Annotated in this window: 57 protein-coding genes (2 of these 57 cut by a window edge); 24 read left to right on the top strand and 33 right to left on the bottom strand. The window is 76.3% G+C overall.

Annotation, left to right across the window (positions count from 1 at the left end; translation table 11 throughout):
* Window positions 1-193 carry the 5' end (the start) of an isochorismate synthase gene (locus D5H75_RS25440; protein WP_202638491.1) on the bottom strand. 1,043 nt of this gene lie to the left of the window's left edge, so 193 of the gene's 1,236 nt are visible here — the first part of the coding sequence; its start codon is at window positions 191-193; its stop codon lies beyond the left edge, outside the window.
* Window positions 194-352: 159 nt separating this feature from the next.
* Here D5H75_RS25440 and D5H75_RS25435 point away from each other — a divergent pair, with 159 nt between their 5' ends.
* Complete coding sequence (locus D5H75_RS25435) at window positions 353-1,210, top strand: GDSL-type esterase/lipase family protein (protein ID WP_119929048.1); 858 nt, start codon at window positions 353-355, stop codon at window positions 1,208-1,210.
* 109 nt (window positions 1,211-1,319) lie between these two features.
* Here the strand turns inward: D5H75_RS25435 and D5H75_RS25430 are convergent, their stop codons facing one another.
* On the bottom strand, window positions 1,320-1,922 hold the full coding sequence (locus D5H75_RS25430) for a DUF2867 domain-containing protein (RefSeq protein WP_119929169.1): 603 nt from the start codon (window positions 1,920-1,922) through the stop codon (window positions 1,320-1,322).
* A 157-nt stretch (window positions 1,923-2,079) separates the two neighbouring features.
* On the opposite strand from D5H75_RS25430, the gene D5H75_RS25425 reads away from it, so the two are divergent.
* The 3 genes from D5H75_RS25425 (at window position 2,080) to D5H75_RS25415 (ending at window position 3,792) form a co-directional block, all read left to right on the top strand.
* The gene (locus D5H75_RS25425; protein WP_242454504.1) at window positions 2,080-2,568 is read left to right on the top strand and encodes a fluoride efflux transporter FluC; all 489 of its coding nucleotides are present in this window, start codon (window positions 2,080-2,082) and stop codon (window positions 2,566-2,568) included.
* Window positions 2,565-2,927: a fluoride efflux transporter FluC gene (locus D5H75_RS25420; protein WP_119929167.1), complete on the top strand. Its 363-nt coding sequence runs from the start codon at window positions 2,565-2,567 to the stop codon at window positions 2,925-2,927. Before D5H75_RS25425 ends, D5H75_RS25420 begins: the two co-directional genes overlap by 4 nt.
* 82 nt (window positions 2,928-3,009) lie before the next feature.
* Complete coding sequence (locus D5H75_RS25415; RefSeq protein WP_119929047.1) at window positions 3,010-3,792, top strand: inositol monophosphatase family protein; 783 nt, start codon at window positions 3,010-3,012, stop codon at window positions 3,790-3,792.
* Window positions 3,793-3,853: 61 nt separating this feature from the next.
* On the opposite strand, the gene D5H75_RS25410 is transcribed toward D5H75_RS25415, so the two are convergent.
* From D5H75_RS25410 to D5H75_RS25395, 4 genes are all read right to left on the bottom strand, one after another.
* Window positions 3,854-4,474 carry a DinB family protein gene (locus D5H75_RS25410; RefSeq protein WP_119929046.1) on the bottom strand — a complete coding sequence of 207 codons (621 nt, stop codon included), beginning with the start codon at window positions 4,472-4,474 and terminating at the stop codon, window positions 3,854-3,856.
* Between the two features lie 171 nt (window positions 4,475-4,645).
* The gene (locus D5H75_RS25405; protein ID WP_119929045.1) at window positions 4,646-5,575 is read right to left on the bottom strand and encodes an ABC transporter ATP-binding protein; all 930 of its coding nucleotides are present in this window, start codon (window positions 5,573-5,575) and stop codon (window positions 4,646-4,648) included.
* 52 nt (window positions 5,576-5,627) lie between these two features.
* Window positions 5,628-6,491: a DUF4097 family beta strand repeat-containing protein gene (locus D5H75_RS25400; RefSeq protein ID WP_119929166.1), complete on the bottom strand. Its 864-nt coding sequence runs from the start codon at window positions 6,489-6,491 to the stop codon at window positions 5,628-5,630.
* 28 nt (window positions 6,492-6,519) lie between these two features.
* Window positions 6,520-7,023: a toxin-antitoxin system HicB family antitoxin gene (locus tag D5H75_RS25395; RefSeq protein WP_119929044.1), complete on the bottom strand. Its 504-nt coding sequence runs from the start codon at window positions 7,021-7,023 to the stop codon at window positions 6,520-6,522.
* Window positions 7,024-7,259: 236 nt separating this feature from the next.
* Between D5H75_RS25395 and D5H75_RS25390 the strand changes: the two genes are divergently transcribed.
* Entirely contained in the window at window positions 7,260-8,423 is a 1,164-nt protein-coding gene (locus tag D5H75_RS25390; RefSeq protein WP_147425275.1) for a tyrosine-type recombinase/integrase, read from the top strand.
* Window positions 8,424-8,494: 71 nt separating this feature from the next.
* Here the strand turns inward: D5H75_RS25390 and D5H75_RS25385 are convergent, their stop codons facing one another.
* The 8 genes from D5H75_RS25385 to D5H75_RS25350 form a co-directional block, all read right to left on the bottom strand.
* Entirely contained in the window at window positions 8,495-9,235 is a 741-nt protein-coding gene (locus D5H75_RS25385; protein ID WP_119929042.1) for an ABC transporter permease, read from the bottom strand.
* Window positions 9,232-10,122, bottom strand: a complete 891-nt coding sequence (locus D5H75_RS25380) for an ABC transporter ATP-binding protein (protein WP_119929041.1) — start codon at window positions 10,120-10,122, stop codon at window positions 9,232-9,234. Before D5H75_RS25380 ends, D5H75_RS25385 begins: the two co-directional genes overlap by 4 nt.
* A gap of 80 nt (window positions 10,123-10,202) precedes the next feature.
* Window positions 10,203-10,865 carry a response regulator gene (locus D5H75_RS25375; RefSeq protein WP_119929040.1) on the bottom strand — a complete coding sequence of 221 codons (663 nt, stop codon included), beginning with the start codon at window positions 10,863-10,865 and terminating at the stop codon, window positions 10,203-10,205.
* Window positions 10,862-11,983, bottom strand: a complete 1,122-nt coding sequence (locus D5H75_RS25370) for a sensor histidine kinase (protein ID WP_119929039.1) — start codon at window positions 11,981-11,983, stop codon at window positions 10,862-10,864. The genes D5H75_RS25375 and D5H75_RS25370 overlap by 4 nt, the downstream gene beginning before the upstream one ends.
* A gap of 108 nt (window positions 11,984-12,091) precedes the next feature.
* A complete protein-coding gene (locus D5H75_RS25365; RefSeq protein ID WP_119929038.1) occupies window positions 12,092-14,335 on the bottom strand; it encodes a HelD family protein in 2,244 nt (747 codons plus the stop codon).
* 188 nt (window positions 14,336-14,523) lie between these two features.
* On the bottom strand, window positions 14,524-15,729 hold the full coding sequence (locus tag D5H75_RS25360; RefSeq protein WP_119929037.1) for a hypothetical protein: 1,206 nt from the start codon (window positions 15,727-15,729) through the stop codon (window positions 14,524-14,526).
* 27 nt (window positions 15,730-15,756) lie between these two features.
* On the bottom strand, window positions 15,757-16,890 hold the full coding sequence (locus D5H75_RS25355) for a serine hydrolase domain-containing protein (RefSeq protein ID WP_119929036.1): 1,134 nt from the start codon (window positions 16,888-16,890) through the stop codon (window positions 15,757-15,759).
* 87 nt (window positions 16,891-16,977) lie between these two features.
* Window positions 16,978-18,174 (bottom strand): MFS transporter, encoded by a 1,197-nt coding sequence (locus tag D5H75_RS25350; protein WP_119929035.1) that lies wholly within the window; start codon window positions 18,172-18,174, stop codon window positions 16,978-16,980.
* 110 nt (window positions 18,175-18,284) lie between these two features.
* Here D5H75_RS25350 and D5H75_RS25345 point away from each other — a divergent pair, with 110 nt between their 5' ends.
* Window positions 18,285-18,857: a TetR/AcrR family transcriptional regulator gene (locus tag D5H75_RS25345; RefSeq protein WP_119929034.1), complete on the top strand. Its 573-nt coding sequence runs from the start codon at window positions 18,285-18,287 to the stop codon at window positions 18,855-18,857.
* 69 nt (window positions 18,858-18,926) lie between these two features.
* Here D5H75_RS25345 and D5H75_RS25340 read toward each other — a convergent pair whose 3' ends face one another.
* Window positions 18,927-19,406 carry an NUDIX hydrolase gene (locus tag D5H75_RS25340; RefSeq protein WP_119929033.1) on the bottom strand — a complete coding sequence of 160 codons (480 nt, stop codon included), beginning with the start codon at window positions 19,404-19,406 and terminating at the stop codon, window positions 18,927-18,929.
* Between the two features lie 106 nt (window positions 19,407-19,512).
* Between D5H75_RS25340 and D5H75_RS25335 the strand changes: the two genes are divergently transcribed.
* Window positions 19,513-20,076, top strand: coding sequence for a TetR/AcrR family transcriptional regulator (locus D5H75_RS25335; RefSeq protein ID WP_119929032.1), 564 nt, complete (start codon window positions 19,513-19,515; stop codon window positions 20,074-20,076).
* The gene (locus D5H75_RS25330; RefSeq protein ID WP_119929031.1) at window positions 20,073-21,596 is read left to right on the top strand and encodes an MFS transporter; all 1,524 of its coding nucleotides are present in this window, start codon (window positions 20,073-20,075) and stop codon (window positions 21,594-21,596) included. Before D5H75_RS25335 ends, D5H75_RS25330 begins: the two co-directional genes overlap by 4 nt.
* Before the next feature lie 80 nt (window positions 21,597-21,676).
* On the opposite strand, the gene D5H75_RS25325 is transcribed toward D5H75_RS25330, so the two are convergent.
* Complete coding sequence (locus D5H75_RS25325) at window positions 21,677-22,144, bottom strand: Lrp/AsnC family transcriptional regulator (protein WP_119929165.1); 468 nt, start codon at window positions 22,142-22,144, stop codon at window positions 21,677-21,679.
* A gap of 111 nt (window positions 22,145-22,255) precedes the next feature.
* Between D5H75_RS25325 and D5H75_RS25320 the strand changes: the two genes are divergently transcribed.
* Complete coding sequence (locus D5H75_RS25320) at window positions 22,256-23,539, top strand: APC family permease (protein WP_119929030.1); 1,284 nt, start codon at window positions 22,256-22,258, stop codon at window positions 23,537-23,539.
* A 22-nt stretch (window positions 23,540-23,561) separates the two neighbouring features.
* On the opposite strand, the gene D5H75_RS25315 is transcribed toward D5H75_RS25320, so the two are convergent.
* Window positions 23,562-24,338, bottom strand: coding sequence for an alpha/beta fold hydrolase (locus tag D5H75_RS25315; RefSeq protein WP_119929029.1), 777 nt, complete (start codon window positions 24,336-24,338; stop codon window positions 23,562-23,564).
* 88 nt (window positions 24,339-24,426) lie between these two features.
* On the opposite strand from D5H75_RS25315, the gene D5H75_RS25310 reads away from it, so the two are divergent.
* Window positions 24,427-24,900, top strand: coding sequence for a MarR family winged helix-turn-helix transcriptional regulator (locus D5H75_RS25310; protein WP_242454503.1), 474 nt, complete (start codon window positions 24,427-24,429; stop codon window positions 24,898-24,900).
* A 90-nt stretch (window positions 24,901-24,990) separates the two neighbouring features.
* Here the strand turns inward: D5H75_RS25310 and D5H75_RS25305 are convergent, their stop codons facing one another.
* The 4 genes from D5H75_RS25305 to D5H75_RS25290 form a co-directional block, all read right to left on the bottom strand.
* Window positions 24,991-25,626, bottom strand: a complete 636-nt coding sequence (locus D5H75_RS25305; protein ID WP_119929027.1) for an SRPBCC family protein — start codon at window positions 25,624-25,626, stop codon at window positions 24,991-24,993.
* A complete protein-coding gene (locus D5H75_RS25300) occupies window positions 25,623-25,982 on the bottom strand; it encodes an ArsR/SmtB family transcription factor (RefSeq protein ID WP_119929026.1) in 360 nt (119 codons plus the stop codon). Before D5H75_RS25300 ends, D5H75_RS25305 begins: the two co-directional genes overlap by 4 nt.
* A 141-nt stretch (window positions 25,983-26,123) precedes the next feature.
* Complete coding sequence (locus D5H75_RS25295) at window positions 26,124-26,960, bottom strand: ABC transporter permease (RefSeq protein WP_119929025.1); 837 nt, start codon at window positions 26,958-26,960, stop codon at window positions 26,124-26,126.
* Window positions 26,957-28,033, bottom strand: a complete 1,077-nt coding sequence (locus tag D5H75_RS25290; protein WP_242454502.1) for an ATP-binding cassette domain-containing protein — start codon at window positions 28,031-28,033, stop codon at window positions 26,957-26,959. The genes D5H75_RS25295 and D5H75_RS25290 overlap by 4 nt, the downstream gene beginning before the upstream one ends.
* Window positions 28,034-28,148: 115 nt before the next feature.
* Between D5H75_RS25290 and D5H75_RS25285 the strand changes: the two genes are divergently transcribed.
* Window positions 28,149-28,730, top strand: coding sequence for a TetR/AcrR family transcriptional regulator (locus tag D5H75_RS25285; RefSeq protein ID WP_119929164.1), 582 nt, complete (start codon window positions 28,149-28,151; stop codon window positions 28,728-28,730).
* Between the two features lie 36 nt (window positions 28,731-28,766).
* Complete coding sequence (locus D5H75_RS25280) at window positions 28,767-29,438, top strand: TetR/AcrR family transcriptional regulator (RefSeq protein WP_119929023.1); 672 nt, start codon at window positions 28,767-28,769, stop codon at window positions 29,436-29,438.
* Between the two features lie 239 nt (window positions 29,439-29,677).
* Here D5H75_RS25280 and D5H75_RS25275 read toward each other — a convergent pair whose 3' ends face one another.
* The 3 genes from D5H75_RS25275 to pip all read right to left on the bottom strand — a co-directional run bounded on the left by D5H75_RS25275 (window position 29,678) and on the right by pip (window position 31,530).
* Window positions 29,678-30,019 carry a transcriptional regulator gene (locus D5H75_RS25275; protein WP_119929022.1) on the bottom strand — a complete coding sequence of 114 codons (342 nt, stop codon included), beginning with the start codon at window positions 30,017-30,019 and terminating at the stop codon, window positions 29,678-29,680.
* Window positions 30,019-30,492: a hypothetical protein gene (locus D5H75_RS25270; RefSeq protein WP_119929021.1), complete on the bottom strand. Its 474-nt coding sequence runs from the start codon at window positions 30,490-30,492 to the stop codon at window positions 30,019-30,021. The genes D5H75_RS25275 and D5H75_RS25270 overlap by 1 nt, the downstream gene beginning before the upstream one ends.
* A gap of 81 nt (window positions 30,493-30,573) precedes the next feature.
* Window positions 30,574-31,530: a prolyl aminopeptidase gene (pip, locus tag D5H75_RS25265; RefSeq protein ID WP_119929020.1), complete on the bottom strand. Its 957-nt coding sequence runs from the start codon at window positions 31,528-31,530 to the stop codon at window positions 30,574-30,576.
* A 145-nt stretch (window positions 31,531-31,675) separates the two neighbouring features.
* Here pip and D5H75_RS25260 point away from each other — a divergent pair, with 145 nt between their 5' ends.
* From D5H75_RS25260 to D5H75_RS25245, 4 genes are all read left to right on the top strand, one after another.
* On the top strand, window positions 31,676-32,248 hold the full coding sequence (locus D5H75_RS25260; protein ID WP_202638490.1) for a MarR family winged helix-turn-helix transcriptional regulator: 573 nt from the start codon (window positions 31,676-31,678) through the stop codon (window positions 32,246-32,248).
* Between the two features lie 45 nt (window positions 32,249-32,293).
* Window positions 32,294-33,022, top strand: coding sequence for a hypothetical protein (locus D5H75_RS25255; RefSeq protein ID WP_119929019.1), 729 nt, complete (start codon window positions 32,294-32,296; stop codon window positions 33,020-33,022).
* Window positions 33,019-34,056: a hypothetical protein gene (locus D5H75_RS25250; protein ID WP_119929018.1), complete on the top strand. Its 1,038-nt coding sequence runs from the start codon at window positions 33,019-33,021 to the stop codon at window positions 34,054-34,056. The genes D5H75_RS25255 and D5H75_RS25250 overlap by 4 nt, the downstream gene beginning before the upstream one ends.
* A 150-nt stretch (window positions 34,057-34,206) precedes the next feature.
* A complete protein-coding gene (locus tag D5H75_RS25245; RefSeq protein ID WP_242454501.1) occupies window positions 34,207-35,850 on the top strand; it encodes an SLC13 family permease in 1,644 nt (547 codons plus the stop codon).
* A gap of 45 nt (window positions 35,851-35,895) precedes the next feature.
* Here the strand turns inward: D5H75_RS25245 and D5H75_RS25240 are convergent, their stop codons facing one another.
* A complete protein-coding gene (locus D5H75_RS25240) occupies window positions 35,896-36,819 on the bottom strand; it encodes a LysR family transcriptional regulator (RefSeq protein WP_119929017.1) in 924 nt (307 codons plus the stop codon).
* Between the two features lie 143 nt (window positions 36,820-36,962).
* On the opposite strand from D5H75_RS25240, the gene D5H75_RS25235 reads away from it, so the two are divergent.
* Window positions 36,963-38,294, top strand: a complete 1,332-nt coding sequence (locus D5H75_RS25235) for an MFS transporter (protein ID WP_242454500.1) — start codon at window positions 36,963-36,965, stop codon at window positions 38,292-38,294.
* Window positions 38,295-38,369: 75 nt separating this feature from the next.
* Here D5H75_RS25235 and D5H75_RS25230 read toward each other — a convergent pair whose 3' ends face one another.
* Together D5H75_RS25230 and D5H75_RS25225 are read right to left on the bottom strand one after the other, a co-directional pair.
* A complete protein-coding gene (locus D5H75_RS25230; RefSeq protein WP_147425274.1) occupies window positions 38,370-39,956 on the bottom strand; it encodes an OmpA family protein in 1,587 nt (528 codons plus the stop codon).
* Window positions 39,957-40,041: 85 nt separating this feature from the next.
* Entirely contained in the window at window positions 40,042-40,974 is a 933-nt protein-coding gene (locus D5H75_RS25225) for an NADP-dependent oxidoreductase (protein WP_119929160.1), read from the bottom strand.
* A 122-nt stretch (window positions 40,975-41,096) separates the two neighbouring features.
* On the opposite strand from D5H75_RS25225, the gene D5H75_RS25220 reads away from it, so the two are divergent.
* Window positions 41,097-42,221, top strand: coding sequence for a GlxA family transcriptional regulator (locus tag D5H75_RS25220; RefSeq protein ID WP_119929015.1), 1,125 nt, complete (start codon window positions 41,097-41,099; stop codon window positions 42,219-42,221).
* On the opposite strand, the gene D5H75_RS25215 is transcribed toward D5H75_RS25220, so the two are convergent.
* Window positions 42,199-43,341: a winged helix DNA-binding domain-containing protein gene (locus D5H75_RS25215; RefSeq protein WP_242454499.1), complete on the bottom strand. Its 1,143-nt coding sequence runs from the start codon at window positions 43,339-43,341 to the stop codon at window positions 42,199-42,201. The genes D5H75_RS25220 and D5H75_RS25215 overlap by 23 nt on opposite strands.
* An 84-nt stretch (window positions 43,342-43,425) precedes the next feature.
* Between D5H75_RS25215 and D5H75_RS25210 the strand changes: the two genes are divergently transcribed.
* The gene (locus D5H75_RS25210) at window positions 43,426-44,382 is read left to right on the top strand and encodes a helix-turn-helix transcriptional regulator (RefSeq protein ID WP_119929014.1); all 957 of its coding nucleotides are present in this window, start codon (window positions 43,426-43,428) and stop codon (window positions 44,380-44,382) included.
* Between the two features lie 49 nt (window positions 44,383-44,431).
* On the opposite strand, the gene D5H75_RS25205 is transcribed toward D5H75_RS25210, so the two are convergent.
* Window positions 44,432-45,253, bottom strand: coding sequence for a phosphatase PAP2 family protein (locus tag D5H75_RS25205; RefSeq protein WP_147425273.1), 822 nt, complete (start codon window positions 45,251-45,253; stop codon window positions 44,432-44,434).
* 203 nt (window positions 45,254-45,456) lie between these two features.
* On the opposite strand from D5H75_RS25205, the gene D5H75_RS25200 reads away from it, so the two are divergent.
* On the top strand, window positions 45,457-46,461 hold the full coding sequence (locus tag D5H75_RS25200; protein ID WP_119929012.1) for a hypothetical protein: 1,005 nt from the start codon (window positions 45,457-45,459) through the stop codon (window positions 46,459-46,461).
* Between the two features lie 59 nt (window positions 46,462-46,520).
* Here D5H75_RS25200 and D5H75_RS25195 read toward each other — a convergent pair whose 3' ends face one another.
* Window positions 46,521-47,051 (bottom strand): hypothetical protein, encoded by a 531-nt coding sequence (locus D5H75_RS25195; RefSeq protein ID WP_119929011.1) that lies wholly within the window; start codon window positions 47,049-47,051, stop codon window positions 46,521-46,523.
* Window positions 47,052-47,414: 363 nt separating this feature from the next.
* Here D5H75_RS25195 and D5H75_RS25190 point away from each other — a divergent pair, with 363 nt between their 5' ends.
* On the top strand, window positions 47,415-48,278 hold the full coding sequence (locus tag D5H75_RS25190; RefSeq protein WP_119929010.1) for a helix-turn-helix domain-containing protein: 864 nt from the start codon (window positions 47,415-47,417) through the stop codon (window positions 48,276-48,278).
* A 60-nt stretch (window positions 48,279-48,338) separates the two neighbouring features.
* Here D5H75_RS25190 and D5H75_RS25185 read toward each other — a convergent pair whose 3' ends face one another.
* Window positions 48,339-48,962, bottom strand: a complete 624-nt coding sequence (locus tag D5H75_RS25185; RefSeq protein WP_119929009.1) for a LysE family translocator — start codon at window positions 48,960-48,962, stop codon at window positions 48,339-48,341.
* Window positions 48,963-49,042: 80 nt separating this feature from the next.
* Here D5H75_RS25185 and D5H75_RS25180 point away from each other — a divergent pair, with 80 nt between their 5' ends.
* Window positions 49,043-50,371, top strand: a complete 1,329-nt coding sequence (locus D5H75_RS25180) for an aminotransferase-like domain-containing protein (RefSeq protein ID WP_119929008.1) — start codon at window positions 49,043-49,045, stop codon at window positions 50,369-50,371.
* 194 nt (window positions 50,372-50,565) lie between these two features.
* Here the strand turns inward: D5H75_RS25180 and D5H75_RS25175 are convergent, their stop codons facing one another.
* Complete coding sequence (locus tag D5H75_RS25175; protein WP_119929007.1) at window positions 50,566-51,147, bottom strand: TetR/AcrR family transcriptional regulator; 582 nt, start codon at window positions 51,145-51,147, stop codon at window positions 50,566-50,568.
* 76 nt (window positions 51,148-51,223) lie between these two features.
* Here D5H75_RS25175 and D5H75_RS25170 point away from each other — a divergent pair, with 76 nt between their 5' ends.
* Together D5H75_RS25170 and D5H75_RS25165 are read left to right on the top strand one after the other, a co-directional pair.
* Entirely contained in the window at window positions 51,224-52,105 is an 882-nt protein-coding gene (locus D5H75_RS25170; RefSeq protein WP_277949971.1) for an NAD(P)-dependent oxidoreductase, read from the top strand.
* 91 nt (window positions 52,106-52,196) lie between these two features.
* On the top strand, window positions 52,197-52,646 hold the full coding sequence (locus tag D5H75_RS25165; protein ID WP_119929005.1) for a hypothetical protein: 450 nt from the start codon (window positions 52,197-52,199) through the stop codon (window positions 52,644-52,646).
* 98 nt (window positions 52,647-52,744) lie between these two features.
* Here D5H75_RS25165 and D5H75_RS43455 read toward each other — a convergent pair whose 3' ends face one another.
* Window positions 52,745-54,531, bottom strand: the 3' portion of a protein-coding gene (locus D5H75_RS43455; RefSeq protein ID WP_242454498.1) for an alpha/beta hydrolase family protein. It continues 448 nt past the right edge of the window; only the last 1,787 of its 2,235 coding nucleotides appear in the window; its start codon lies off the right edge, out of view — the gene reads right to left on this strand; it ends in the stop codon at window positions 52,745-52,747.

The raw sequence follows: 54,531 nt of genomic DNA, 5'->3' as shown, positions 1-54,531 counted from the left end.
GGGCGCGCTCGAAGCGGTCCTCGCCGGGGGGCAGGGTGAGGCGGGCGGCCTCTCCCCAGGCGACGAGGCCGTCTCCGCGGTGGATCCAGGCGTACGGCGAGGGCACGGGCAGGCGCGTCAGGAGGTCACCGGGGTCGGGGACCTCGACGCTGCGCACCGCCAGTGGTTGTGGCAAACCCAGCGCAACACTCACGCCCAGCACTCTATGTGCAGAACTGAACGTGTTCGACGTTGGGGGGCGGCCGGGGCGCGGGGGCAGTCGTTTCGGACATGAAGGAATGGGCGTTCCGCAAGTGACGGATGCCCTCGGCAGTCATAGACCGGAGGGGGAATGATCTTTACCGTGAGGCCCATGATGCGCGGGCTGACGCCGGTTCTCGTGGTGACGACGGTGGCGGCGCTGGCGCCGTCGGCATCGTACGCGGGGGCCGCGCCGAGGGCGGACGGGGGGCTGGCGGCGCCGGATTCGATCGCGGCGCTGGGGGACTCGATCACGCGGGGGTTCAACGCGTGCGGGTGGTATCTGGACTGCACGTCGCGCTCGTGGGCGGCGGGTGATCACGCGAGCGTGCGCAGCCACTACTCCCGGATATTGGCGACGAATCCAGATATAGCCGGGCACAACTACAACCTGGCGAAGAGCGGCGCCGACAGCCGGGACCTGGCGCGCCAGGCGGCCGAGGCGGTCACCCGCAAGCCGGACTACGTCACCATCCTGATCGGCGCGAACGACGCGTGCGCCGAGCGCGAGTCGAACATGCCGCGCCCGGCGCTGTTCCGCCGCCGGGTGGAGCAGGGCCTGGACGTGCTGCGCGCCGGCGTGCCGAACGCGCGGATCTTCGTCTCCAGCATCCCCGACCTGCGGCGCCTGTGGCAGGTGGGCCGGAAGGACGGCCGCGCCCGCGCGTTCTGGAAGCTCGGCCGGATCTGCCCGACGATGCTGGCCAACGCGAACTCCGACGCCCCCGCCGACCGGGCGCGCCGCGAGCGGGTGCGCAAGCGGGTCATGGCCTACAACGCCCAGCTCGCGGCCGCGTGCGAGGCGTACGGCCCGCGCTGCCGCCACGACGGGGGCGAGGTCTTCTCCTATCCGTTCACGCTGGCCCAGCTCAGCCCGTGGGACTACTTCCACCCGAACGCCCAGGGGCAGCGCCTGCTGGCGGAGAGGACCTACCGGCACGGCTTCCCCTGGACCGACACCCGCGCCTGAGCGCGCGGATCCCGCCTCCCCGCGTCGCCCCGTGGCCCCGCAGCCCCGCCGTACGGCGCGCCTTTCGGCCGTACGGCGCGGCCCCGGGCCGTACGGCGGGGCGGGGCGGTCAGGCGGCGGCCGGCGGGGTCGCGGGGGAGGACTCGCGCCAGCCGCGTTCCATCCTGCGCATGAGCGCCGGGTAGACGATCAGGTGGCGGAACGGCTTGATCGCGGCCATGTAGGCGGTGCCGAGCAGGCCGTTGGGCTTGACCAGGACGGCCATCTGGCCGCGGTGGCCGCCGGCGCCGTCGGGGACCCAGCCCATGTGCATGATCGCGTGCGCGGTGCCGTTGATCATCTCGGCCGCCCATTCGTCGTGGAGCAGGTAGAGCGAGGTGAAGGGCAGGTTCGGCAGCTCGGGCCCGCGCGGGGCCCGGCGCAGGTCGTCCGGCAGGCGGTCCAGGAGCGAGGGCGGGCGGCGCGCGGCCCGGGGCTTGTCGCGGTCCCAGCCGAGCACCGCGCCGATCTTCCAGCGGGCCTCCCAGAGCGCGCGGACGACGAGCGGGGCGTTGTCGGGGAAGTCGCCCTTGACCACGTTGTCCACCAGGCGGGGCAGGTCGTCGGGGCCGCCCGGGGTCGGCAGCGCCCACACGTCCTCGATGGTGAAGTCGGGGGCGATCTCGTGGACGCGCCAGGGCCGCAGGATGTGCGCGGTGGCGGGCAGTTTCATGTGCGTGACCCTCCGGTTCGGTACGGCGGCCGCCTCGTCGCGGCCCACATACGTACACGTCCGTATGTTACGAGGGGGCGGCGCGCGGCGGGCGGGCGGGGTGATCGCCGAGGTGGTGCGGCGTGCCCGGGGGCGGGCGCTCGCTACCCTGGCCGGTGTGATCGGCGAGGAGGGGGCCGGGCCCGTCGACCCCGACGTGGAACCGCGAGCGCCCGCCGGGCGGGGGGAGGTGTCCCCCGCCGTGCTGGGCGCGGTGGCGCTGGGCGGCCTGCTCGGGGGCCTCGCGCGGTACGGCGTGGCGCAGGGCTGGCCGGCGCCCGCGGGCGGGTGGCCGTGGCCGACGCTGGCGGTCAACGTGGCCGGGTCGCTGCTGATCGGGGTGCTCATGGCGGTGCTGGCGGGCGGCCGCGCGCCGCACCCGCTGGCGCGGCCCTTCCTGGGGACGGGTTTCCTGGGCGGGTTCACCACGTTCTCGGCGTACGCCCTGGAGATCGGGGCGCTGGCGGAGCGGGGCCGGATCGTGACGGCGGCGGCCTATCTGGTGGTGACGGCCGTCGCGGCGGTGGCGGCGGCGTGGGCGGGGTCGGCGCTGGCCCGGGCGGCCGTACGGCGGCGGCGGACCGGGCGGAGCGGGGGCGGGGCGTGAACTGGGTCCTGGTGGCGCTGGGGGCGGCGGCCGGGGCTCCGGCGCGGTACCTGATCGACCTGTGGGTGCGGTCGCGGCGCCCGTCGGTGTTCCCGTGGGGCACGTTCGCGGTCAACGTGGGCGGGTCGGCGCTGGCGGGGGCCCTGTCGGCGGCGCTGCTCGGGGAGGGCGGGGCGGCGCTGCTGGTCACCGGGTTCTGCGGGGCGCTGACGACGTACTCCACGCTGGCCCACGAGACGGTGGCGCTGGCGCGGGCGCGCGCCTGGGCGTACGCCGTCCTGAACATGGCGGCGACGCTGGCCGTGGGCCTGGGCGCGGCCGCGCTCGGTGGCGCGGTGGTCCGCGCGCTGGCGGGCTGAGGCGGCCACGGGGCCCGGCTCCGGGGTCCGCGGGGCGGGGCCGCCGGGTGGCCGCGCGGGTGGCCGCCCTATTCTGCCGCCCATGGTGATCAGCGATGGGGAACTGGCCGTCCGGGCGGCGCTGGCGGGCGCGGACGTCGTGCGCGCGATGTACGGCGGGGGGCTGGCGCGGGTGGAGAAGTCCGGGGGCGACTTCGCGACGAGCGCGGACCTGGCGGCGGAGGAGGCGATCCTGGGCGTGATCCGGCAGGCGCGGCCGGGGGACGCGGTGACGGGGGAGGAGAGCGGGCGCAGCGGGTCTGGCGAGCGGATGTGGCTGGTGGACCCGCTGTGCGGCACGCTGAACTACGCGGTGCGCACGATGCTGGTCGCGGTGAACGTGGCGCTGCGGGCCGGGGCGGGGGTCGTGGCGGCGGCCTCGGCGGACCCGTTCGCGGAGGAGGTGTTCTGGACCGACGGCGAGCGCGCCTGGGCCCGGCGGGGCGGGGCGGACGAGAGGCTCGCGCCGTCGGCGGACTCGCGCCTGGTGGAGGTGAACCTCGACCCGCCGTTCCCCAACGCCCCGGCGTTCCGCGCGGCGGCGCTGCTGGCCGATCCGCGGTTCGGCGAGCGGTTCCGGCCGCGCGTGGTGTCCTCCACGGTGGCGGTGGCCTGGGTCGCATCCGGACAGCGCGCGGCGTACGTCACCGACGGCGACCAGCGGGACAGCGTGCACTTCGCCGCGGGGATCGCGGTGTGTCGGGCGGCCGGGTGCGTGGTGACGGGCCTGGACGGGCTTCCGGTGGAGACCAGCCGCACGGGCGGGCTGATCGTGGCCGCCGACGGGGAGACCCACGCCGAGCTGCTGCGCCTGGCCGCGCTCTGACGGGCGAGGCGGGCGGGGCCGGGCCCCGGCGCGGGCGCGGCGTCCGGGCCGGGGCCGGCGGTCAGGCGTTCCGGGCCCGGTAGAGGTCGCGGAGCAGGGCGATCTCGGCGCCGTGGTGGAGGAGTTCCTGGTTGACCCACCAGACGACGTCGATGAAGGGGTCCTCGGGGTCGCTGCCGTGGGGGTAGGTGCTGTGGCCGCGGGTGTCCAGGGCGGCGTCGTCGGCGGCGAGCAGGGCGGCCCGCCAGGCGTCGGCCCCGGCCTCGAAGGCGGCGATCGCCCCGGCGGCGTCGCCGTGGCTGACGTAGTCGTCGCGGGTCAGGGTGTGGGTGCCGGCGGTGTGGTCGGCGCGCAGGGTGAGCACTTCGCTCAGGTGGCTGAGCCGCCAGGCGATGGTGGTGAACGGCGGCGGCTCGGGGTGGGGGAAGGGGGCGTGGTCGCGCCCCCACTCGCCGGCGCCGGTGAGCAGGGTGGCGCGGGGGCCGGGCCCGTCGGCGCGGCGGCGCACGGACCAGCAGCCGGGGACGGGCTCCCACAGGTGTTCCTCGTCGGTCATCGGCCCGACGGCGACGTCGGTGCCGTTGCCGCTGTCCATGACCGGCCCGGCCAGGCGCCCGCTCAGGCGTTCGCGGGCGAAGTCGAACTGTTCCAGCAGGGGGATCAGGCGGGGCGGGGTGGTCACGGCGGTGCTCTCCTGTGGGCGGGGTCTGGACGGGCAGCCTATCGATGCCGATGATCGCGTGCGCGGGGGGACGGCTCGGGGACGGCCCCGGCGGCGGGACGGGCCGCCGGGCCGGGGCGGGCCGTGCGGCGCGGTCGGGCCGGAGGGCGGCCCGGTCAGGTGGCGGCCTGGTCAGGTGGCGGTCTGGCCGGTGAGGGCCAGGAAGGCGTCGCCGAGGTCGGGGGTGTGCAGGGTCAGCTCCTCCACGTCGACGAGCGCGTCGTCGAGGCGGCCGAGCAGGTCGTGCAGGGCCGGGACGCTGCCGTCGTGGGGGACGCGCAGGGTCAGCGCCCGGTCGTCGCGCCCGGTGGCGCCCAGGGCGCGGGCGGCCCGGTCGAGCACCTCGGGGCCGGCCAGGCGCAGGAGGACGTGGCCGCCCGGGGCCCGGCGCCTGAGCTCGGCGGGGGTGCCCTCGGCGACCAGGCGGCCGCGGTCCAGTACGGCCACGCGCCCGGCGAGTTCGCCGGCCTCGGCCAGGTCCTGAGTGGTGAGGAGCACGGTGAGGCCGCCGGCGGCCAGGTCGCGGACGTTCTCCCACACGGCGCGGCGGGCGCGCGGGTCGAGGCCCGCGGTGGGCTCGTCGAGGAGGAGGACGCTCGGGTCGCCGGTCAGGGCCAGGGCCAGGTCCAGGCGGCGGCGCACGCCGGCGGGGCAGGCGGCGGCGGGAAGCGTGGCCGCGCCGGTCAGGCCGAGGCGTTCCAGCAGGGCGGCGGCGCGGCGGCGGGCCCGCGCGCGGCCCAGGTGGCGCAGGCCGCGCAGCAGGTTCTCCTCGCCGGTGAGCCGGTCGTCCACGGTGGAGGGGTGACCGGCGAGGCCGATGGCGGCGCGCGCGGCGCCGGGGTCGCGGGCCAGGTCGTGCCCGGCCACGCGCACCGTCCCGGCGTCGGGGCGCATCCGGCCCGCGAGGATCCGGAGGACGGCGGTCTTGCCCGAGCCGTTGGGTCCGAGCAGGGCGCAGACGGTTCCGGCCGGGACGCGCAGGTCCACGCCGGCGAGGATGGCGGTGGCGCCGTGGGACTTGCGCAGCCCGGTCGCCTCGATCGCGGGCGGGGGGACGGTCACGGGGTTCCCTCGATTCTGCGGATCTCGTCGTGGCGGGGACGGTCGTGCCGGGTCAGGCCCGGCCTCCGGGCGGCGGGGCGCGGTGGACGAGGACGTCGCCGTAGCGGGAGCGGGCGCGCAGCTCGACGACCGGCTCGCCCTCGCGCGGGGCGGGGGCGGGGGCGAGCTCGCTGCGCACGGTGCCGTGGTCGGTGCTGAGCTCCAGCCAGGCCGCGGTGCCCGTGGGCACGCCCGCGCTGAGGCGGCCGTAGGCGGTCTCCAGGGTGACCTCGCCGCGGGTGATCTCGCCGAGGCGGATGTCGCCTCCGGCGGTGGTGGCCGAGACGGCGGCCAGGGCGCGGTCCACGCCGACGTGGCCGTAGGCGGTCCTGACGGTCAGGTCGCCGGTCACCTCGCCCAGCTCGACCGCGCCGTGGCCGCTCCTGATCAGGGCGGGTCCGTCGACGCGGCCGATGCGGACCTCGCCGTGGGCGGTGGCGACCTCGACGGGGCCGGTGGCCTCGGCGACGGTGATCCGGCCGTCGGTGGTGCGCAGGCGCAGCGCGCCGGTGCGGCCGAGCCGGATCTCGCCGGAGGCGGTGGACAGCGCGCAGGCGGCCAGGCGTCCCTCGGCGTGGACGTCGGCCTGGGTGTCGGCGTCGAGCCGGGAGCCGGTGGGCAGGTCGATGTCGATCTCGACGGCGCCGCGCAGGCCGAGCCAGCTCATGGCGCGGCTGCCGGGGGTGGTCACGCGCAGGCGGCCGTGGTCGTAGTCGACGGAGGTCCGCGCGGCGGCGCTCACGTCGGCGTCGTCGCCGGGGTCGCGGGGGCGCACGGTGACGCGGGTGTCGGGGCGGTCCGCGGCGCGGACGGTCAGCCGGCCGTGGCCGAAGGTGACGGTGGCGTGGATGGGCTCGGGGGTGTCGAAGGCGGGCACGGGGTGCTCCGGGGGGCCGGGGCGCATGTCAGCGGGCCCATCCCGTGAGGCGGCGGCCGGTCTGCGCGGCGGGGCGGGGGCCGGGGGCGCCGCCGTCGAGGGCCGCGGTGATCGCGCGCACCAGCCAGGCGTTGACCGACAGCCCCTCGTGAGCCGCGGCGGCCTCGATGCGCGGCTTGAGCTGCTCGGGGACCCGCAGGGACAGCCGCGAGGTGCCCCCGTCCTCCTCCGGCGCCGGCGGCGGGGGAGCGGGCGGGGTGTCCCGGGGCGCGTCGCGCGGGCCGGGGGGCGGGGGCGTCATGACGACGAACCCGGGCTCGCCGCAGCGCAGCCGTACCTCGACCGCGCCGGGGGCCAGGTCGCGGGTGATCTCCTCGGCGGCGGCCGACAGCGCCTCCAGCAGGGCGATCCTGGCGGCGGAGTCGAGCGCGGCGGCCAGGCGCCCGGCGAGGTCGCGGGCCTGGTCGCCGCCGATGCCGGCCGCGGCGGCCAGGTCCCGGCGGAGCCGCTCGACGTACGGCGTGAGGTCCATGACGCCATCATGACGTCACTATGGCGTCATGACAAGCCGGCGCTGAAGTCACGATGGTGCCACGCCGGGTGGGCGTCACCTCCGCCGAGTCCGGCACGGCGGGGCGAAAGACCCTCGATGAGCGCGGATGAGGACGAGGCGATGAACGTCGCCGTGCCGTTCGAGGAGATCGCGCGCGCCGCCGGGCGCCGCCGTACGGCCCGGGGGCGGGGCGGGACCGTGCGATCATGGGCGGGATGGACGATCAGCTCGTGCCGCGCGCGGAGGCCGGGTCGGTGCGCGAGGCCGTGGCGCTGCTGCCGGGGCTGCCGCCCGACGGGCCGCACGACCGGTACGGCCTGCGCGCGCTGACCGCGCTGTGGCTCCAGGACGCCGGGAGCGCGCACACGCGGCGGGCCTACTACGCCGACCTGGCCGCCTGGCTGTCCTGGTGCCGGCGCACCGGGCTCGACCCGCTGGCGGCCCGCCGCGCCGACGTGGACGCCTGGAAGGGCACCCTCACCGTCACCGGCCGCGACGGCGTGCCCCGCCCGGCGGCCGACTCCACCACCGCCCGCAAGCTGGCCGCGCTCAGTAGCTGGTACCGGTACCTCATCTCCAACGACGCCGCCGACCGCAACCCCGTCGAGGCCGTGCGGCGGCCCCGGCAGGCCCGGACCTCACCGCTGCCGGCGCTGTCGGAGCAGTCGGCCGCCGCCCTGCTCGACCACGCCGAGCGCGTCGCCCGCGACCTGAGCGCCGAGACCGCCGAGCCCGCCGAGCCCGGCCCGGGCAGCGCGACCGGCGCGGCGGGCACGACCGGCGCGACCGGGACGGCGTGCGCGGCCGAGGCCGCCTGGCGGGACGCCGCCCTGGCCGCGCTGCTGTTCTACACGGGCCTGCGCGTGTCGGCGGTGACCGGGGCGCGCCTGGCCGACCTGGACCACGACTCCGGCCACAGCGTCCTGCGGTACACCAAGAAGGGCGGCGTGCGCGACCTGGTCCCGCTCGTGCCGCCCGTGCTCGCCGTCCTGTCCCGCTACCTGGAGCTGCGCGCCGCCCGCCTGGGCGTCGCGCTGGACGGCCTGACCGGCCCGCTGCTGGCCACCACCCCCCACCCTCGCGACCCGTCCCGGCCCGGAGGGCGGCCCCTGGTCCAGCGCGACGTGTGGAACACCCTGCGCCGCCTGGCGCGGGAGGCCGGGCTGCCCGAGGCCCGCACCATCACCCCGCACGGGGCCCGCCGCACCGCCGGGACCGTCCTGCTCGCCCACGGCGTGCCCGTCCAGAAGGTGCAGGACCTCCTCGCGCACGCCGACCCCCGCACCACCCGCGACCACTACGACGTGCAGCGCCACAAGCTCGACACCTCCCCGGCCTACACCCTGGCCCAGATCCTCGCCGCCCGCCGCGGCCGCTGACCGCCCGCCGGACGCCCCGGGCCCGTGGTACGGCTCCCGCGCGGGCGGGAGCCGTACCACGGGGGAGCGGGTCAGGCGTCGCGGCGGTGCATCAGGACGGCCCCGGCGACCAGGGCGGCGGCGATCCAGGCGAGGTACACCGCGAAGCCGCTCCACGGCCCCAGGGCGCCGTTGTCCTGGCCCGACACGATCAGCCGGCCGGCGTTGGTGGTGAAGTGGTCGGCCACCGCCCGGCCCCAGTCCCCGGGGAGCTGGGTGGCCAGCGTGGGCAGGACCAGGATGAGCGCGATGGCCGACACCAGCGCCCCGGCCGTGTGCCGGACCAGCGTGCCCAGGCCCAGCCCGAACAGCCCGCAGGCCGTCAGGTAGAGCGTGACGCCCAGCACCGCGCGGACCGCCTCGCCCGCCTCCGCCGACGGGGGCCGCAGGATCGCCAGCCCGGCGGCGGCCGCGCCGGCCGAGGCGAGCGCGCAGACCACCAGGGACACCGCGAGGAACACCACGATCTTGGCGGTGAGCAGGCGCATCCGCCGGGGCACGGCCAGCAGCGAGGTGCGGATGCCGCCGGTGCGGTACTCCCCGGAGATCACCAGGACGCCCAGCGTGGCCATGGACAGCGCGGCGAGCTGGGCGCCGGCCAGGCTCATCATGAGCGCCTCCCGGACGGGCGCCGGGTCGTCACCCGAGCCCTTGTAGGCCGCCGCGAGCAGGACGGCCACGCCGACCATCAGCAGGGCGGTGACGGCCAGGGTCCACACCGTCGAGCGCACCGAGCGGATCTTGGTCCATTCGGACCGGAGAATGTCGATCATGAGGTGAACTCCAGACTGTCCTTGGTCAGCTCCATGTAGGCCGCCTCCAGCGAGGGCCGCACGAACGTCAGCTCCTCCAGCGGGATCCCGGCCCGGGCGGTCAGCGCGCCGATCTCCAGCGGGCTCATCGCGGTCACGCGCAGGTGGTCGGGGTGCAGGTCGCCCACCTGGACCAGCTCGGCCACCTCGGCCAGCCGGGGCGAGCGCACCCGGACGTACCCCTGGGAGCTGCGGCCGATGAACTCCTCCACGCTCGTGTCGGCGATGAGCCGCCCCCGCCCGATCACGATCAGGTGGTCGGCGGTCTGGGCCATCTCGCTCATCAGGTGGCTGGAGACGAACACCGCGCGCCCCTCGGCGGCCAGCCGGCGGATCAGCGTGCGGATCCACAGGATGCCGTCGGGGTCCAGGCCGTTCACCGGCTCGTCGAAGATCAGGATCTCCGGGTCGCCGAGCAGCGCGGCGGCGATGCCCAGCCGCTGCGACATCCCCAGCGAGAAGCCCCCGGCGCGGCGCCGGGCCACCTCCCGCAGGCCGACGGTCTCCAGCACCTCGGCCACCCGGCTCGCCGGGATCCCGTTGCTCTGGGCGATCGCCAGCAGGTGGTCGCGCGCGCTGCGCCCGCCGTGCACCGCCTTGGCGTCCAGCAGCGCCCCGACCGTGCGCAGCGGGTGCCGCAGCTCGGCGTACGGCCGGCCGGCCACGAGCGCCGAGCCGCCGGAGGGCCGGTCCAGCCCGAGGATCATGCGCATCGTCGTGGACTTCCCGGCCCCGTTCGGGCCCAGGAAGCCGGTCACCCGGCCCGGCTCGACGTCGAACGACAGATCGGCCACCGCCAGGGTCCGGCCATAGCGTTTGCACAGGTTCGTTGCTCGGATCGCGGTCATGATCCCAGCCTCCCGCCGCCCGCGCCCGGGCACATCCTGCCCGCGAACCGTCCGGGCGGCGGGGTCCTGGGAGCCCGGTCCTACTCTCCGGGGCGGACCAGGGCGGCCTCGTAGGCCACGATCACCGCCTGCGCCCGGTCCCGCACGCCGATCTTGGCGAACAGGCTCGTCACGTGGTTCTTCACCGTCGAGGCCGACACCGACAGCTCGGCGGCGATCTCCGGGTTCGAGCGGCCCCGCGCGATCAGCACCAGGATCTCCCGCTCCCGGGACGTCAGCCCGTCCAGCCCCGCCGCCCCGGAGGCGGCCGGGGCGGGCCGCCCGGCGCGCACGAACGTGCCGATGAGCCGGGTCAGCAGCCGGGGCGCGACCGCCGCCTCCCCCCGGTGCACCACGCGCACCCCCTCGATCAGCTCCTCGGGGGAGACGTCCTTGGGCAGGAACCCGCCCGCGCCCGCCCGCAGCGCCGCCACCACGTTCTCGTCCAGGTCGAAGGTGCTCAGCGCCAGCACCCGCACCTCCGGCAGCTCGGCGGTGATCACCTCGGTGGCACGCACCCCGTCCAGGCCGGGCATGTGCAGGTCCATCAGCACCACGTCCGGCCGCAGCCGCCGGCACAGCTCCACCGCCTCGGCGCCGTCGGCGGCCTCCCCGACCACCCGCAGGTCCGGCTGGGCGTCCAGCATCAGCGTGAAGCCCCTGCGCACCAGGGCGTGGTCGTCCGCGAGCAGAACCGTGATCATGACCTCTCCAGGGGGATGCGGGCGTGCACCCGGAAACCGCCGTCCGGGCGCGGCCCCGTGGCCAGCCGCCCGCCGCACAACGCGACCCGCTCGGCCATGCCGGCGAGCCCGAACCCCGGCGGGGCGGGCCCGGCCGCCGGGCCGTCGTCGATGACCTCGACCTCCACCGCGTCCGGCTCGTACGCCAGCCGGACGCGCGCCCGGGCGCCGGCGGCGTGCTTGCGCGTGTTGGTCAGCGCCTCCTGCACGATCCGGTAGACCGCGTGGTCCACGGCGGCGGGCAGCTCCACCGGCTCGCCGGTCACCGACAGGCGGGCCGGCAGGCCCGCGGCCCGGGCCTGCTCGACCAGCGAGGGCAGGCGCGCCGCGCTCACCCCCGTCGCGGCGTCCGGCCCCTCGGCGGCGTCGTCCCGCAGCACGTCCAGCAGGCGGCGCATCTCCGCCATCGCCTGCCGCGCGGTGCGCTCGGCGCTCTCCAGCGCGGACCTGGCCGCCTCCTGACCCGGCGGCAGGGTCGATCGCGCGCCGCCGACCAGCGCGTTGATCCCGGTGATGTGGTGGGCGACCACGTCGTGCAGCTCGCGCGCGATCCGCCGCCGCTCGGCCCGCACCGCCGCCTCGGCCGCCTCCCGCCGGCCCCGCTCGGCCAGCTCGGCGCGCAGCCGTACGAGCTGGCCGGCGCCCACGGGCACGGCGACGGCGAACAGCGAGGCCACCCAGCCCGCCCGCGCCGGCAGGAACACCTCCCCGGCCGCCGCGTGGACGGCGAAGACCGCGGCCCCGGCGGCCAGCGTGACACGGCCGGAGGCGTAGCGGCCCAGGCCGTAGTAGGCGACGACCGCGGGCAGGCTCAGCGGCGCCATCAGCGCGAAGGCGATCCCCACGGTGTCCACCGCGGTCAGCAGCCCGGCGGTCAGCACCGGCCTGGCGCGCCGCGCCACCAGGCACAGGGCCCCCGCCACGTGGAGCAGGGCGCTCGGCGCGGAGGCCGTCTCGCCCCGGGCGGCCATGACGGCCAGGATCACCAGCACCGGGGCGGCGAGCACCACCGTCGCGTCGAAGGGCCAGGGACGCCCCAGGACGCGCGCGATCGTCACCAGGGCCGACGGAACGTGCACGCTAGCACCCTAGATCACGCCGATCGCCCGGATCCTCCCTTCAATCGATCATGGTGTACGGCCCGCGCCCACGCCGCACGGCAGGCCGCCCACGCCGCACGGCCGCGCTCACGCCGGGGACGGGGACAGCCGCGACAGGACCGGCGGCAGGTCCCCGTCGTGGACCACGGTGAGGCGGCGGGTGGCGCGCGTCAGCGCGACGTACAGGTCGCGGCCGCCGGCGGGCGACTCGGCCAGGATCCCGGCCGGGTCGGCGACGATCACCGCGTCGAACTCCAGGCCCTTGGCGGCGGTGGCCGTCAGCAGGACGACCGGGTCGTCGAGCCCGGCGGCCGCGGCCCGGGGCAGCGCCCGGCACGCGGCGGGCAGCCACGCGCGGCTGGCGATCACCGCCAGCCGGCCCGCGCCGACGGCGTGCAGCTCCCGGTCCACCAGGCAGGGCAGCCCGTCCGGGCCCATCCGGGCCGCGCGGGGCCGGTGGCCGCCGTGCCGTACCGACTCCGGCGGCTCCTGGCCGGGCGCGACGGCGCGCAGGACGTCGGCGGCCGGCTCCATGATCTCGGCCGGGGTGCGGTAGTTGACGGTCAGCCGCTCCTCGCGCCAGCGGTCCCCGACGTACGGCCCGAGCGCCTCGGCCCAGGAGCCGACGCCGGCGGGGGAGCCGGTCTGGGCCAGGTCGCCGACGACGGTCATCGAGCGGGTGGGCACGCGGCGCATGATCATCCGCCAGGCCATCGCCGACAGCTCCTGCGCCTCGTCCACGATCACGTGCCCGTAGGCCCACTCCCGGTCGGCGGCGGCCCGCTCGGCGGTCGTCCGGTGCGGGCCCGGGTCCCGATGGCGCTCGGCCAGCCCGGCCACGTCCACCGTCTCCTCCTCCCACTGCCCGGTGACCATCAGCACCCCGGCGGCGTACGCCTCCCGCGCGCGCCGGTCCCGCTCGGCCCGCTCCTCGGCCGCGCGCAGCGGGGCCGGGTCCACGCCCAGCAGCTCGGCGGCCTCGTCCAGCAGCGGCACGTCCCCCACCGTCCACGGCGCGCCCGCGGGCCGCAGCAGCGCCTCCCCCGTGGCCGGCACGGGCAGGCCGGCCGCGGCGGCGGCGCGATCGAGCGCGGCGGGGTCGGCGAACAGCTCGCGCAGCAGCCGCCGCGGCGTCAGCTCCGGCCACAGCGCGTCCAGCGCCGCGCGCACCGCCGGGTCGGCCCACAGCGCCTTGCGGGCGTACCTGCGGTCCTCGGCGTCCATCGGCCGGTCCAGCAGCGCCGCCTCCGCCTCGGCCAGCGCGGTCAGCATCAGGTTCAGGTACGGCGTGCGCGCGGCGTTGTGGGGGACGCCCAGCGCCCGGGCCCGGTCGCGCGCCTCCCGGCACACCGCGTGCGGCACCCGCAGCGGCAGCTCGTCGGCCACCACCTCCAGGTCCCCGTCCGGGACCCGCTGCCGGTCGGCGACCGCCGCGCGCAGCAGGCCGCACGCGCTCAGGCCGCCCTTGACCACGGCCGCCTCCGGGGTGTCCCCGGCGGTGGCGCGCACCCCGGGGAACAGCTCGCCCGGGGTCGCCAGCACCACGTCCGTCTCGCCGAGGGAGGGGAGCACGTGCGCGATGTACCGCAGGAAGGTCGCGTTCGGGCCCACCACCAGGACGCCGCGCCGGGCCAGCGTGTCGCGGTGGGTGTAGAGCAGGTAGGCCGCGCGGTGCAGCGCCGCCACCGTCTTGCCGGTGCCCGGGCCGCCCTGCACGACCAGCACGCCCTGCAGCCGGGAGCGGATCACCCGGTCCTGCTCGGCCTGGATCGTGGCCACGATGTCGCCCATCCGGCCGGTCCGCGCCCGCCGCAGCGCCGCCAGCAGGGCCGCCTCCCCGACCAGGGTGGCGTGCGCCCGCTCCGGCAGGCCGTCCAGGTCGAACACCTCGTCCTCGACCCCGACCACCCGCCGCGCCCGCAGGTGCAGGTGCCGCCGCCGCGCCAGCCCGTCCGGGTCGCCGGGCGTGGCCCGGTAGAACGGCCGGGCGGCCGGGGCCCGCCAGTCGATCAGCAGCGGCTCGTGGGCGGCGTCGCGCAGCCCCACCCGCCCGATGTACAGGGTCTGCCCGTCCACGCGGTCCACGCGCCCGAAGCACAGCCCGTCCTCCACCGCGTCGAGCCGGGCCATCGCCCGGGCGTGCTCGTCGGCGGCGGCCTCCCGTTCGACCAGGGCCTGCGGGGTGCGCCCGCCGTCGCGGCCGAGCGCGTCGCGCAGCGCCTGGGCCGTGCGCGCCCGCACCTCGTCCAGCCGGGAGTACAGGCGGCTGACGTAGGGCTGTTCCTCGGCGATGGCGTCCCGCCGGGGGTCCGCGGATTGACGTCTGCTCATCCCTTTGCTATACTCCTTACAGTCGGAGGTAGTGGTTTCTAGATTTGATGGCAATCAATCAGCCTACCACCGCTCCTCGCCGCGCGCCCGGCTCCGCCCGTACGGCGGCGCGGCCTCCCGGTCCTTCGCCGTCCTTCGCGCCCCGGTCCGCGTCTCGCGCCGGGGGCGCTTGACGCGGAAGGCCCCCTTCAGAGACAGGCGACCGGGTTGCCGCGCAGGCCGCCGTCGGCGCAGGGCCACGGGCCGGTGTCCAGCGGGCCCAGCCCCGTGCCGGGGAAGATGAGCAGCTCGCCGCCGAGTGCGAGCGCGACCCGCCCCTCGGCGAGCAGCAGGATCCGGCGCGCCACGGCCTCCTCCTCTCCGGCCCCCGCGTGGAGCTCGCGCGCCTCCAGCTCGGCGGAGACGGCCAGCAGCCGCCCCGCCCGCCACAGCACCGCCGTCCCGTCCCGGTCCAGCGCCGGATCGGCCGTGCCGTGACCCGCGAGCGCCGGGCCCCGCCGTACGGCGCCGCCGGGCTCCAGCACGGCGAACCGGGCCCCCTGCCCGTCCTCGGACTCCGGGCCGCGGATCCCGCCGTCGCGGCCCACCAGCGGCATGACGTGCGACGGCCACGCCCGCACCGGCACCCCCGACCCGTCGTGCAGCGCCGTGGAGAACGCCCCGTACCCCTGCGAGCCGACGAGGAAGCGGCCCGGACCGGCGACCGCGTTCAGCCCGGCCGGGGCCGGCTCGGTCGCGCCCGTCGGCCGCCCCGTCGCCGCGTCGAGGAAGAACGTCACCCCGATCCCGCTCCCGGCGTCCCACAGCGCCGCCGCGACCCGGTCCCCCGACACCAGGAGCGGCGCGGCCAGACCCACCTCGACCGCGGCGGCCTCCCAGGGCGGGGCCGGCCGCCTCCGCCAGCCGCTTTCCCGGCTCGTCTCCCCGACGCCCGGGTACGACAGCGGGCCGGGCACGAGCGGGGCCGACCACCGCGCCGCGCCGTCCGCGCCGTGCCGGGCCACCCGCGCCGCCCGGGCCGCGGGCCCGCGCGGCAGCCAGATCGCGCAGAACCCGTCCGGCATGACCACGAACGCGGCCAGCCGCTCCCCGGTCTCGTGCTCGGGCCGGACCCGGGCGGCGGCCCCGCCCGCCGGATCCAGCCCGCGCAGCTCCGGGCCCCGCCGGCCACGGCGGTGGACCCACACCGTGCCCTCCCGGTCCACCCGGGGCGGCCGGGGACCGCCCGGCAACTCCCGCCGCCACCGGACCCGCCCCGACAGGTCCACCGCCGCGACGGCCGACCGCTCCCGGTCGCGGCCGTCGCGGCCGGTCACCAGGATCGGCCCGTCCGGGCCGGGCGCGGCCAGCCCGTCGATCCACCTCAGCGGCCTGACGCGCAGGGGCTCGATCATGACGCTCCGATCGGGTCGGCGGCGGGGTCACAGGCAGGCGTACAGGGCCTCGACCAGGGCGCGGTTGCGCGGGTTCTGCCAGCGCGGGCCGAGCTGGTTCGTGACGTAGCCGAAGGCCACGCCCGCGGCCGGGTCGCAGAACCCGAGCGAGCCGCCCGCGCCGTAGTGGCCGAAGGCGCCCAGGTTGGGGCCGAGGGGCCGCTCGGGCTGGGTGAGCTGGAAGCCGGAGCCGAACCGCGACGGCCGGCGCAGGACCCGGTCCCGGCCCGCGGACCGCTCGGCGGTGGCCTCGGCCAGGGCCCGCGCGCCGACCACCCGCACGCCGTCCAGGCCGCCGCCGGCCGCCAGCGCCGCGTAGACGCGGGCCACGCCGCGCGCGCTGGCGTGCGCGTTGGTCGAGGGCAGCTCCGCCGTACGCCAGGACGCGGAGTTGATCACCCCGGCGCCGGACAGGCCGCCCGGGTTGAAGTAGGCGTTGTACTCCATCAGCCGGTCCCCGTCCAGGCCGGCGGGGTCGTCCTCGGGCGGGGGCGGGCCGGGCCAGGCGAAGTCGGCCACCCGGCCGTGCTCGGCGGCCGGCAGCCCGATGAAGGCGTCGGCCCCCAGCGGCCCGCAGACCTCCTCGCGCAGCAGCGTCCCGACGGTACGGCCGGTCGCCCGCCGGATGACCTCCCCGACCAGGAAGCCGAAGGTGTTGACGTGGTAACCGTGCGCCGTGCCCGGCTCCCACCACGGCTCCTGCCCGGCCAGCGCCGAGGTCATCGCGCTCCAGTCCAGCATCGCCCCCGGCGGCAGGCGGCGCCGTACGGCGGGCAGCCCGGCGCGGTGGGACAGCAGGTGCCGCACGGTCACCGCCTCCTTGCCCGCCGCGCCGAACTCCGGCCAGTACCGCGTCACGGGCGCGTCCGGGTCGAGCCGGCCGTCCCCGGCCAGCCGCGCCGCCACCAGCGCCGTCAGCCCCTTGCCCACCGAGAACACGTTGACCAGCGTGTCCGGCCCCCACGGCAGCCCGGGCCGCGCGGCGCCGCCCCACAGGTCGGCGACCACGCGCCCGCCGACGAAGGCGCACACGGCGGCCCCCGTCTCCCCGCGCCCGGCGAAGTTCTCCGCGAAGGCCGCCCGCACCGCCTCGAAGCGGGCGTCGGCCCGACCGTCGATCATGGCCCCATTCTGCGCCCGGACCGCCGCCCGGGGGCAGCCCGCGCCGCCGGCCGATTCACGCCCGGAGGGCGTGCCGCCCGGCGCGGGTCACCGCAGGCGCTCGTCGCGGCGGGCGGTCCACACGGCGGCACCGGCGAGCAGGACGAGGACGCCCGCCAGCCACAGGACGCCCCGGAGCGGCAGGGCGTCGACGATCGTGCCGCCGGCCAGCGCGCCGAGCCCGATCGCGAGGTTGAACACCGCCACCCACAGGGCGGAGGCCTCCTCGACCGCGTCCGGCGCGGACCTGATCATCCAGGTCTGCAGGCTCGTGGAGACGCCTCCGTACACCAGGCCCCACACCAGCAGCAGCGCGACCCCGCCCGCGACGGTCACCCCCGAAAGGGGGAAGAGCAGCACGGTCGCGCCGAGGGCCGCCGCGATGGCCAGGACCGTCCGGTGGAGCCGCCGGGCCACCGCGGCGCCGGCGATGAAGTTGCCCGCGACCGCCGCGGCGCCGAACCCGAACAGCAGCGGCCCGACGAGCCGGGCGTCGACGCCGGACAGGTCCCGCAGCACCGGGCCGATGAAGGTGTAGGCCGCGAAGTGACCGGTCACGATCAGGAAGGTCGCCACGATCCCCGCCCGGACCCCCGGGTTCCGGAACTGCCCGGCCAGCCGGCGCAGGCCCACGGGCCGGGCGGCGGTCAGCGGCGGCAGTACGGCCAGCAGGGCGATCAGCACGCCCAGCGCCAGGACGCTCAGCGCGCCGAACGCGACCCGCCAGTCCGCCAGCCCGCCGATCAGCGAGCCGAGGGGCACGCCGAAGACGTTGGCGGCCCCGACGCCGCCGAAGATGATCGCGGTGGCCCGGGGCACGAGCGGGGCGGGGACGAGCCGGACCGCCAGCCCTCCGGCGATCGCCCAGAAGCCGCCGATCGCCACGCCGACCAGCACGCGGGCGGCGATCAGCAGCCCGTAGTCCGGGGCCAGGGCCGAGGCCAGGTTGGCGAGCGTCATGAGCGCCATCAGGGCGACCAGCAGGATCCGCCGGTCGAGCCGGCCGACCAGCAGGGGCACCACCGGCGCCGCGACGGCGGCCACGACGCTGGGGACGGTGACCATCAGCCCCGCCGCGCCCTCGGACACCGCCAGCGCCGCCCCGACAGGGGTGAGCAGCCCGATGGGCAGTTGCTCGGCGGTCACCAGGAGAAACGTGCCCAGGGCCACGGCCGACACCGCGAACCAGCGGCTCCTCGCGGGCACGTCCAGGCCGGCCGCGCCGGTGGAGGTCGTTGCCGTCATGTCTGTCTTCCTCACTGTGATCCCATCCCAATTTGGGAGCGATCGCTCCCGTATGACGGCACACCCTAATACGGGAGCGATCGCTCCACAATCTTGGTAGGATGACGGCCATGGCCAGGCCCAGGGAGTTCGACGAGCACGACGTGGTCGCCAAGGCGACCGACCTGTTCTGGTGCCGGGGCTACCACGCCACGTCCGTCCGCGACCTCGGCGCCGGGCTCGGGCTCCGGCAGAGCAGCCTCTACCGCACCTTCGGCGACAAGCGCGCCCTGTTCCTGCGCGCCCTCGACCACTACCGGGCGACCGAGTCCGCGCAGGCCGAAGAACTGCTGAACGCCCCCGGCCCGAGCCTTCGGGTCCTGCGGGAGTGGCTGCTGTGGATGGTCGGCCACGAGCCCGGCCGGGGCTGCCTCGTGGTCAACACCGCCACCGAGCTCGGCGCCGCCGACCCCGGGGTCCAGGAGCGGACCGAGGCCGCGTTCGAGGTCACCCGCCGGACCCTGGCCTCGCTGCTGCGCCGCGGCGTCGCCGACGGCGACCTGCCCGCCGCGCTCGACGTCGACGGCGCCGTGGAACTGCTCTTCACCGCCGTCCTCGGCCTGCGCGTGCGCGAACGCGCCGGTCACGACCCCCGCCGCCTCGCCGAGGCGATCGACTTCACCCTCAGGACGCTCGCCGCCTGACCGCCGCGCCGGGCCACGGTGCCCGGACTCCCTGCGGAGGCCCGCCGGGCGAAGGCCCGCCGTACGGGCTCAGCGCGGGCGCGCGGGCCTGGTCAGCTCCCCCAGGTAGGCGTCCAGCGGCTGGAGGGGGCCGGCCAGGGGCCGCTCGCCGTCCCACCAGCAGATCGCGCCGATCTCCTCGGTGGGCGTGAAGCCCCCGTGCGCCCGGGCGCGCCCGGTGTAGAGCGCGCCGTACTCCACGTGCCGCCGCGGGCCGAGGACGAACCGCGCGTGCCCGGCGAACACCAGGCCGGGGACATGCAGGCCGCTCTCCTCCCGCAGTTCCCTGACGGCCGCCTGGCGCGGCGTCTCGCCCGGGTCGATCTGACCGCCGGGCAGCTCCCAGCACCGCCGCCCCCGGTTGAAGACCAGCAGCAGCCGCTCCGCCTCGTCCCACACCGCCGCCAGCGCCAGCCGCAGGGCCCCGTCCCCGAAACGCGCCTCCTCCGCCCCGGTGTGGAACGCGGTCAGCAGGTTCCCCGCCCCGTCGGCGGCGAGCACATCGCCCATCTCACCCTCCGTCCGCTCAAGGACGAGTATCCCGGGAACAATCCCAGGCGCGACACGTTCGTATCATGTGAGACATCAATGTCGCAGATGATACGAGGATGTAGCGATGACATCGCGGGAGCAGATCGTCACGGCCGCGCTGCGCAGGCTGAACGAGGAGCCGAACGCCTCGATGGCCGCGCTGGCCGAGGCGGCGGGGGTGAGCCGGGCGACCCTGCACCGGCACTTCGCCGGGCGGCAGGAGCTGACGGTGGCGATCGGGCGCCTGGCGCAGGAGCGCTGGGAGCGCGCGCTCGACGAGGCCGGCGTCGACGAGGCCGCCGCCTCCGGCGACCCGGCGCGCATCGAGGCCACCCTGCGTGACCTGCTGGCGACCCTGGCCGACGTGGCGCACGAGTACGGCTACGCGCTGACCGAGCACGGGCTGGAGAGCGATCCGGAGCTGGTGGCGCGCTTCGAGCGGCTGGAGGCGCGGGAGCTGGCCCTGTACGGCGCGGCGCAGCGGGCCGGCGTGCTGCGCGACGACATGCCGGTGCGGTGGGTGTCCAACGCCGTGTACGGGCTGCTCATCGGGGTGCGCGACAGCCTGCGCTGGGGCGACGTGGCCCGGCGCGACGTCACCCGCCTGCTCGTCGAGACCTTCCTGACCGGGACGGGGGCGCGGGCATGACCCTCACCGAGAACCGCCCCGCGATCACGCCGCCGCACCCGCGCCGCTGGCTGGGGCTGGCCGTGCTGTCGGCGAGCCTGCTGCTCGTCGTCATGGACATCACCATCCTCAACGTGGCGCTGCCCGCGATCGCGGCCGAGCTGCGCCCGGACTCGGTCTCCCTGCTGTGGATGGTCGACGTGTACGCGCTGGTCGTGGCCGGCCTGCTCGTCACCGTGAGCGCCCTGGCCGACCGGTGGGGCCGCCGCCGCATGCTGCTCACCGGGTTCGCGGTCTTCGGGGCCGCCTCGGCCGCCGTCGTCTGGGCGGACTCCCCGGGCGAGGTGATCGCGCTGCGCGCCCTGCTCGGCGTCGGCGGCGCGATGATCATGCCGTCCACGCTGTCGCTGATCCGCACCCTGTTCCCCGACGGCCGCGAGCGCGCGACCGCGCTGGGCGTCTGGGCGGCCATGGCGGCCGTCGGCGGCGCGCTCGGCCCGATCCTGGGCGGGCTGCTGCTGGAACACTTCTCCTGGCACGCCGCGTTCCTGGTCAACGTGCCGGTCATGGCCGTGGCGATCGCCGCCGGGCTGGTCCTGCTGCCCGAGTCGCGCAACCCGCGCCCCGGCCGCCTGGACCTCCTGGCCGCGCTGCTGTCCATGGCGGGCATGACCGCCCTCATCTTCGCGATCAAGCAGGTCGGCAAGCACGGCGTCACCGACCCGGCCGCACTGGCCGCCCTCGCCGTGGCCGCGGCCGCGCTCGGCTGGTTCGCCGCGCGCTGCCTGCGGCGGCCGGAGCCGCTGCTGGAGCTGCGCCTGTTCCGCACGCCCTCCTTCACCGCCGGCGCGGTCACCGCGCTGATCACCGAGCTGGCCATGGCCGGGGTGATGCTGCTCATGGCGCAGTGGATGCAGCTCGTCAAGGGGTACGGCCCGCTGGAGACGGGCCTGCGCCTGCTCCCGCTGGCGCTGGCCGCCGTCGTCGCCTCCCCGCTCGCCCCGGCGCTGGCGGCCCGGATCGGCGCGCGCACCGTCCTGGCCGGCGGCCTGGCCGTGACCGCGGGCGGCTTCCTGGTCCTCGCCGCGGCGCCGCTGGAGTACCCGGTGGTCGTGGCCTCCCTGGCGCTGATCGGCCTTGGCATGGGCTCGCTGTCCATCGCCTCGGCCGCCATCATGGCCGGCGCCCCGCCGGAGAAGGCCGGCAGCGCCGCCGCCATCGAGGAGACCGGCTACGAACTGGGCGGCGCCCTGGGCGTGGCGATCCTGGGCAGCCTGGCCGCCGCCGTCTACCGGGCCGCCCTCCCGCTGGGGACCCTGGCCGCCCTGGGGGTCACCGGCGCCGCCGCCGGCTCGGCCCGCGAGTCCCTGGCCGGGGCGCTCGAACTGCCGGTGCCCGCCCTGGCCGCCCGCGCCCAGGCCGCCTTCACCGACTCCCTGGCGCTCACGGGCCTGGCGGGGGGCGCGCTCATGCTGGCGGCCGCCGCGGCCGTCTGGTTCCTCACCCCCCGCACGCTCGACCTGTCCGCCGCCTCCCACTGACCCGCCCGCCCTTTCCGGTACGGCCGCGCGCCCGCCCCGCCCCTCCCGGGAGAGGCGGGCGCGCCGCCGTACCGCGGCGGTCAGGGGGCCGGGTCCGGCAGGCGGGACAGGATGGGGTTCTGGACCTGCTGGAAGATCACCGAGGTGCGGAAGCCGGTGATCTCGCGGCGCTTGCTGAGCCGGTCCAGGAGGAAGGCGTGCAGGTGGTCCAGGTCCTGGACCGCCACGTGCAGGAGGAAGTCGTCGCCGCCGGCCAGGACGAACACGCTGACCACCTCGGGCAGCCGGCTCACCGAGTCCTGGAAGGTGTCGATCACCGTACGGCTGAGCGGCCGCACCTGGACCGAGACCATCGCCTGCACGCCCCGGTTGAGCGCGGCGGGGTCGATCGCCGCGTGATAGCCGCGGATGACGCCGCGCCGGGTCAGGGCGCGCACCCGCTCCAGGCAGGTGGAGGGGGCGACGCCGAGCTTGCGGGCGAGCTCGCGGTTGGACTGGCGCGCATCCGCCTGGAGAAGCCGGACAATCTCCGAATCTAGTTCGTCCATGACCGGCATTCTGGCACTGCTTCCGGCCGAACGTTCGGCCGGACATGTTTTCGGACGCTCGTCTGACTAGGTTCCTCCCTCTACCGGCAACCGTGTCGAAGGAGGACGAACGTGGACGACGGACATCGGCTGGGGCCCGCGCAGGGGACGGCGCTCCTGCTCGGGGCGGTCCTGGGGCCGGGGGTGCTCGTGCTGCCGCATCTGGCCGCGCTGGCGGCGGGCCCGGCGGCCGTGCTCGCCTGGGCCGGGCTCCTGGCGGCGGGTGCGCCCGTGGCGCTCACGTTCGCCGCGCTCGGCGCCCGGTACCCCGACGGCGGCGGTGTCGCCACGTTCGCCGCCCGCGCCTTCGGGCCCCGGGTCTCGGCGATCACCGGGTGGTGGTTCTACCTGGCCGTCCCGGCCGGCGTCCTGGGCGCCGCGATCGGCGGCGCCCGGTACGTCGCCGACGGGCTCGGGCTGCCCGCCGGGGCGGTCACGCCGGTGGCGGTGGCGCTGCTGGCGATCTCCTTCGGCCTCAACCACGCCGGGCTGCGGGTCTCGGGCCCGGCGCAACTGCTGCTCGCGGGCCTGCTGGCCGTCCTGCTCGTGGGCGCGGTCGCCGCCGCGCTGCCCGCCGTACGGGCCGGGTCCTTCGAGCCGTTCGCGCCGCACGGCTGGGCCGGGGTCGCCTCGGCCGTCGGCGTGCTGTTCTACGGATTCGCCGGGTGGGAGGCCGCCAGCCACCTGTCGGCCGACTTCGCCCGGCCCCGCCGCGACCTGCCGCGCGCCACGGTCCTGGCCGTGTCCGTCGTCGCCGTGCTCTACCTGGGGCTCTCCTTCGTCACCGCCGGGGCGCTGGGCGAGCGCGCCGCCGTCTCGCCGGTGCCGATGACCCTGCTGCTCGGGTACGCCCTGGGCCCGCTCGCCGGCCCGGTGACGGCCGTGGCCGCCGTCCTGCTCAGCGTGGGCGCGGTCAACGCCTACCTGGCCGGGGGCTCGCGCCTGGGCGCCGCCCTCGCCCGCGACGGGGCGTTCCCCGCGCCGCTGGCCCGCGGCGGCGGGCCCGGGCTGGTGCCGCACCGGAGCCTGGCCGTGCTGGCCGTGCTCATCGCCGCCCTGATCCCGCTCGGCCTGGACCTGGACACCCTGATGCGCGTCACCGCCGCCTGCCTGGCCGCCGTCACCACCGTGGGCGTCGCCGCGGCCGTCCGGCTCCTGCCCCCGGTCCGCGGCCGCCGTACGGCTGTCGCGGGGCTCGCGTTCGCGCTCGCCACCACCGCCGCCTGCGGCGCGTACCTGCTGGTCCCGGCCGTGATCGCCGCGGTCGCCGCGGTCCTGGCCCGGCCCCGCCGCGCCTCCGCCGCGCACGCCGTGCCGGTCCCGGGCGAGCGGGACGCCGGGGCGGCGGCGCGGTGAGCGCGGCCCGGGGCGGCGGGGGTCAGAGGGCGCGGAGGAAGTCGGCGAGGACGCGGTTGTAGGCGTCGGGGCGCTCCACGGTGGGGTGGTGGGCGGCGCCGTCGATGGTGACCGAGCGGCCGTCGCGGACCGTCGCCACCAGGCGCTCGGCCATCTCGATGTGGTCGGGGGAGTCGGCGGACCCGTGCACGGCCAGGACGGGCACCTCGATCCCGGCCGCCCGCTCCCAGGTGTCGCGGACCGGGACCAGGTGGTCGGGCTCGCCGGCGGCGTGCTTGGCCATCGTGCCCCGGGCCATGCGCCGCAGCCGGCTCGCCACGGCCGGGTCGAGGTCGTCCACCGCGCGGTACGGCCCCGCGGCGAAGGCCATGAACCCCTCCACCGACGCGTCCAGGTCGCCGGCGGCCATCGCCGCGTGCCAGCCGGCGAACGCCTTCAGCGTCCAGGGGTCGGTGAAGTACGGCTCGCTCGTCCCGGCGCCGCTCACCACCACGGCGCTCACCAGCTCGGGATGCTCCAGGGCGGTGTCCACCGCGACGGCCGCGCCCATCGAGACGCCGGCCAGCACGGCTGGGCCGGTGCCCAGGTGGCGCAGCAGCGCGGCGACGTCGTCGGCGGGCCGGAACGGGCCGGTGGCGTTGGGGGAGCGGCCGTGGCCGCGCGCGTCGGGGGCGATCACGCGGTACTCCCGCGAGAACACCGGGATCTGGTCGTCCCACATCCCATGGTCGAGGAAGCCGCCGTGCAACAGGACGAGGGGGCGCCCGGCGCCCTTGTCCACCCAGAACAGATCACTCATGACAACCAAGGTGTCATTCTCGCGGCGAAATGACAACCCAGGTGTCATAATCGAGGATGTGGCAGACAGCGGCGTGAGAGAGAACGGCGTGAGAGAGAACGGCGGGCGCCCCCCGGACCCGGACCTGGCCGACCGGCTCGCCGAGGTGTTCGACCTGGTGGGGCCGCTGTACCGGCGGGCGCACCGCAAGGTGGAGCAGGACGCCCCCGCCGAGGGGCTGTCGGTGGGGGTGCGCGCCGTGCTCACGATGCTCCGCGCGAACGGCCCCATGACCGTCCCCCAGATGGGCCGGTCCCAGGCCCTGAGCCGCCAGTTCGTGCAGCGCATGGTCAACGACGCCGCCGCCTCCGGCCTGGTCGAGGCCGTCCCCAACCCCGCCCACAAACGCTCGTCCCTGATCCGCCTCACCGATCGGGGCGACGCCGCCGTCACCGCCCTGGCCCGCAGGGAACGCGCCCTCCTGGCCCAGGCCGCCGGCGACCTCACCCCCGGCGACCTGGACGCCTGCGTCCGCGTCCTGTCCCGCCTCCTGCGCTTCCTCGACCACGTCGACGTGGACTGACCCCGCCCCGCGCGCCGGCGATGACCGGCGCGGACCGAGTGCCGTCCGGGCCGGGCCGGATGAGGCCGGATGAGGCCGGATCAGGCCGGGTCAGGCCGGGGGAGTGGTGTAGGCGGCGGTGACGCGGTCGCAGGCGGCCCGCGCCTCGGCCTCCGGCGTGCCGGCCGCCACGCTCGCGTCGCGCCAGCGTTCGCTGCTGAGCGTGGTGAAGCGCAGCCCCTCCTCCGACATCGCCCACTCGGCGGCGTCGGCCGGGACCAGGGCCGGGGCGCCGGACATGTGCTGGGCCAGGCCCAGGAACGCGCCGTCCCAGCCGATGCCGACCGCGCCGGGGCCGAACTCGGCCCACTGGTCGTCGTCCACGTGCGCGATGTGCTCCAGCTCGAAGCGGGTGCCGCCGCCGGGGGCGGGCGTGAGCCGTACCTCGATCCAGCTCATGGAGCCGCCGTACTCCCAGGTCGCGGCGAAGCTCCGCGGCGGGTCGCACTGCTCGATCTTGCCGCCGGCGTTGCCTTCGAGCTGGTAGTGCCCGCCCAGCCGCAGGTCGCCGGAGACGGGCAGGAACCAGCGCGGGATGCGCTCGGCGTTGGTGCAGGCGTCCCAGACGTCCTCCACCGGGGCGTCGTAGGTCTGGGACACGGTGATGACGCGCGCGGCGCCGGCGGGCAGCTCGCGCGTGCCCACCGCGCGGGTGACGGCGTTGATCTGGTGGGTGACGTCGATCATGACGGTTCGCCTCTCTCCTCGGATTCGCGCAGGCGGCGCTCCCGCCGCCCCCGGGCCAGCTCGGTGCCCAGCGCGTCCAGATGGGGCGTCCAGAAACGGCGGAACCGGTCCAGCCACGCGTCGATCTCACGCAGTGGATCCGCGCCTACCCGATACAGCCGGCGCGCACCCTCGGGCCGCACCGTCGCGAAGCCCGCCTCGCGCAGCACCTTCAGGTGCTGCGACACGGCCGGCTGCGAGATCCCGAACTCCTCCCGGATCACCGCGCACACCGCCCCGGAGGTCATCTCGCCCTCGGCGAGCAGCTCCAGGATCCGGCGGCGCACGGGGTCACCGAGCACATCGAACGCGTGCACGAGGACAAGCTATCACCTCACGCTTATATAAGGCCATGTTTATAGCTGGTCCCGGGGAGACGGCGGACCCGGGGGCGTACGGCGTGCCCCGCCCCCGGGTCCGCGCGGCCGGCGCCGCCACGCCCTCCGCGCGCCCCGGCCTCAGCGGTCGAGGCGGCGGTACCGCCGTACGGCCAGCGGCAGGAAGATCGCGGTGATCAGCAGCGGCCAGGCCAGCGCCAGCTCCAGGGCGTGCGCGGCCGGCCACGAGCCGCCGGGCGAGCCCGGGTTGCCGAACAGCTCCCGGCACGCGGTCACCGTCGCCGACAGCGGATTCCACTCCGCGATCACCCGCAGCGGCGCGGGCAGCTGGGCGGGCGAGACGAAGGTGCTGGCCAGCATCGTGAGCGGGAACATCGGCATCCACGCCGTCGTGGCCGCCTCCGGCGAGAGCCGCAGGCCCAGCCAGACGCCCACCCAGATCAGCGAGAACCGCAGGAGCAGCAGCAGGCCCGCCGCCGCCAGCGCGGGACCCGGCCCGTTGTGCACGCGCCAGCCGATCAGCAGCCCGCACGCCATCATGAGCGTCAGCTCGATCGCCGAGCTCACCATGTCGGCGCACGCCCGCCCCGCCACCGGCCCCAGGGCCGACATCGGCATCGAGCGGTACCGGTCGGTGAGCCCGCGTGTCGCGCTGATCGCCATCACCGACACGGTGGTGACCACGCCCATCGCCATCGTCTGCCCGAACATGCCGGGCATCAGGAACTCGCGGTAGTCGCCGCCGCCGGGCACGTTCATCGCGCTGCCGAAGACGAACCCGAACATCACCGCCATGATCAGCGGGAACGCGACGGCGCCGAGCACGGCCCCGGGGTTGCGCCGCCAGTGCAGCAGCTCCCACCCGGTCAGCACCCACGCGTCGGCGACCGCGTGCCGCAGCCGCCCGGCCCGGCCCGGCGAGGACTCCGGGGCCTTCGAGATCGTCGTCGCCGTCATGCCGCCGCCCCTCCGTCCGCGCTCGCCGTCACGTCCCGCCCGTCGTTCCCCGGCCGCCCGCTCCGCGCCCGCCCCGCCGTACCGGGCGGCGCGTCCGGCGCGTCCGGTGGCCCGTCGGGTGGCCCGTCCGGTACGGCGGGGCGCCCGGTCAGCGTCAGGAACACCTCGTCGAGCGTGGGGCGGCGCGCCGCCAGCTCCTCGGCGGCGACCCCGTGCTCGCGCAGCGCCCGCGCGGTCTCGGCGATCGCCTCGGCCGCGTCGCGCACCGGCGCGGTGATCCGGCGGGCGGCGGCGTCGGTCTCGGCGGGGCCGGAGGAGACGCGGGCGACCACGCTCCCGGCGGCCGCCAGGTCGGCGCCCTCGCTCAGGACGACCTCGATCCGGGCGCCGCCGAGCCGGGCCTTGAGCCGGTCGGGCGTGTCGTCGGCGATCACCCGGCCGTGGTCCAGCACCGCGATCTGATGGGCCAGGCGGTCGGCCTCCTCCAGGTACTGCGTGGTCAGCAGCACCGTCGTGCCGCCGGCCACCAGGTCGCGCACGGCCGACCACACCTCGGACCGGCTGCGCGGGTCCAGCCCGGTCGTGGGCTCGTCCAGGAACAGCACGCCCGGCGCGAGGATGAGGGCGGCGGCCAGGTCCAGGCGGCGGCGCATGCCTCCGGAGTAGTGCTTGGCCCGCTTTGCGGCGGCCTCCACCAGCCCGAACCGCTCCAGCAGCTCGTCGGCCCTGCGGCGGGCATCGCGCGGGCCCAGCCGGTAGAGCCGCGCCCACCGCACCAGGTTCTCCCGCCCGGTGAGTACGTCGTCCACCGTGGGGTGCTGCCCGGCCAGCCCGATCCGCCGGCGGACCGAGGCGGCCTCGCGCGCCACGTCGAACCCGGCCACGCGGGCCAGGCCGCCGTCGGCGCGCAGCAGCGTGGTCAGGACGCGCACCGCCGTGGTCTTGCCCGCGCCGTTCGGCCCGAGCAGCCCGCACACCGTGCCCTCCCGCACCGCCAGGTCGAACCCGGCCAGCGCGTGCGTGTCGCCGTACCTCTTGCGCAAGCCCTCGGCCTCGATCGCGAACGATCTCACGCTCCGCTCCTTCGTGTGGGGGTTGAAGGACTCCAAGCTATCAAAATGGGACATGGATGTGTCAAAAAAGGATTGGTAACTCTTACTCTGGGAGATGCCGATACACTTCTCGGACATGGGGACCAACGATTCGGGGGTGCGCGGGCGCACGCGGCGGGCGATCCTGGCCGCGGCCGCCTCCGTGCTCGCGCGCGACCGTTCCGCCACGCTCGCGCAGATCGCCGACGCCGCCGGGGTGGGCCGCAGCACGCTGCACCGGTACTTCCCGGACCGGGACGAGCTGGTGGCGGCGGTCATCGAGGACTCGCTGGCGGCGATCGAGCGCTCGGTCCAGGACGCGGCACTGGACCAGGGGCCCCCGCGGGAGGCGATGCGCCGGCTCGTCGCGGCGATGCTGGAGAACGGCGACCGGCTGATGTTCCTGTGGGGCGACCCGAACCTGCTGGCCGCGTACGAACCCGCGGTCTCCGACGACTGCCCGGAGCCGCCGCCGCAGGCCGGGCTGGAGCTGATCAGGCGCGGGCAGGCCGAGGGGGTGTTCGACCCCGGGCTGGACCCCGAGTGGATCCAGCAGATCGTCTGGGCGGTCGTCTACACCGGCGTCGAGCAGGTGGACCGGGGGCTGATCTCGCGGCACGGCGTCTACGCCGCCGTCGTGCGGACCCTGGAGAACGGCATCCGCCCGCCCGGGTCATAGCGGAGCGGAACGCTCCGGAGGCGTTACCATGACGCCATGACCCAACCCCGCAGGCGCGGCCCGCGCCACGCCGAGGCCGAACGCAACGACCAGGCCCTCCTGCGCGCCGCGCGCGAGGTGCTCGCCGCCGACGGCGCCCACGCCTCGGTCGCCGCGATCGCCGCCCGCGCCGGGGTCGGCATCGGCAGCCTCTACCGCCGGTACCGCACCAAGGAGGAGCTGTTCCAGCGGCTGTCGGCGCTGTCGATGGAACGCTGGAACCAGGCCGCCGAGCGGGGCCTGGCCGACCCCGACCCGTGGTCGGGGCTGGCGGGGTTCATCGCCGACTGCGTGGAGTTCGGCCAGGGCACGCTGGCCCCGATCGCCGGGACCATCGAGGTCACCGAGGAGATGCGCGCCGCCGCGGCCCGCGGCGACGGCCTGCTGGACGCCCTGGTGGCCCGCGCCCGCGACGCCGGAGTCCTGCGCCCCGACGTCACGGCCGTCGACATCTCCCTGCTGATCGAGCAGTACGGCGCCTCGCCTCTGGTCGACCAGGTCCGCGCCCAGGGCCGCGACGACCTCGCCGAGGCCGCCTCCGCCGCCCGCGCCCGGCTGCTGGCCATCGCCCTCGACGGCCTCCGGCCCGGTCCCGCCCGGCCCCTGCCCGGCGACCCCCCGAGCCCGCGCCTGTTCACCGAGCGCTGGGCCCCGCGCCCGGCCTCCTGACCCCGCCTCCGCACGCCACTCGGGCGCTCGCGGCGGCTCCCACTCCCCTGAGCGGAGGCGCGGCAGGTGAGGGCCCCGCGCCGCCGGGCCGCTCCGCGCCCGGTACGGCCTGCCGCCGCGCCGAGCCGGGGGCCGGGCGGTGGCGCGGCGTTCCCCGGGAGGCCCCGTCGGCCCGGAGGAGATGTGCCCTCGGTGACGCCGCCGCGCCTGGGGCGGCCCGGCCAGGTGGTCGTCCGGACCTAGGCGGTGGCGGTCCCCTCCGGGGAGCCGGGGACGGTCCCGGGCGGGGACTGCGCGGCGGCGGCGACGATGCGCTCCAGCGCGGCGGCGTGGCGGCGGAACGCGCGGCGGCCGTCGGGCGTGAGCCGTACGAAGGTGCGGCGGGCCCGCCTGTCCTGGTCCTTGCGGACCTCGGTGTATCCGGCCCCGCAGAGCGCGGTGACCTGCTTGGACAGGGCGGAGTCGCTGGTGCCGATCGTGTCGCGCAGGAAGCCGAACTCCACCCAGTCGGCCGGGGCCAGCAGCGCCACGACCGACAGGCGCGCCGGCACGTGCAGGAACTCGTCGAACAGCGCGTCCATCAGGCCGCTTCGCCCTGCCGCCGCATGATCGCCCGGGCGCCCCGCCGGATCAGCGGCGTCGCCGCGGCGTAGGCCAGGGCGGCGCCGGCCGCGGCGACCACGCCCTGCGAGAGCGCGCCCTCGTCGGGCAGGCCGAACACCACCCAGGCGGCGACGCGGAGGACGCCGAACAGCACCACGGCCGCCAGGACGGTCCCGGTATGGAAGAGGAACTCCGCGGTGGTCAGGCGGCGGCGGACGGAGGCGCGGCGCTCGTTCATCGTCGCCAGGGCCACGCTCAGCGCCAGCCCGGCCCCGGGCAGGAGGGTGCTCCACGGGCGGCCGAGGTCGGTGGACCCCAGGGCCAGGAACAGCGCCAGCGGGACCGCCAGGAGGTACGGCCAGCGGAAGCCGTGGCGCAGGTGCTCCTCGCGGGTGCGCTCCTGCAATCGGCGGATGTCGTCGAGGGATGACTGCGCGTCGAGGTGGTTCATGGGCCGTCCCTGGTCGTCAGAGTACTTTCCTGTGAGGAAAGTAGCATGGACTTTCCTCACAGGAAAGTCGTGGCGGCCCCGTCAGCGGCCGGCGAAGCCGTCCAGCGCGGCCAGCACCTCCCGGCGCATCGTGGCGCTCCCGGTGTGCCCCGCGTCCTCCACCACGACCAGGCGCGCGTCCGGCCAGGCACGGGACAGGTGCCAGGCCGTGTCGAGCGGGCTGCTCAGGTCCAGCCGCCCGTGGAGCAGCACCCCCGGGATCCCGGCGAGCCTGCCCGCCTCGCGCAGCAGCGCCCCCTCCTCCAGCCAGGCCCCGTGGGCGAAGTAGTGCGCGCAGACGCGCACGAAGGCCAGCCGGTCCGGCTCCAACCGGTTCGTGTAGACGCCGGGGGCGCCGTTGGGCTCCGCCGAGACCACCGCGTCCTCCCAGGCCAGCCAGTCGGCCGCGGCCCTGTGCCGGACGGCGGCGTCGGGGTCCTCCATCAGGCGCGCGTACGCGGGCACCAGGTCGTCGCGCTCGCCCTCGGGCGCGCCCAGGCGGAACCGCTCCCACTGCTCGGGGAAGAACCGGCCGACCCCCCGGTAGAGCCAGTCGATCTCCGACCGCCGGGTCGTGGTCACGCTCGGGATCACGATCTCGGTGACGCGGCCGGGGTGCCGCTCGGCGTACGCCAGGATCAGCGTCGAGCCCCACGACCCGCCGTACAGCAGCCAGCGCTCGACGCCGAGGTGCTCGCGGAGCCGTTCCATGTCGGCCAGCAGGTGGCCGGTGGTGTTCACGCTCATGTCCGCGGCCGGGTCGCTCGCGTGCGGCCGGCTCCGGCCGCAGCCGCGCTGGTCGAACAGGATGACCCGGTAGCGCGCGGGGTCGAACCAGCGCCGCATGCCCGGGGTGCAGCCGCCGCCGGGCCCGCCGTGCACGACGAGCGCCGGTTTGCCGTCCGGGTTGCCGCAGACCTCCCAGTAGATGAGGTTTCCGTCCCCGACGTCGAGCATGCCGTGGTCGTACGGCTCGATCGGGGGATAGGGCTCGGACATGTCGGGATCCCTTCGTGAGGATACGGCGGAGATGCGTCGTGAAGACGCGGCGGAGATACGGCGGAGATACGGCGCGGCCGTGGCCGGGGCATGGACGGGCATGATCGTAACAGCGCTGTTGTATTAGCGCTGTTACATTAGCCCCGTGGACTTCATCGCACGCGGCCCCGGGCCGCTGGGCACCCGGCTGCGGCACCTGCTCGACCTCATGGAGGCCGACCTCGCGGCCGTGTACACCGACCTGGGCCTCGACGGCTTCCGCCTGCGGTACGTCCCGGTCGTGCTGCACCTGGCCGACGCCGGCCCCCGCGCCATCCGCGACCTGGCGGCCGCGATCGGGGTCACCCACTCGGCGGTCAGCCAGACGGTCGCCCAGATGGCCCGCGACGGCCTGGCCGTCCTCACCCCGGGCGAGGACGCCCGGCAGCGCATCGTCCGCCTCACCCCGGAGGCCGAGCGGGTCGTCCCCGTCCTGCGCGCCGAGTGGGAGGCCACCTCGCGCGCCGCCGCCGACCTGGACGCCGAGCTGCCCTACCCGCTGAGCCGCCTGGTGGACGAGGCCCTCGCCGCCCTGCGCGACCGCCCCCTGCGCGACCGCGTCGCCGACGCCGCCCCCGGCCTGATCCCTCCCGCCGGCGGCCGGCCCGCCCCGCCCGCCGTACGGCCGAGCGCGGCGCGAGCCGTACCGAACCCTCACCCGCGGGAGACATCTGAGTAGGGGCCTACTCATGCTTTTCGCGCCGCGAGCACGGATAGTGGCGGCATGAGAGGCGAACGCGAGCACAGCGCGGGCGGGCGGCCCCGGAACGGGGCACGCGCCGCCTCGGCCGTACTCCTCGCCTGCCTGGTCGCGGCCGCGTGCGGCGGCGGATCGGGCGGGGAGAGCGGCGGCGGGCCGGGCCCGGGGGCCGGGCGGCCCGGGGGCGACGTGCCAGGGGCGCCGCTCGAACCCGAGGCGGGGGAGCGGACCGGGGAGGACCCGGGGCCGCGAGTGCCCGGAGGCCCGATCAACCGGGGGCAGGCCAGGCAGGCCCCGGGGGCGCCGATCCGGATCTCCACCCAGCAGCTCTCCTCGGGGCGGCCGCTCGCCGACATGATCAGCGAGATCGGCGAGGACATCCGGGACCAGTGCGCCAAGGGGACCGGCAAGCGCACCCTCTGCGTCAAGATCGTCACTCGGGTCAACCCCCAGAGCTCCTACGACCGGTGCACCTTCGACGGCACCATCCCCGGCAAGGGCGGCACGGTGCGCCGCGGCGGGACCGTGGTCATCCTCACCGGCCCCGAGCCCTGCGAGCCGAAGGCCAGCCCCGACGAGAGCCCCGGCCCGCCCACGGGCCCGCCCGGGGAGAGCCCTCCCGGCGAGACGCCGCCGGGCGAAGGCGGCGGTGACGGATCGGGCGGCGGCTCGGGCGGCGGGGACTCCGGCTCAGGTGGCGGGGACTCCGGCTCAGGGGCCGGCGCCGAAGGGCCGGGTGGCGCGGGAACGTGACGGACATCCCCCCGGACACGCGGACCTCCCCCGGACCCGACGGCGAGCGGGAGACGCGCGCGCACCCTGAGGGCGCGGAGACCGGCGCGCCCGGGGACGGGCGCGCGGCCGGCGCGAGCGGGGAGAACGGCGCGGGCGGGGAGACCGCGAACGGCGGCTTCCTCACGGCGGGGCTGCCGCAGATCACCCGGGTCCTGGGCGCGATCGTGGCGCCGACGACCGTGCTCACCTCGATCCTGATCTACTTCGGGTACTCCCACGCGTTCTGGTTCTACGACTACTTCGGCGTGGAGTCCTCGCTGCTGGGCCTGTCCACCCAGGACTACCTGCTCAAGATCGTGGACGGGCTCTTCGTGCCGCTGCTGGTGGCCGCGTGCGCGGGCCTGCTGGTGCTGTGGGGCCGCTCCCTGCTGCCCCCGCGCGCCATGTCCGCGCGCGTCCGGCGGTACGCCGTGCCGGTCAGCGCGGCGCTCGGCGCGCTCCTGGCGCTCAACGGCCTGTCCCGCGTGCTCGTCACGAACGCGCTCAACGACGGCCTGGCCGTGGCCCCGCTGTGCCTGGCCGGCGGCGTGCTGCTCCTGGTCTACGCGGCCCACCTGTGGCGCGGCGCCCGGCGCGTGCCCGGCCACGCGCCGCCGCCGTGGCTGGCCGTGCTGGAGTGGGCGGTGGTCGTCCTGCTGGTCGGGCTCAGCCTCTTCTGGGCCGCCAACGACTACTCGGCCGCCGTGGGCGCCTCCCGCGCGCGCCAGTTCGTCGAGGAACTCCCCGAGTACCCCGACGCCGTCGTCTACACGGCGCGCGGCCTCAGCCTGAGCGGCCCCGGCGTGCGCGAGACCCGGTGCAAGGACCCCGAGGCCGCCTACCGCTACCGCTACGACGGCCTCAAGCTCATGTGGCGCACCGGCGACCAGTACCTCTTCCTGCCCAAGCACTGGACCCCGACCAGCGGCTCGGCCATCTTCCTGGCCAAGGGCGACGGCCTGCGCATGGAGTTCAACCCCGCCCCCCGGGCCGCCCCGCCCCCGGCCTGCTGACCGCCGCGCGCGGGACCCCTATGTCACCCCTCAGGTCACCCCCGTGTCACCTCCGGGCGGCCGTGCGCTGCCCGTGCCGCCGGGATCGGGGTGAGTCCGGGGACGGGAGGGGTGGGTGTGGCCTGGACCCGGGGGACACGGGGATGTTCAATGGCGATCGGGTCGCCGTGCGCGGAGGTGCTCATGGGGTCGGATCAGGACGGGACCGCTGTACGGACCGACGTCGACAAGGCGCTGCTGGGGCACGCGACGTACCGGAGCCTGGGCGAGCAGCGGCTCTCCCCGGCCGAGGAGCGCTTCGAGAGGGCGCGGCGGACGACCGGGCTGTGGCTCGCGCCGCTGGTGACCGTGGCGTTCCTGGTGGCCCCGGTGGACCTGCCCGCGCAGCAGCACACGCTGGCGGCGGTGCTGCTCGGGGTGATCGTGCTGTGGGTCACCGAGGCGGTGCCGATCCCGGTGGGCGGGCTGATCGGGGTCGTGGCGGTCGTGGTGCTCGGGGTGCGGCCCGCCGACGCCGCGCTGGCGCCGTTCGGATCCTCGACGATCTTCACGTTCATCGGGGCGTTCATCCTCGCGCAGGCCATGCTGCAGACGGGGCTGGCCCGGCGCTTCGCCTTCCGGATCCTGTCGCTGCCGGGGGTCGGCCGGTCCACCACGCGGATCATCGTCGCGTTCGGGGTGATCACCGCGGTGCTGTCGGCGTTCGTGTCCAACACGGCGACCGTGGCGATGCTGCTGCCCACGGCCCTGGGCCTGGTCGGGGTGATCGCCAAGCTGCTCCAGGACCGGGGGCTGGTCGCGCCCGACTTCGACCCGCTGCGGCTGCGCGTCGGCGCGGCGGTGGTGCTCATGCTGGCGTACGGCGCGAGCGTGGGCGGCCTGCTCACCCCGATCGGGACCCCGCCGAACCTGATCGGGCGCGGCCTGATCGAGACGGCGACCGGGCGGCGGATCTCTTTCGCCGAGTGGACGGCGATGGCGCTCCCCATCTGCCTGGTCATGTTCGTGCTGCTGGTGATCGTGCTGCTGCTGGTGAACCGGCCGGAGATCCGGCGCGTGGAGGGCGTGGAGGCGTACGTCCGCGAGCGGCGGGCCGAACTGGGCCGGCTGTCGCGGGCGGAGAAGAACGTCCTGGTCGCGTTCGGCGTCACCGTCGTGTTGTGGATCGTCCCGGGCGTGATCGCGCTGTTGGACGAGAACTCCTGGTTCTTCGATGAGCCCGCCGACCGCCTCGACGAGGGCGTCGTGGCCGTGCTGGGCGCGTCGCTGCTGTTCCTGCTGCCGGTGGACTGGCGGGCCCGGGAGTTCACGATGCGCTGGAGCGACGCGGCGCGCATCGACTGGGGCACGATCCTGCTGTTCGGCACCGGGATCATCTTCGGCTCCCTGCTCGACAAGACCGGCCTGGCCAAGACCATCGGCACCGCCGCCTCCGGCGCGCTCGGCCTGACCAGCCTGTTCGCCATCACCGCCTTCGCCGCCGTCCTCGCGATCGTCGTCTCGGAGACCACCAGCAACACCGCCTCCGCCGCCGTGGTCGTGCCCATCGTCATCCCCATCGCCGTGGCCGCCGGGGTGGACCCCTTCGTGCCCGGCCTCGCGGCGACCTTCGCGGCGTCCTTCGGCTTCATGCTCCCGGTCTCCACCCCGCAGAACGCCATCGCCTACGGCTCCGGCCTGGTCTCCATCACCCGCATGGTCCGCTCCGGATTCGCCTTCGACGTCCTCGGCGCGATCCTGATCATCCTCGCCCTCCCGCTCATGGTCACCCTCGTCGGCGGCCTGATCCGCTGACCGCCGGGCGGCCCGCCGTACCGGATCGGGCGGCGGCTCGGCCGGCTAGCGGACGGCGGGCGGCGACGCCGGGTGACGGGCGGCGGTGGTGATGTGGTGGGCGGCGTAGAGGGTCTCGCGGAGCGCGGGGGTGGCCTCGCGGTCGGGGCGCCAGATCAGGCGCAGGGACAGGGGCGGGACGTCGAGGGGGAGACGCGCCAGGGTCCCGGCCGCCAGCGGCGCGGCGACGGCGAACTCCGGGAGCAGGGCCACGCCCAGGCCGTTCTCGGCCCAGGCGCGCATCACGCTCACGCCGCCGGCGTCCACGCGCTCCACCAGCGGGCCGAGGAGGGCCTGGCCGACCAGCTTGAACGAGCAGGGGCCGGGGTTGACCAGGAGCCTCTCCCCGCGCAGGTCCTCCACGCCGATGCGGGCGCGCCCGGCCAGCCGGTGGCCGGGCGCGGCGACCAGGGCCAGCGGGATCGTCTCCAGGTCCAGGTGGTCCAGGGGCGCGGGCGGCAGCGGGAAGCCCAGGTCGCCGAGGGCGCCGCCGGTGTCCAGCAGGAGCGCGGCGTCCAGGTCGCCGGTGGCGACGCCGTGCAGGAGGTTGTCGCGGGAGACCTCGCTGCGGACCTCGGCGCGCAGGCCGGGGCGGCGCTCGGCGAGCCGGGCCAGGATCGCCGGCACGTGGGTGGCCGCCACCGTCTCCGGAGCGCCGAGCCGTACGGCGGGCGGGGCGGCGACGACCTCCCTGCGGGCCTGCTCGGCCTGGTCCAGGAGCCGCCGGGCCCAGGAGCGCAGGCGCTCGCCCGCCGGGGTCAGGCGCATCCCCCGGGGGTCGCGGTCGAACAGCGGCACGCCCAGCGACCTCTCCAGCGCCCGGATCTGCTCCGACACCGATGACGGGGCGAGACCGAGCGCGATCGCCGCCTCGGTCACGGTGCCGTGCCTGTCCACCGCCTCGAACGTGCGCAGGTGCCGCAGTTCCATGCCGTCTCCTCTCGCCGTCGGGTCAACCCGGAAGGGGCGTTCGGATATTCCGAACGCCGCGTGCGGCGGCGCCGGTGGAGCCCCCGGGGCCGCCCGGCGCACAGTGGACGCCTCGTCCGCGATCTCCGTCCGGGAGGGCTTCTTTGAGCACCCTCGTTTCACCCCTCGCGTCCGCCCCGCCGTCCCCGGCCGCGCGGACGCGGGCGCTGCTCGGCGTCTCGCTGGGCTACTTCATGGTCCTGCTGGACACCACCGTGCTGTCGGTGGCCGAACCCGACCTGGCCCGGTCGCTCGGCGGCTCGCTGGCCGGCCTGCAGTGGGCCATGACCGGCTACACCGTCGTCTTCGGCGCGCTCCTGCTGTCCGCCGGCGCGCTGGCCGACCGGTACGGCGCGCACCGCGTCCTGCGGGCGGGGGTGGCCGTCTTCGGGCTGGCCTCCCTGCTCTGCGTCTTCGCCCCCGGTCTGGGCGTGCTGGTCGCCCTGCGGGCGCTGCTGGGAGCGGCCGCCGCCGCGACCGTCCCCGCGAGCATGGTGATCATCGGCCGGCTGTACCCCGAGCCCGCCCGCCGCGCCCGCGCGGTCGCCACGTGGGCCGCGCTGAGCGGCACGGCCATGGCCGCCGGGCCGGTCGCCGGGGGGCTGCTGGTGGAGCTGGCGGGCTGGCGCGGCGTCTTCCTGATCAACGTGCCGCTCGCCGCCGTCACGCTCGCGCTGGTCGCCGGGCGCGCCGCGCACTGCCCGCCCGGCGAGCGGGCGATCGACTGGCCCGCCCAGCTCGCCGCGGGCGTCGCGCTCGCCCTGGGCACCGACGCGATCATCGCGCTCGGCTCCGGCGCCGCCGGCCACGCCGCCGGGTCCGCCGCGGCGGCGCTGGCGGCCGGGGCCGGGTTCGCGCTGCTGGAACGGCGGAGCGCCAGCCCCGTCCTGCCCTCGGCCGTGCTGCGGGCCCGGGGCATGCCCCCGGCGCTGCTGGCCGGGGCGGCGGTCAACTTCTCCCTCGCCGCGACGCTGTTCGTGCTCCCGCTGATCCTGGGCCGGGACCCGCTGGAGACCGGGCTGGCCTTCCTCCCGCTGACGCTCCCCATCGTCGTCAACCCGCTGCTCACCGGCCGCATCGTCGCCCGCGTCGGGCCGCGCGCGCCGGTCGCGGCCGGGCTGGCCCTGCTCGCCGCCGGGGTGGCGGTCCTCGGCGCGGCGGCCCTGGCCGGGTGGCCGTACGCGCTGTGGGTGCCGGGGCTGCTGGCCACCGGGTTCGGGGTCTCGTCCGCGCTGCCCGCCCTGGTCACGATGGTGGTCGCGCGGTCGCCCGAGGGCGGAGGGGGAGCGGCCGGCGGCCTGCTCAACGCCGTGCGGCAGGTCGGCGCCACCCTGGGCGTGGCGATCGTCGGCGCGTTCCCCGCCCACGGCCACGCCCTCCTCCTGGCCGCCGCCCTGTGCGCGGCCGCCGGCGCCGCCGTCCTGGCCCGGCGCTGACCGCGCCCGCCGTACGGCCGGGCGGCCGCTCCCGCCCACGGCGGCGCGGCCGCTCCGGGGTGCGGCGGGCGCGCGTCAGCGGATCGGGACGTTCCCGACCCGGCCCAGCTCGCCGCCGTCGAGCGTGAGGGCCGTGACGGCGTCGGGCGGGGCCGGGTAGTAGACGAAGATCCGGTTGGTCTTGCCCCGGGGCAGGAAGAGCAGCTCGCCCTCGACGTGCCGCTCCTTCCCGGTCCGGACGCTGTAGTAGCGGGACTTGGTGCGGGGATCGACCACGGTGAGGCGGCCGAAGGCCGCGCGGTCCGACCAGTGGTGGGCGATGTCGGCGAACGGCGTGTAGACCACGTTGTGGTCGCCGCCGCCGACGTTGACCACGTCGTACACCCCGACCAGGTAGGACCCGTCGCGGTAGAAGGGGCGCACGTCCAGGCGGAGCTCGGTGCAGCAGGTCTTGCGGCGCAGGCTGCCCACGACCTGCCCGTCGTCCCGGCGGAAGGCCGAGGCGCGCGCCGAGCCCTGGCCGGCGCCGGCGGAGGGGCCCGGGGAGACGGTGGCGCCGGGCTTGTGGTCCCTGATCCGGTAGGAGATCTCGACGCGGCGGTTGCGGGCGCGCCCCTCCGGGTTGTCCTTGCCCTCGACCGTGTTGGGCGCGATGGGCTCGGCCGCGCCCTTGCCCGCGGTCTTGTAGGTGTACTCCGAGCCGAGCCTCCGCTCCAGGTGGGCGCGGACGGCCTCGGCGCGGCGGACGGACAGGGGCAGGTTGTAGGAGTCGCCGCCCTTGCCGTCCGTGTGACCTTCGATGATCACCGGGGGCTTGGCGGGGTCGGCGCGCAGCCGGGTCTCGGCGGCGACCTCGTCCAGGACGGCCGCCGCCTTGGGCGACAGCTCCGCCTTGTCGAAGGCGAACAGCACGTCGGTGCGCAGCGCGACGGTCTCGGTGGAGCCCTCGTTCACCGTGGACTTCTGCGGGTGCTCCACCAGTTCGTGCAGGTCGGCGACCTGCGACCAGGGAGTGCCGGAGGGCGGGGTGACCGGCCACCGGACGACCGAGCCGGGAGGCGGCGCGTCCGACCCGCGCGTGCTCGTCGCCGTGGGGACCGGCCGGGGCGTCCCCTCGGTCACCGGGATGCCGGCGTACTCCCCGAGCGACCCGGGCGCGAGCACCGTGATCCGCCCGGTCCCCGCCGGCAGCGCGGGGAAGTACACCTGGACCTGGTAGCGCACCCCCGGATGGATCCAGTAGTCCCGCCGCGTCCCGTAGGCCGCGCCGCCCTCCTTCTCCAGCAGCGGGGAGTACGCCTTCTTGGCGACCGGGTCGAGCAGCGCGAACCTGGAGAAGTCCGTGCCGCTCAGCCCGTCGCCGAAGGCGGCCTGGCCGCTGGTGTTCTCCGTGAGCAGCAGCACGATCTCCATCGTGAGCAGTGTGTGGCCGCCCTGCCGCTCGACGGTCTGGACCTCGACCCGGTACGGCTCGGCGGGCAGGCCGGTCAGCCCCTCGCGGGCGTACCCCTTCCCGGCGGGCGGGGCGGGCGCCCCCGCGGGCGCTCCGGCGCGGGCCCCGGGATCGCCCTGGGCCTTCAGCCGGCCCTCGGTTGACGGGGCGGAGGCGCAGGCGGCGAGCGCGAGCGCGGCGGAGGAGATCGATAACGCCTTGCGGATCATCCAGCGCACTTTAGGTTCTTCGCCCCGGCAGCACCACTCTTGTGGCTATATGTCCAGGTCGGGCGGGCGCGGCGCGTTCCGGCCCTCATCCGGCCACGGTCAGGACGAGCTTGCCGGTGGTGCGGCCGGTCTCGCCGATCTCGTGCGCCTTGGCCGCCAGCTCCAGCGGCAGCACCGTGTCGACGTGCGGGCGCAGCCTCCCGGACTCGGCCAGCGCGGCCAGTTCCCGCAGCCCGCCGTGGTCCGGCTCCACGATCATGAACGCCGCCCGCAGCCCCAGCTCCCGCGCCGGGCCCTCCAGAGCCGCCTCCGCGGGGGAGGCCAGCGAGACCACGACGCCCCCGGGCCGCAGCGTCCGCAGCGAGCGCGGGCCGTACTCGCCGCCGATCGTGTCGATCACCACGTCCACGTCGCGCACCTCGTCGGCGAAGTCCACCGCCGTGTAGTCGATCACCTCGTCCGCGCCCAGTCCCCGCACGAAGTCGTGCTTGGCCGCCCGCGCGGTGCCGATGACGTGCGCCCCCAGGACCTTGGCGAGCTGCACCGCCAGGTGCCCGACCCCGCCCGCTGCCGCGTGGACCAGCACCCGCTGCCCCGGCCGGACCCGCGCGGTGTCCACCAGCGACTGCCAGGCGGTCAGCCCGGCCACCGGCAGCGCCGCCGCCTCCACGTGGGACAGCCCGGCGGGCTTGCGGGCCAGGTGACGCGCGGGCGAGGTCAGGTACTCGGCGTACGCCCCGGCGGGCAGGGGCAGCCGCGGCATGCCGTACACCTCGTCGCCCGGCCGGTACAGGGTCACCCCGGGCCCCACCGCCTCGACCACGCCGGACACGTCCCAGCCCAGCCGCACCGGGCCGCCCAGCAGGCCGCCCGTCGAGCGGTGCCACCAGTCCGTCGGGTTCACCCCGGCGGCGTGCACCCGCACCAGCACCTCGGCCGGGCCCGGCTCGGGCCGCTCGGCCTCGATCACCTTCAGCACCTCGGGGCCGCCCAGCTCGTCCTGCCCGATCGCGCGCATCTCCCGCACCTCCGCCTTTCTCCGGTCCCCACGAGCGCCGCCGTCCGGCGCACGCTCAACTCTGCTCGGGCGGGCAGATCGGGACGAGTGGCCGGATGGACAACAATCGATAGGATCTGGCCATGCATCGCGTCGTCGTTCTGGCCATGGACGGGGTCTATCCGTTCGAGCTGAGCATCCCCGCCCGCGTCTTCGGCACCGCCGAGGGGGAGGACGGCCGCCCCCTCTACGAGGTGGTCACCTGCGGCCTGACGGCCGGCCCGGTCCGCACCAGCGCCGACTTCACCATCCACGTGGAGCACGGGGCCGAGGCCGTCGAGACGGCCGACACGCTGGTCATCCCGCCGTTCGGCTGCGGCTACGAGAACGACCGGGAGTGGCTGCCGAAGGAGCTGGCGCGGGCGCTGGAGCGGCTGCGCCCCGGCGCCAGGATCGTGTCCATCTGCACCGCGTCGTACGCCCTGGCCGCCGCGGGCCTGCTCGACGGCCGCCGCGCCACCACCCACTGGCGCGAGGCCGAGGCCTTCCAGCGGGCGTTCCCGCGCGTCGAGGTGGACGCGGGCGTGCTGTTCGTGGACGACGGCGACGTGCTCACCGCCGCCGGGGTCGCCTCCGGGGTGGACCTGTGCCTGCACCTGGTGCGGCGCGACCACGGCAGCGACGCCGCCAACTTCGTCGCCCGCCGCTGCGTGGTCCCGCCGTGGCGCGAGGGCGGGCAGGCCCAGTTCATCGAACGGCCGGTGCCCGAGACCTCGGCGGCCACCACCTCCGGCACCCGCGCCTGGGCGCTGGAACGGCTGGAGCGCCCCCTGTCGCTGGCCGAACTGGCCGCGCATGCCGGGATGAGCGTGCGCACGTTCACCCGGCGCTTCCGCGAGGAGGTGGGCATGACGCCGGGCCAGTGGCTCACCCGGCAGCGCGTGGAGCACGCCCGCCGCCTCCTGGAGACCACCGACCTGCCGGTGGACCGGGTCGCCGAACGCGCCGGCTTCGGCACGGCCGTCTCCCTGCGCCAGCACATGACCGCCGCCATCGGCGTCCCGCCCACCACCTACCGCCACACCTTCCGCGCCGCAGGCCCCGCCCCGGCCGGCCGTACGGCGGGCGCCCGCCGCGCCCGGACCGCGGGCGGGGCCGGCTCCGCCGGGGAGCCCGGCCCGGCGGCGGGATCCGCGGGGGAGCCGGGCGGGGCCGCGGGACCCGCCGGGGAACCCGCCCGGCGGCTCAGGCGTGCGGGCCGACCGTGACCGGGCCGACGGTCAGCTCCGGCGTGCCCGCGAGCACCTCGCCGAGCCGCTCCACCTGGGCCTCCAGCTCCTTCAGGTGCGCCGGGGACAGCTCGTCCAGCGGCTCGGCCGTGACGTGGATCCGGCGGCCGGCGCGGCGCTGGTGCCACACCCCGGCCACCACGCCGTCCACGAGCAGCACCGGGTAGTTCCCGGCCTGCCCGCGCGCCAGCGCGCGCTCGGCGGCCCGCCCGGGGAACAACCGCTCGCGGGGCCGCGAGGCGATCGCGTACGCGTCGAAGTAGGGCAGCAGCCGCACCCCGCGCGGCGGCTCCGCCGGGAACTCCCGGTCGCCCGCGAGCACCCAGCCGGGCACGCCCTCGACCTCGACCCGCTCCAGCTCGCCGGCCAGCGCCTCGAACACCGAGTCCGCCCAGGCCCGCGGCACCCCCAGCCACCAGGCGAAGGTCGCGGGCATGGCCGGGCCGTACGCCCGCAGGAACATGCGCGCCAGCTCCTTCTCCCCGCCGGCCGCCGGGGCGAAGCCCGGGATCAGGCGCGCCGGGCTCGTGTAGGTCACCTTGCGGCCCCGGTTGCGGCCGAAGCACAGGATCCCGCGCGCCGCGGCCAGGTCCACGGCCTGCCGCCAGCGCGGCCACATCGTCTGGAACGCCGGCATCACCAGGTCGCCCGCCCACGGCCCGGCCCCGGCCACCACCGCCTCGCCCAGCTCGTCCACGGTCAGCTCCGCGTCCCGCAGGGCGTCCGCCATCGCGGCCAGCACCGCCTCGGCCCGCTCGGGCGTCAGCCGTACCTCCTCGGGGAAGGGGCTCCGCGCGGGGGGCACGGACGACAGCGCGCCGGTCCACACGGCCAGGTCCCGGGCGGGCAGCAGGTGCACCGTGCCGCGCGGCCCGAAGGTCTTGACCAGCTCCCCCCGCTCCCACAGCGCCTCCTGGACGGTGGCCCGGCTCGCGCCGGGCATCCGCAGCGCCACCGACGCCTCCCCGGCCGACATCACCTGCGCGTGCGCCCCGCACATCGCGGCCACCACGTCCGCCGGGCTCCCCGGGTGGGGGTCCAGCAGGCCCTGCCGCCCCATCCGGCGGGCGAACACCGCGGCCCAGGTCAAACGCTCCACGATCGGCTCCTCACGTCGGCACTGCGCCCACGCTAACCCCTGAGTAGGTCAGAGCCTGTCCTCGATGTGGGGCATGCTGGGGACGTGAACGACACCCCGGCGCGGCTGCTGACCCTGCTGTCCCTGCTCCAGACCCCGCGCGAGTGGCCGGGCGGCGAGCTGGCCGACCGGCTCGGCGTGAGCCCGCGCACCATCCGGCGCGACGTGGACCGGCTGCGCGCCCTGGGGTACCCGGTCGAGTCCACGATGGGCCCGGCGGGCGGATACCGGCTGGTCGCGGGCACGGCGATGCCGCCGCTGCTGCTCGACGACGAGGAGGCCGTGGCGATCGCCGTGGGCCTGCGCGGCACGGCGGGGAACCCGGTGGCCGGGATCGAGGAGGCGTCGGCGCGGGCGCTGGCCAAGCTGGAGCAGGTGCTGCCCTCCCGGCTGCGGCGCCGCGTCACCGGCCTGCACGCCGCGACCGTGCCCCTGGCGCCCCTGTCGGGCGGGAGCCCGGTGGACCCCGCCGTGCTGGCCGCGCTCGCCGCCGCCGTGGAGGGCCGGGAGCGGATCCGCTTCGCCTACCAGGCGCACGACGGGACCGCCACCCGCCGCCTGGCCGAGCCGCACCGCCTGGTCGCGACCGGGCGCCGGTGGTACCTGGTCGCCTACGACGCCGACCGCGGCGACTGGCGGGTGTTCCGCGCGGACCGGGTGAGCGAGGTGCACGCCACCGGGGTCCGCGTCGCCCCCCGGGAACCGCCCGCCGCCGACGCCGCCGAGTTCGTCCGGGCCCGGCTGTACGGCCTGGCCCCCGTCCACGAGGCCACCGTCACCGTCCGCCTGCCCGCCGACCTGGCCCGCCGCCACCTCGGCGGCCACGTCGAACCTCTCGGCGAGGACCGCTGCCGCGTCCGCATGGGCGCGGACACGATCGAGTACCTGGCCTTCCACCTCATCCAGCTCGGCTGCCCCTTCGAGGTCCACGACCCGCCGGAACTCCGCGCCCACCTGCGCGCCGTCGCCGCCCGCGCCCGCGACGCCGCCGGCCCCGCCTAGCCGTACGGCAGGCGGGGGCTCCCGTGCGGCAGGTCCTCAGATGTCCGGTTCAGGCGCCCGGCTCGGGGGCCGAGGCGCCCGGAACGGAGGCGCCCGGCGCCGCGGCCCGCCCCGGGGGGACGCCCGGGGCGGGGGCCCGGCGGGCGGGCCCGGGGAACAGGACGGCGCGGGCCACGACGATCAGGCAGAACGCGCCCAGGAGCAGCCCCCAGGTGACGTCCGTGATGAAGTGCATCCCCCGGTAGACCCGGGACACGGCCACCACCAGCGGCACGGCCGCCGCGACGACCCACACGAGGGCGGTCACGAGCGCGTGGCGGCGCGTGTGCAGGGTGATCACCAGGGCCAGCCCGCAGTAGAAGCACACGGCCGCGCTGACGTGGCCCGACGGCCAGCTCGACGTGGGCGGGGCCTCGTCCAGGCGGGGGACGGGCGGGCGGGTGCGGCCGACCAGGTTGGTCGTGGCCAGGAACACCAGCGACTGCGCCCACACGGCCAGGGCCAGGAACACCGGCTCCCGCCAGCGGCCGAGCACGAGCCGCAGCACCACCGCCGCGACCGCGGTGAGGGCGACGATGTACGGCGTGTCCGACAGGCTGCTCCCCAGGTCGGTCAGCTCGTTCAGGCGCGGCGTGCGCACCTGGGCGATGTCGCGCATGACCGCCGGCTCCCCGGCGGAGGAGGCCGCGACCAGCCTGCCCATCCCGAACGTCGCGCCGCCCATCGCGGCCAGCGCGAGGACGGGCGGGACCGCCCTCGCGGCGACGTCCCCCAGGACGCCGCGCGCGCTCCTTCCCGCGTTCCTTCCCGCGTTCCTCCCCGGGCTCCTCCCCGCGCTCCCCCCGGGGGGCCTCGCTCGCTCAGGACGCATCTGCCTCTCCTCCGGAAGGACGCCTCCCCGGCGACGCGGGCCGGGGGCCGCCCGGGTTCCTGCGTGGTCATGTCCGAACTTATCCACAGATCACGGATCGACACCGGCGCGGCGGGACGGGGGCACGCCGTCCCCCGGACGGGGGAGGCGGATCACCACGCGCGGGGAGGGCGGGGAGGACGGGCACGGCCAGGATCGGGGGCATGGCGAATATCGTGGCGGGCGAGCGCGCGGCGGGACCGGCGCGCGGCACGCGGCCCGCGGTGGCGGTGGGCGGGCTCGCGCTCGCCGCCGGATACGGCGCGGTCCGGGTGTACTGGGAACTCGGGGGGACGCCCGAGCGGTTGTCGCCGGTGGGGCGCGACCTGATGGTGTTCGACGGGTGGAGCGCCGTCGGCCTGCTCGGCGCCGCCGCGCTGCTGCAGGCGATCATGATCGGCGTACGGCCGCGCGGGGCCGCCCGCGTGGTCCTGCTGACCGCGGCGTACGGCGTGGCGGCGGCGCTGGCCGCCGCCGGGGCGATGCTGCTCCTCGACGTCGTCGGGGGCCTCCTGCCGGGGCTGGGCATCGTGTTCTTCCCCCTCGGGGCGCTGAGCCGGGCGGCCTGCGCGGGGTCCGGCCTGCTGCTGGCCCTGGCCGCGGGGGCCTGCCGGCGCGCCACGCGCGAGGGATGCGCGGCCTGCGGCCGTACCGCCGCCTCCCCGGCCCGGCCGGAGCGCACGCCGGGCTGGGCCTACGCGGCGGCGTACGGCGCGGCGGCGGCGTGCGCGGTGCGGATCGCGGCGCAGGCGGTCGTCGGCTTCGGCGAATCCCCCTTCGGCATGAGCGCCGCCGTGATCGTCTTCGAGGCCGGGTTCGTGCTCGCCGGGTTCCTGCTGCCGCTCGCCCTCGTCCACCGCTGGGGCCGCGTCTGGCCCGGCTGGGTGCCGCTCCTGGCGGGCCGCCGGGTGCCGCGCCCCCTGGTCCTGTGGCCGGGGGCCGCCGTCGCCGCGGGCCTGGACGTCTACTTCGGCCTGATGTTCGCCACGATGGTCTACGAGCGACTCAACGGCCGGAACCCCTTCCCTCCCGGAGGCGGCCTGGACCTGCCCGAGCCCTTCTTCTGGGTCTCCGTCCCGGCCTACCTGGCCTGGGGCGTCGGCCTCACCCTCGCCGCGGTCTCCTACGCCCGCCTCACCCGCAGGCCCTGCGCCGCCTGCGCGCGCTGACCGCCCCCGCCGTACGGCGAGGACCCGGGCCCAGGACCGGAGGACCCGGGTCCTCGCGGTCAGGGGCGGCGCGCCGGGACCCCGGCGGCGGACCACAGGCGGGAGGAGCCCCGGCCGGGCGACCAGCGCGTGGCCACGCCGGGGGAGTGGCGCAGGCGGTAGAGGCTCACCGACGCGCCGGTGGTCAGGGCCGGGACTCCCCGGCCCGCGGCCACGGCCGCCAGCACCTCGGCCGTGGTGAGCGGCCGCGGCGCCTGGGCCAGCGCGGCCAGGAGTTCGGCCTCGGTGATCGGGGCGGCGGCGCGGGCCCGGGGGTCGGCCGGGGGCTGCGGGGTCTCGCCCGCCTTCCACAGCAGACGATGCCGTTCGTCCCGCACCGCGACGATGCCGGTGCGGCCCTTCAGCCGGTAGAGGCCCTGGATGAAGGGGGGCGGCGGGTAGTGGCGGCGGCCCAGCCGGTCGCGGCGGCGGAGCACCGCGACGGCCAGTTCCTCGGTCGTGAGGGGGTCGCGGCTCGTGGTGAGGACGGCGAGGACCTCTTCGGCGGTCGGCGCGTCCGCCCGGACCGGCGAGGTCTTCGGCGCGCTCATGCCGCCTCGCGGGGGCCGCCGGGCGCGGCGCGTCCGCCGCCCTCGCAGCGGCGCGGATTCAGGTCACGAGCGATGCGGTCACGAGCGATGCGGTCACGAGCGGTGCGGGGGTCACGGGGGTGCGGCGGGCGGGCCGGGATCGTCATGGAACGGGTGACCTCGCTTTCAGGCCGGGCGAGCCGTCGCCACCGGGCCCGCCGTGCGTGAGCGTGTTGCGCGTGCAACACATTCCAGCATGGTCGAGTGATCCAACTACGACAAGAGACCCAGGAAAAAAGCGGCATACGCTTCTTCTGCCCCAAGGTTCACGTGTTGCACGTGCAACGGCTGCCGAATTGATCGCGAACCTGTCATCATGGATCGATGAGCGAGAACGGCGGCCCCGGTGCCGGGCGCGCCGTCGCCGGGGCGCTGCTCCGCCGCCTGCGCGAGGACGCCGGGCTCAGCCAGCAGGCGTCGGCGGACGCCATCTCCTGCGCCAAATCCAAGATCAGCCGCCTTGAGGCCGGTCTGCACACCGTCCGGCCCGCCGACATCGCCCGCCTGCTGACGCTGTACGGCGTGGCCGATCCGATCCAGCGCGATCACGTGCTGTCGCTGGCCGCCGGGCGGACCCCCGGCTGGTGGCACGAGCTGCCGCTGCCGCTGTGGTTCTGCGCCCACCTCGCGCTGGAGGACGACGCCCGGCAGATCCGGACGTACGAGACCACCGTGGTGCCTTCGCTCCTGCAGACCCCGGCCTACAGCCTGGCCGCCGCCCGGGTCACGTCGGTGACCGGCTCCACCGCCCCCGCCGACCAGGAGATCTGGCCCGAGGTGTGCCGCCGGCGCGCCGACCGGCTCCTGAACGGCGACCGCCAGGTGCGGCTGTGGGCGGTGATGGAGGAGTCCGCGCTCACGCTGCCCGTCGGCGACCCCCGGACCCGGCTGGAACAGCTCGACGCCCTGATCGCCGCCGCCAAGACCCCGAACGTCGTCCTGCAGATCAACCCCGCCGCCAGCACCTACCGCCCCCGCGGCGGCCCCTTCACCCTGCTCCGCCGTGCCGACGCCGACCCCGACACGGTGCTCCTGCATCAGCTCCACGCCGACCAGGCCCTGGTCCGCGAGGAGGAGGTCGCCGCCTACCGCCAGGCGCACACCCGCCTGTCCGTGGCCGCCCGCCCCCCGGACGACACCCCCCACCTGCTGACCCGCCTCCGCGCCGAGGTCGCCGCCCTCCTGTGAACGGCGCCCCGCCCGCACGCCGTACGCCGGGGAGCGTACGGGGACGAGCGGGGCGGCGGGTCAGGTGACCGCCAGGGTGACGGCCAGGACGGCCAGGAGCGACCCCATGGCGAGGCGCTGGGCGCGGAGCCAGGCGGGACGGGCGGACAGGAAGGCGGCCAGGCCGCCGGCCGCCAGCACGATCGCGAGGTTGACCAGGAGGGCGACGGCGATCTGGACGCCGCCGAGGGCGATCCCCTGGAGCAGGACGTCGCCCCGGTCCAGTTCGATGAACTGCGGGATGACCGAGACGTAGAGGATGGCGATCTTCGGGTTGAGCAGGTTGGTCAGCAGGCCCATCGTGAAGAGGCGGCGCGGGGACTCCGGCGGCACGTGCCCTGCCGTGAAGACGGAGGCGCCGCCCGGCCGGAGGGTCCGCCAGGCCAGCCACAGCAGATAGGCCGCCCCCGCGATTCGGATGGCGGTGAGCAGCCCGGGGGCGGCGGCGAACAGGACCGCGAGGCCCAGGTTCGCCGCCACGAGGTAGACGAGGAAACCCGCCGCGACGCCCGCCAGGGAGACGATCCCGGCGGACCTGCCCTGGCCGGCGCTCCTGGACACCAGGTACATCATGTTGGGCCCGGGGGACAGGACCATCCCGAGCGCCACGGACACCACGCCGAGCACCGCACTCTGTTCGATCACGCGATCGAAGCTATCCACGGTGCAATATCGGTTCAATATAGGAAATTGAACTCGGAGCAATGTTGTGCTTGGATCGCGGCGTGGAGGATTTCCGCAGGGTCGCCGACGCCATCGCCGCCGAGATCACGTCCGGGAGACTGCGCCCCGGCGATCGGCTGCCGCCGCAACGGGTCTTCGCCCGCCGTCACGGCATCGCGAGTTCCACCGCCGCCCGCGTCTACCAGGAGCTCACGCGGCGCGGCCTGACCGTCGGGGAGGTCGGGCGCGGGACCTTCGTGCGCGCCGCGGCGCCCCTGCCGGAGCCGGCCCTGGCCGAGCCCGCGACCGGCAGGATCGACCTCGAACTCAACTACCCCGTCGTGCCCGGGCAGGCGGAGCTGATCGCCGGCGGCATCGGCCCGCTGCTGCGGCCCGACGTGCTGGAGTCGGCCACGCGGCCGGTCGGCGCGGCGGGCACCCCGGCCGCGCGCACGGCCGCCGCCGGGCTGCTCGCCCGGGGCGAGTGGCGGCCCGATCCCGAGCGGCTGCTGTTCGCGGGCAACGGCCGCCAGGCGGTCGCCGCCGCCATCGCGGCCACCGTCCCGCCCGGCGGGCGGCTCGGCGTGGAGGAGTTCACCTATCCCGTGCTCAAGGGGATCGCGGCCCGTCTCGGGGTCACGCTCGTCCCGCTGCGGGTCGACGCGCACGGCCTGGACCCGGCCGCGATCGAGGCCGCGGACTCCCTCAGGGCGGTCTACCTGCAGCCGACGATGCACAACCCGCTGTCGCTCAGCATGCCCCCGGAGCGCCGGGCCGAGGTCGCCGCCCTCCTGGCGCGCCTGGACCTGCCCGCGATCGAGGACTCGGTCTGGTCCTTCCTGCGCGAGGACCTGCCGCCGCTGGCCGCCTTCGCGCCCGAGCGGACGATCCTCGTCGACAGCCTGTCCAAGCGGCTCGCGCCCGGTCTCTCGCTCGGCTTCGCGGTCATGCCGGCCCCCGCCGTCGCGGGCGTGGCCGCGGCGCTGCGCTCCGGCGGCTGGACCCCGATGCGGTTCGCGGTGGAGGCGGCCACCCGCTGGCTGACCGACGAGACCGCGCGGGCGATCGCCCAGGCCAAGCGGGACGACGCCGCGGCCCGCCAGGCCCTCGCCGCCCGCTGCCTCGCCGGGTTCGCGGTCCGGAGCGACCCCCGCTCCTACTACTGCTGGTGGGAGCTTCCATCCCCGTGGCGCGCCGACACCTTCGTGGCCGCCGCCGCCCGCCACGGCATCGCCGTCACCCCCGCCGCCGCCTTCGCCGCCGGGCGCGCCCCCGCGCCCAACGCCGTGCGCCTGGCCCTGGCCTCACCGCCCGCCCCCGTCCTCGCCCAGGCCCTCACCACCCTGGCCGGCCTCGCCCGCTCCACCCCGCACGACCAGCTCGCCGAGTGAGGACCGCCCGCCCGGTACGGCACGGCGGAGCGTCGAGTCGCGCGCCGGGCTGACCCCGGGCTCTTTCGTACGGCTCGCGCCGGCGCCCGGCCGTACGGGCCGCGGCGAGGGTCACGGCGGGCAGCGGCTCAGGCGGTACGGCACGCGCCGGTTCAGGGCGGCCGGGGCGGGCGCGGGCCGTACGGCGGGGCGGGTCAGCGGTAGGCGGCGATCAGCCGGGCGAGGTGGCGGCCGGCCAGCCGCAGCGGGGTCTCGCTCTGGCTCACCTGGGCGGACATCTCGGCGCCCTCCAGCGTGTTGATGATCGTGTGGGCGAGGTCCTCGGCCACGTCGTCGGCGAAGCCGGAGCGGCGGAGCTTGGCGCTGACGATGGCGCGCCAGTTCTCGAAGGCCTCGGCGGCGGCGCGCTGGACGTCGGGCACGCGGCCGGCGCTCTCCAGGGCGACCGTGCTCACCGGACATCCGTCCAGCCAGCCGGAGTCGCGCATGCCCGCCGCGAGCTCCTCCGTGCAGGCGAGCACGGCCTCGGCCGGGTCCTCGACGCGGTCCAGCACCTCGCGCAGGGTCTCGGCGAACTCCAGGTCGCCGTGCCGGACCGCCGCCACCGCGAGCTCCTGCTTCCCGCCCGGGAAGAAGTGGTAGACCGAGCCGAGGGTGGCCTCCGCCTCGCGGGAGATCTCCTTCAGGCCGGTGGCCTCGTATCCCTGGCGCTGCATGAGGCGCGAGGTGGCACGGACGATGCGCTCTCGGGTCCCGATCTCGTGCTTGGTCTTCATACGCCGATCCTACTAGTTAGAGCGTTCGTTCCAGTACTGTGCTAGGGTCCCGTTCCTGGATAGAGCGTTCGTTCTAATGAGAGGTAACCGTATGACCGGCAAGAACGTGACCGTGATCGGCCTCGGGCCGATGGGCCAGGCGATGGCGCGCGCGTACCTGAACGCGGGCTACGACGTGACCGTGTGGAACCGCACGGCGAGCCGCGCCGACGACCTGGTGGCGCTGGGCGCGAAGGCGGCCGACAACGTGGAGGCCGCGCTGACCGCGAACGAGCTGGTCGTGCTCAGCCTGACCGACTACGCGGCGATGTACTCGATCCTCACCCAGGCCCCGGCGAGCGCGCTGGCCGGCCGTACCATCGCCAACCTGACCTCCGAGACGCCCAAGAACGCGCGGGAGGCGGCGGCCTGGCTGGCGGACCGGGGCGCCACGCAGATCACCGGCGGGGTGCTGTCCCCGCCGCCGGGCATCGGCCGGCCTGGCATGTCCACCTACTACAGCGGGCCCCGGGACGCCTTCGAGGCGGCGCGGTCGGCGCTGGAGGTGCTCACGGGCACCGACTACCTGGGGGAGGACCCGGGGCTGGCGGCGTTGTACTACCAGATCGGGATCGGCATGTTCTGGACCGGCCTGGTGGGTTACGTCCACTCCATGGCGCTGGCCCAGGCGAACGGGATCTCGGCCACCCGGTTCCTGCCGAACGCGCTGAGCAACATGAGCTTCGGATACTTCCTGGAGTTCTACGCGCCGCGCATCGACGCCGGCGACCACCGCGGCGACGTGGAGCGCGTGTCCATGGCCGTGGCGAGCGTCGAGCACGTGCTGCGCACGGCCGAGGACTCGGGCGTGGACTCGCGGCTGCCCGCCGCCGTGCTGGACATCCTGCGGGGCGGCGTGCGGGACGGCCGCGCCGCGGACAGCCTGACCGCGCTGGTCGAGGTCTTCCGGAAGTCGTAGCGGATCCACCGATTCCTTTCGCCGGCCGCCGCCGTCATACGGGGTGAGAACGACGACGAGACGCGGCAAGGAAAACGGAAGGGATACCGACATGGGCGACATCCAGGCTTACGGCGGCGCGGGCGGGCCGGACGCGGCGGTCAAGGCGCTGGACCGGCTGGTCGGCACCTGGCGGGTGACCGGCGGCGCCGAGGGCACGGTCACCTACCGGTGGCTCGCGGGCGGCCACTTCCTGATCCAGGACGTGGACCTGGCGCAGGACGGCGTCCCGATCAGGGGCGTGGAGATGATCGGCCGTCTGCGCCCGTTCATGGCCGAGGAGCCCAGCGAGCACATCCACTCCCGCTACTACGCCGGAGGGGGCGAGACCCTCGACTACGTGTACGAGCTGGAGGGCGACACGCTCACCATCTGGGCCATGGAGAAGGACTCCCCGGCGTACTACCGGGGCACCTTCAGCCCGGACGGGAACACCGTGACCGGCGCCTGGCACTACCCGGGCGGCGGCGGTTACGACTCCACCATGACCCGGCTGCGGTAGGCGGCCACACGGGACGGCCCCCGGGCGCCACGCGCGCCCGGGGGCCGTCCCGTTCACCGTGCCCTCACGTACTCCGGGACCGGTTCACCGGAACCCGTTCACGTGCAGACCGGGGTGTCGCCGGAGCAGTGCCGCACCTCGGGGTACCGCGGCGACGGCCCGTCGAGCACCGGTCCCGGCCGGCCGCGCAGGTGCAGGTCGAGGAACGCGGCCAGGTGCGCCCGCGTGATCTCCATGACGCGGGCCCCGCGGATCTTCGCCCCGTAGTCCAGGCCGAGCTGGTCGGCCAGCGTGCCGAGGTCGGTGAACGACATGTGCACGGTCCCGTTCACCAGCAGCCACCGCTTCCACGCCGTCATCCGCTTCCAGGCGTCCTCCCAGGAGGCCGCCTCCTCGCGCCCGCTCCCCGGGGTGTAGCTGGACGGCTTGCCCAGGAAGAGGAACGGCCGGGCGAGCCCGCTCTCGGGGAGGGCCGAGTGGACGGTGCCGTCGATGTCGGCCCCGGCGCGGATCCGGGGGTCGGCGACCATGGACGCGAGGGTGCTCGCGCCGCCCACGGAGTGCCCGGCCATCGCGATCCTCGTCCGGTCGATCAGCTTGGCGTGCTTCCAGGCCGGGCGCTTGCCGGTGAGCCGGTCGATCACGAAGGAGACGTCCGCCGCGCGGCTCTTCTCCAGCTTCCCCCACCACGCCGGGTTCTTGTTCATCGGGCACGTCACGCAGGTGGTGAGCCTCCCGTCGGGGAAGGTCTGGGCCACGTTCTCGTACGTGTGGCCGATCGCGGCCACGACGTACCCCCGGCTCGCCAGGTCCTCGCCCAGCCCCGTCAGCTCCGAACGCGGCTTGCTGTGCCCGGGCGAGAGCACGACCAGGGGCAGCGACCCCTTGCGGCCCGCCGGGCCGGCGTCGGTGTGGGCGTTGGTCCGCGTCCTGCTCAGGATGTCGCCGGGAACCTCGGTGATCTCCCCGTCCGCGAGGAGCAGCTCCGACTCCTTCGGCGTCATGTACGGCGCCCGCTCCCGGCCCCCCGGCGCGGCCGGGTACCACAGGGTGACCATGAGCTCGCGGACCTTGGCCGAGGGCACCCACGGGTCGGGGCGGGAGGAGTCCTTCAGGTGGAGCGACGTGGTGCCCACGGAGTGCGGCCCGGTCGGCGCGGGCAGGGCGGGCGTGCCCCGGGGCGCGGCGGACAGGCCGCGCGCGTGCGGGCCGGTGCTCGCGCGGGCCGGGGTGGAGACCAGGGGCGCGGCGACCAGGGCCAGGGCCACCGCCACGGCGAGGACCGCGAGGCCCGCGCGCAGGCCGCGCTCGCTCAGGGTGCGGGTCCAGCGGAGGGAGAGCCAGGCCAGCAGCCCGGCCAGGGCGAGGAAGAGCCCCGTCTCGATCAGTTGCAGCGACCAGAACCGGTCCGCCGGCTGGTAGATGATCCGCTGCCGGTAGCCGAGCTGGGCGAGCTTGGCGAGGCACTCCCGGCCGGCCGCCTGGGCCGCCTGCCGTTCCTGCTGCGAGGTCGGGCCGGGCAGGCATCCCGCCACCCAGGGCGGCGCGGTCGCCGGCTTCCCGGCGGCGTCCACCGTCTCGTTGGAGAGGATCCACGCCCCGGGCGGCCCGGCGACCTCCAGCCGCTCCACCTGCCCGGTGGCGCTCACGCCGAACCGCGAGACGTTCTCCAGGGTGATCGTGACGTTCTCCTGCGCCGGCGGCATCACGTACGGGCGCACCGCCATCGGCACGGCGATCTGCACGGCGGCGAACACCACGAGGGTGAGCGCCATGGCGGGCACCGTGCGGCGCAGCGCGATCCCGGCGGTGACCCCGAGGGCGAAGGCGAAGGCGGCGTAGCCCATCGGGACGATGCCGCGCGCCCCGAACGGCAGCGGCGACA

Origin of the sequence: Bailinhaonella thermotolerans (assembly GCF_003594875.1) — a bacterium.
Classification (GTDB): domain Bacteria; phylum Actinomycetota; class Actinomycetes; order Streptosporangiales; family Streptosporangiaceae; genus Bailinhaonella; species Bailinhaonella thermotolerans.
This window is presented reverse-complemented; position numbering and strand designations above follow the sequence as displayed.

Coding starts and splice junctions, on each gene's coding strand:
- D5H75_RS25340 (WP_119929033.1), bottom strand. CDS start 19,406: ATGGGCGATGTGCTCGCCGCCGACGGGGCGGGGAACCTGCTGACCGCG.
- D5H75_RS25275 (WP_119929022.1), bottom strand. CDS start 30,019: ATGGACGCGCTGTTCGACGAGTTCCTGCACGTGCCGGCGCGCCTGTCG.
- D5H75_RS25165 (WP_119929005.1), top strand. CDS start 52,197: ATGGGCGACATCCAGGCTTACGGCGGCGCGGGCGGGCCGGACGCGGCG.
- pip (WP_119929020.1), bottom strand. CDS start 31,530: ATGTCCGAGCCCTATCCCCCGATCGAGCCGTACGACCACGGCATGCTC.
- D5H75_RS25350 (WP_119929035.1), bottom strand. CDS start 18,174: ATGACGGCAACGACCTCCACCGGCGCGGCCGGCCTGGACGTGCCCGCG.
- D5H75_RS25240 (WP_119929017.1), bottom strand. CDS start 36,819: ATGGAACTGCGGCACCTGCGCACGTTCGAGGCGGTGGACAGGCACGGC.
- D5H75_RS25220 (WP_119929015.1), top strand. CDS start 41,097: ATGCATCGCGTCGTCGTTCTGGCCATGGACGGGGTCTATCCGTTCGAG.
- D5H75_RS25200 (WP_119929012.1), top strand. CDS start 45,457: ATGGCGAATATCGTGGCGGGCGAGCGCGCGGCGGGACCGGCGCGCGGC.
- D5H75_RS25345 (WP_119929034.1), top strand. CDS start 18,285: ATGGCCAGGCCCAGGGAGTTCGACGAGCACGACGTGGTCGCCAAGGCG.
- D5H75_RS25395 (WP_119929044.1), bottom strand. CDS start 7,023: ATGGACCTCACGCCGTACGTCGAGCGGCTCCGCCGGGACCTGGCCGCC.
- D5H75_RS25170 (WP_277949971.1), top strand. CDS start 51,224: ATGAGAGGTAACCGTATGACCGGCAAGAACGTGACCGTGATCGGCCTC.
- D5H75_RS25335 (WP_119929032.1), top strand. CDS start 19,513: ATGACATCGCGGGAGCAGATCGTCACGGCCGCGCTGCGCAGGCTGAAC.
- D5H75_RS25315 (WP_119929029.1), bottom strand. CDS start 24,338: ATGAGTGATCTGTTCTGGGTGGACAAGGGCGCCGGGCGCCCCCTCGTC.
- D5H75_RS25355 (WP_119929036.1), bottom strand. CDS start 16,890: ATGATCGACGGTCGGGCCGACGCCCGCTTCGAGGCGGTGCGGGCGGCC.
- D5H75_RS25255 (WP_119929019.1), top strand. CDS start 32,294: ATGAGAGGCGAACGCGAGCACAGCGCGGGCGGGCGGCCCCGGAACGGG.
- D5H75_RS25270 (WP_119929021.1), bottom strand. CDS start 30,492: ATGAACCACCTCGACGCGCAGTCATCCCTCGACGACATCCGCCGATTG.
- D5H75_RS25225 (WP_119929160.1), bottom strand. CDS start 40,974: ATGCGCGCGATCGGGCAGGACGAGCTGGGCGGCCCCGAGGTGCTGAAG.
- D5H75_RS25230 (WP_147425274.1), bottom strand. CDS start 39,956: ATGATCCGCAAGGCGTTATCGATCTCCTCCGCCGCGCTCGCGCTCGCC.
- D5H75_RS25365 (WP_119929038.1), bottom strand. CDS start 14,335: ATGAGCAGACGTCAATCCGCGGACCCCCGGCGGGACGCCATCGCCGAG.
- D5H75_RS25360 (WP_119929037.1), bottom strand. CDS start 15,729: ATGATCGAGCCCCTGCGCGTCAGGCCGCTGAGGTGGATCGACGGGCTG.
- D5H75_RS25195 (WP_119929011.1), bottom strand. CDS start 47,051: ATGAGCGCGCCGAAGACCTCGCCGGTCCGGGCGGACGCGCCGACCGCC.
- D5H75_RS25305 (WP_119929027.1), bottom strand. CDS start 25,626: ATGATCGACGTCACCCACCAGATCAACGCCGTCACCCGCGCGGTGGGC.
- D5H75_RS25375 (WP_119929040.1), bottom strand. CDS start 10,865: ATGATCACGGTTCTGCTCGCGGACGACCACGCCCTGGTGCGCAGGGGC.
- D5H75_RS25415 (WP_119929047.1), top strand. CDS start 3,010: ATGGTGATCAGCGATGGGGAACTGGCCGTCCGGGCGGCGCTGGCGGGC.
- D5H75_RS25390 (WP_147425275.1), top strand. CDS start 7,260: ATGGACGATCAGCTCGTGCCGCGCGCGGAGGCCGGGTCGGTGCGCGAG.
- D5H75_RS25435 (WP_119929048.1), top strand. CDS start 353: ATGATGCGCGGGCTGACGCCGGTTCTCGTGGTGACGACGGTGGCGGCG.
- D5H75_RS25205 (WP_147425273.1), bottom strand. CDS start 45,253: ATGCGTCCTGAGCGAGCGAGGCCCCCCGGGGGGAGCGCGGGGAGGAGC.
- D5H75_RS25380 (WP_119929041.1), bottom strand. CDS start 10,122: ATGACCGCGATCCGAGCAACGAACCTGTGCAAACGCTATGGCCGGACC.
- D5H75_RS25285 (WP_119929164.1), top strand. CDS start 28,149: ATGGGGACCAACGATTCGGGGGTGCGCGGGCGCACGCGGCGGGCGATC.
- D5H75_RS25430 (WP_119929169.1), bottom strand. CDS start 1,922: ATGAAACTGCCCGCCACCGCGCACATCCTGCGGCCCTGGCGCGTCCAC.
- D5H75_RS25330 (WP_119929031.1), top strand. CDS start 20,073: ATGACCCTCACCGAGAACCGCCCCGCGATCACGCCGCCGCACCCGCGC.
- D5H75_RS25175 (WP_119929007.1), bottom strand. CDS start 51,147: ATGAAGACCAAGCACGAGATCGGGACCCGAGAGCGCATCGTCCGTGCC.
- D5H75_RS25245 (WP_242454501.1), top strand. CDS start 34,207: ATGGCGATCGGGTCGCCGTGCGCGGAGGTGCTCATGGGGTCGGATCAG.
- D5H75_RS25385 (WP_119929042.1), bottom strand. CDS start 9,235: ATGATCGACATTCTCCGGTCCGAATGGACCAAGATCCGCTCGGTGCGC.
- D5H75_RS25280 (WP_119929023.1), top strand. CDS start 28,767: ATGACCCAACCCCGCAGGCGCGGCCCGCGCCACGCCGAGGCCGAACGC.
- D5H75_RS25295 (WP_119929025.1), bottom strand. CDS start 26,960: ATGACGGCGACGACGATCTCGAAGGCCCCGGAGTCCTCGCCGGGCCGG.
- D5H75_RS25190 (WP_119929010.1), top strand. CDS start 47,415: ATGAGCGAGAACGGCGGCCCCGGTGCCGGGCGCGCCGTCGCCGGGGCG.
- D5H75_RS25325 (WP_119929165.1), bottom strand. CDS start 22,144: ATGGACGAACTAGATTCGGAGATTGTCCGGCTTCTCCAGGCGGATGCG.